This is a genomic window from Streptomyces sp. NPDC058678 (assembly GCF_042714835.1).
In the GTDB taxonomy this organism is placed as follows: Bacteria; Actinomycetota; Actinomycetes; order Streptomycetales; family Streptomycetaceae; genus Streptomyces.
The window spans coordinates 74,188-131,858 of record NZ_JBHXSG010000018.1; the positions used below are offsets into that span (position 1 = coordinate 74,188).

The 57,671-nt window shown below is 70.7% G+C and carries 46 protein-coding genes and 1 riboswitch (1 of these 47 running past the window's edge); of the genes, 30 read left to right on the forward strand and 16 right to left on the reverse strand.

Annotation, left to right across the window (positions count from 1 at the left end; genetic code table 11):
* Positions 1-197: 197 nt before the first annotated feature.
* Positions 198-731, reverse strand: a complete 534-nt coding sequence (locus tag ACFWWR_RS18515; protein ID WP_383866450.1) for a TerD family protein — start codon at positions 729-731, stop codon at positions 198-200.
* Between the two features lie 148 nt (positions 732-879).
* Between ACFWWR_RS18515 and ACFWWR_RS18520 the strand changes: the two genes are divergently transcribed.
* The 3 genes from ACFWWR_RS18520 to ACFWWR_RS18530 all read left to right on the forward strand — a co-directional run bounded on the left by ACFWWR_RS18520 (position 880) and on the right by ACFWWR_RS18530 (position 3,182).
* On the forward strand, positions 880-1,485 hold the full coding sequence (locus tag ACFWWR_RS18520) for a YdbC family protein (RefSeq protein WP_384304267.1): 606 nt from the start codon (positions 880-882) through the stop codon (positions 1,483-1,485).
* A 119-nt stretch (positions 1,486-1,604) separates the two neighbouring features.
* Positions 1,605-2,264 (forward strand): histidine phosphatase family protein, encoded by a 660-nt coding sequence (locus tag ACFWWR_RS18525; protein WP_383866454.1) that lies wholly within the window; start codon positions 1,605-1,607, stop codon positions 2,262-2,264.
* A 12-nt stretch (positions 2,265-2,276) separates the two neighbouring features.
* A complete protein-coding gene (locus ACFWWR_RS18530; protein ID WP_383866456.1) occupies positions 2,277-3,182 on the forward strand; it encodes an ADP-ribosylglycohydrolase family protein in 906 nt (301 codons plus the stop codon).
* Positions 3,183-3,594: 412 nt separating this feature from the next.
* Here ACFWWR_RS18530 and ACFWWR_RS18535 read toward each other — a convergent pair whose 3' ends face one another.
* Positions 3,595-5,142 (reverse strand): MFS transporter, encoded by a 1,548-nt coding sequence (locus ACFWWR_RS18535; RefSeq protein WP_383866458.1) that lies wholly within the window; start codon positions 5,140-5,142, stop codon positions 3,595-3,597.
* Positions 5,143-5,329: 187 nt separating this feature from the next.
* Between ACFWWR_RS18535 and ACFWWR_RS18540 the strand changes: the two genes are divergently transcribed.
* From ACFWWR_RS18540 to ACFWWR_RS18550, 3 genes are all read left to right on the forward strand, one after another.
* A complete protein-coding gene (locus ACFWWR_RS18540; RefSeq protein WP_383866459.1) occupies positions 5,330-5,953 on the forward strand; it encodes a TetR/AcrR family transcriptional regulator in 624 nt (207 codons plus the stop codon).
* 82 nt (positions 5,954-6,035) lie between these two features.
* Positions 6,036-6,737 carry a ribonuclease HII gene (locus ACFWWR_RS18545; protein WP_383866461.1) on the forward strand — a complete coding sequence of 234 codons (702 nt, stop codon included), beginning with the start codon at positions 6,036-6,038 and terminating at the stop codon, positions 6,735-6,737.
* 68 nt (positions 6,738-6,805) lie between these two features.
* Entirely contained in the window at positions 6,806-7,447 is a 642-nt protein-coding gene (locus ACFWWR_RS18550) for a hypothetical protein (RefSeq protein ID WP_383866463.1), read from the forward strand.
* Positions 7,448-7,734: 287 nt separating this feature from the next.
* On the opposite strand, the gene ACFWWR_RS18555 is transcribed toward ACFWWR_RS18550, so the two are convergent.
* Together ACFWWR_RS18555 and ACFWWR_RS18560 are read right to left on the reverse strand one after the other, a co-directional pair.
* On the reverse strand, positions 7,735-8,370 hold the full coding sequence (locus ACFWWR_RS18555; RefSeq protein ID WP_383866465.1) for a hypothetical protein: 636 nt from the start codon (positions 8,368-8,370) through the stop codon (positions 7,735-7,737).
* A gap of 283 nt (positions 8,371-8,653) precedes the next feature.
* Entirely contained in the window at positions 8,654-10,825 is a 2,172-nt protein-coding gene (locus ACFWWR_RS18560; protein WP_384304269.1) for a RecQ family ATP-dependent DNA helicase, read from the reverse strand.
* 164 nt (positions 10,826-10,989) lie between these two features.
* Here ACFWWR_RS18560 and ACFWWR_RS18565 point away from each other — a divergent pair, with 164 nt between their 5' ends.
* From ACFWWR_RS18565 to ACFWWR_RS18595, 7 genes are all read left to right on the forward strand, one after another.
* Positions 10,990-12,738, forward strand: coding sequence for a DUF4192 family protein (locus ACFWWR_RS18565; protein ID WP_384304272.1), 1,749 nt, complete (start codon positions 10,990-10,992; stop codon positions 12,736-12,738).
* 837 nt (positions 12,739-13,575) lie between these two features.
* On the forward strand, positions 13,576-15,495 hold the full coding sequence (locus ACFWWR_RS18570) for a glycogen debranching N-terminal domain-containing protein (protein WP_383866560.1): 1,920 nt from the start codon (positions 13,576-13,578) through the stop codon (positions 15,493-15,495).
* 129 nt (positions 15,496-15,624) lie between these two features.
* Positions 15,625-16,383: an NUDIX domain-containing protein gene (locus ACFWWR_RS18575; RefSeq protein WP_383866468.1), complete on the forward strand. Its 759-nt coding sequence runs from the start codon at positions 15,625-15,627 to the stop codon at positions 16,381-16,383.
* 172 nt (positions 16,384-16,555) lie between these two features.
* Positions 16,556-18,424, forward strand: a complete 1,869-nt coding sequence (locus ACFWWR_RS18580) for an ATP-binding cassette domain-containing protein (RefSeq protein ID WP_383866469.1) — start codon at positions 16,556-16,558, stop codon at positions 18,422-18,424.
* Between the two features lie 162 nt (positions 18,425-18,586).
* Positions 18,587-19,474 carry a FadR/GntR family transcriptional regulator gene (locus ACFWWR_RS18585; RefSeq protein WP_383866470.1) on the forward strand — a complete coding sequence of 296 codons (888 nt, stop codon included), beginning with the start codon at positions 18,587-18,589 and terminating at the stop codon, positions 19,472-19,474.
* A gap of 429 nt (positions 19,475-19,903) precedes the next feature.
* Positions 19,904-21,439: an RNA polymerase sigma factor gene (locus ACFWWR_RS18590; protein ID WP_383866472.1), complete on the forward strand. Its 1,536-nt coding sequence runs from the start codon at positions 19,904-19,906 to the stop codon at positions 21,437-21,439.
* Between the two features lie 121 nt (positions 21,440-21,560).
* Positions 21,561-22,418: a S1 family serine peptidase gene (locus ACFWWR_RS18595; RefSeq protein ID WP_384304275.1), complete on the forward strand. Its 858-nt coding sequence runs from the start codon at positions 21,561-21,563 to the stop codon at positions 22,416-22,418.
* Positions 22,419-22,540: 122 nt separating this feature from the next.
* On the opposite strand, the gene ACFWWR_RS18600 is transcribed toward ACFWWR_RS18595, so the two are convergent.
* Complete coding sequence (locus ACFWWR_RS18600) at positions 22,541-22,771, reverse strand: hypothetical protein (RefSeq protein ID WP_383866475.1); 231 nt, start codon at positions 22,769-22,771, stop codon at positions 22,541-22,543.
* Positions 22,772-23,212: 441 nt separating this feature from the next.
* Between ACFWWR_RS18600 and ACFWWR_RS18605 the strand changes: the two genes are divergently transcribed.
* The 6 genes from ACFWWR_RS18605 to ACFWWR_RS18630 all read left to right on the forward strand — a co-directional run bounded on the left by ACFWWR_RS18605 (position 23,213) and on the right by ACFWWR_RS18630 (position 30,261).
* Positions 23,213-25,333, forward strand: a complete 2,121-nt coding sequence (locus ACFWWR_RS18605; protein WP_383866477.1) for a type IIA DNA topoisomerase subunit B — start codon at positions 23,213-23,215, stop codon at positions 25,331-25,333.
* Positions 25,334-25,689: 356 nt separating this feature from the next.
* Complete coding sequence (locus ACFWWR_RS18610) at positions 25,690-26,214, forward strand: DUF1453 domain-containing protein (protein ID WP_383866479.1); 525 nt, start codon at positions 25,690-25,692, stop codon at positions 26,212-26,214.
* Positions 26,211-27,362, forward strand: a complete 1,152-nt coding sequence (locus ACFWWR_RS18615; protein ID WP_383866481.1) for a sensor histidine kinase — start codon at positions 26,211-26,213, stop codon at positions 27,360-27,362. Before ACFWWR_RS18610 ends, ACFWWR_RS18615 begins: the two co-directional genes overlap by 4 nt.
* Positions 27,359-28,042, forward strand: coding sequence for a response regulator (locus ACFWWR_RS18620; RefSeq protein WP_383866483.1), 684 nt, complete (start codon positions 27,359-27,361; stop codon positions 28,040-28,042). The genes ACFWWR_RS18615 and ACFWWR_RS18620 overlap by 4 nt, the downstream gene beginning before the upstream one ends.
* Positions 28,043-28,111: 69 nt before the next feature.
* The gene (locus ACFWWR_RS18625; protein WP_384304278.1) at positions 28,112-28,672 is read left to right on the forward strand and encodes a DUF485 domain-containing protein; all 561 of its coding nucleotides are present in this window, start codon (positions 28,112-28,114) and stop codon (positions 28,670-28,672) included.
* Positions 28,669-30,261: a cation acetate symporter gene (locus ACFWWR_RS18630; protein WP_384304280.1), complete on the forward strand. Its 1,593-nt coding sequence runs from the start codon at positions 28,669-28,671 to the stop codon at positions 30,259-30,261. The genes ACFWWR_RS18625 and ACFWWR_RS18630 overlap by 4 nt, the downstream gene beginning before the upstream one ends.
* A gap of 139 nt (positions 30,262-30,400) precedes the next feature.
* On the opposite strand, the gene ACFWWR_RS18635 is transcribed toward ACFWWR_RS18630, so the two are convergent.
* From ACFWWR_RS18635 to ACFWWR_RS18650, 4 genes are all read right to left on the reverse strand, one after another.
* Positions 30,401-31,081, reverse strand: a complete 681-nt coding sequence (locus tag ACFWWR_RS18635) for a response regulator (RefSeq protein ID WP_383866489.1) — start codon at positions 31,079-31,081, stop codon at positions 30,401-30,403.
* Positions 31,078-32,748, reverse strand: a complete 1,671-nt coding sequence (locus tag ACFWWR_RS18640; protein ID WP_383866490.1) for an ATP-binding protein — start codon at positions 32,746-32,748, stop codon at positions 31,078-31,080. Before ACFWWR_RS18640 ends, ACFWWR_RS18635 begins: the two co-directional genes overlap by 4 nt.
* A 125-nt stretch (positions 32,749-32,873) precedes the next feature.
* The gene (locus ACFWWR_RS18645) at positions 32,874-33,818 is read right to left on the reverse strand and encodes a sucrase ferredoxin (protein WP_383866492.1); all 945 of its coding nucleotides are present in this window, start codon (positions 33,816-33,818) and stop codon (positions 32,874-32,876) included.
* 10 nt (positions 33,819-33,828) lie between these two features.
* Positions 33,829-35,127, reverse strand: coding sequence for a citrate synthase (locus tag ACFWWR_RS18650; RefSeq protein WP_384304283.1), 1,299 nt, complete (start codon positions 35,125-35,127; stop codon positions 33,829-33,831).
* Positions 35,128-35,250: 123 nt separating this feature from the next.
* Here ACFWWR_RS18650 and ACFWWR_RS18655 point away from each other — a divergent pair, with 123 nt between their 5' ends.
* Positions 35,251-36,417: a citrate synthase/methylcitrate synthase gene (locus tag ACFWWR_RS18655; protein WP_384304286.1), complete on the forward strand. Its 1,167-nt coding sequence runs from the start codon at positions 35,251-35,253 to the stop codon at positions 36,415-36,417.
* Between the two features lie 173 nt (positions 36,418-36,590).
* On the opposite strand, the gene ACFWWR_RS18660 is transcribed toward ACFWWR_RS18655, so the two are convergent.
* Both ACFWWR_RS18660 and ACFWWR_RS18665 read right to left on the reverse strand, forming a co-directional pair.
* Positions 36,591-36,827: a hypothetical protein gene (locus ACFWWR_RS18660; protein WP_383866498.1), complete on the reverse strand. Its 237-nt coding sequence runs from the start codon at positions 36,825-36,827 to the stop codon at positions 36,591-36,593.
* 766 nt (positions 36,828-37,593) lie between these two features.
* Entirely contained in the window at positions 37,594-38,148 is a 555-nt protein-coding gene (locus ACFWWR_RS18665; protein ID WP_383866501.1) for a DUF6082 family protein, read from the reverse strand.
* A gap of 362 nt (positions 38,149-38,510) precedes the next feature.
* Between ACFWWR_RS18665 and ACFWWR_RS18670 the strand changes: the two genes are divergently transcribed.
* The gene (locus ACFWWR_RS18670; protein ID WP_384304312.1) at positions 38,511-39,602 is read left to right on the forward strand and encodes a CobW family GTP-binding protein; all 1,092 of its coding nucleotides are present in this window, start codon (positions 38,511-38,513) and stop codon (positions 39,600-39,602) included.
* Here the strand turns inward: ACFWWR_RS18670 and ACFWWR_RS18675 are convergent.
* On the reverse strand, positions 39,599-42,055 hold the full coding sequence (locus ACFWWR_RS18675) for a DNA topoisomerase (ATP-hydrolyzing) subunit A (RefSeq protein ID WP_383866503.1): 2,457 nt from the start codon (positions 42,053-42,055) through the stop codon (positions 39,599-39,601). The genes ACFWWR_RS18670 and ACFWWR_RS18675 overlap by 4 nt on opposite strands.
* 389 nt (positions 42,056-42,444) lie before the next feature.
* Between ACFWWR_RS18675 and ACFWWR_RS18680 the strand changes: the two genes are divergently transcribed.
* The 4 genes from ACFWWR_RS18680 (at position 42,445) to ACFWWR_RS18695 (ending at position 47,329) form a co-directional block, all read left to right on the forward strand.
* Positions 42,445-43,794: a M16 family metallopeptidase gene (locus ACFWWR_RS18680; protein WP_383866505.1), complete on the forward strand. Its 1,350-nt coding sequence runs from the start codon at positions 42,445-42,447 to the stop codon at positions 43,792-43,794.
* Positions 43,791-45,194: a M16 family metallopeptidase gene (locus ACFWWR_RS18685; RefSeq protein WP_384304288.1), complete on the forward strand. Its 1,404-nt coding sequence runs from the start codon at positions 43,791-43,793 to the stop codon at positions 45,192-45,194. Before ACFWWR_RS18680 ends, ACFWWR_RS18685 begins: the two co-directional genes overlap by 4 nt.
* Positions 45,195-45,410: 216 nt before the next feature.
* A riboswitch (cyclic di-AMP (ydaO/yuaA leader) is annotated at positions 45,411-45,578 on the forward strand.
* A gap of 12 nt (positions 45,579-45,590) precedes the next feature.
* Positions 45,591-46,355 (forward strand): M23 family metallopeptidase, encoded by a 765-nt coding sequence (locus ACFWWR_RS18690; protein ID WP_383866508.1) that lies wholly within the window; start codon positions 45,591-45,593, stop codon positions 46,353-46,355.
* 281 nt (positions 46,356-46,636) lie between these two features.
* Positions 46,637-47,329, forward strand: coding sequence for a GntR family transcriptional regulator (locus tag ACFWWR_RS18695; protein ID WP_383866510.1), 693 nt, complete (start codon positions 46,637-46,639; stop codon positions 47,327-47,329).
* A 126-nt stretch (positions 47,330-47,455) separates the two neighbouring features.
* Here ACFWWR_RS18695 and ACFWWR_RS18700 read toward each other — a convergent pair whose 3' ends face one another.
* A complete protein-coding gene (locus ACFWWR_RS18700; RefSeq protein ID WP_053749171.1) occupies positions 47,456-47,737 on the reverse strand; it encodes an HPr family phosphocarrier protein in 282 nt (93 codons plus the stop codon).
* Positions 47,738-47,915: 178 nt separating this feature from the next.
* Here ACFWWR_RS18700 and ACFWWR_RS18705 point away from each other — a divergent pair, with 178 nt between their 5' ends.
* The 4 genes from ACFWWR_RS18705 (at position 47,916) to ACFWWR_RS18720 (ending at position 53,308) form a co-directional block, all read left to right on the forward strand.
* Positions 47,916-50,762 (forward strand): GNAT family N-acetyltransferase, encoded by a 2,847-nt coding sequence (locus ACFWWR_RS18705; protein ID WP_383866512.1) that lies wholly within the window; start codon positions 47,916-47,918, stop codon positions 50,760-50,762.
* A 72-nt stretch (positions 50,763-50,834) separates the two neighbouring features.
* Complete coding sequence (locus tag ACFWWR_RS18710; protein ID WP_217237412.1) at positions 50,835-51,422, forward strand: DUF5998 family protein; 588 nt, start codon at positions 50,835-50,837, stop codon at positions 51,420-51,422.
* Positions 51,422-52,624: an alkaline phosphatase family protein gene (locus ACFWWR_RS18715; RefSeq protein ID WP_384304290.1), complete on the forward strand. Its 1,203-nt coding sequence runs from the start codon at positions 51,422-51,424 to the stop codon at positions 52,622-52,624. Before ACFWWR_RS18710 ends, ACFWWR_RS18715 begins: the two co-directional genes overlap by 1 nt.
* Positions 52,625-52,690: 66 nt before the next feature.
* Positions 52,691-53,308: a thymidine kinase gene (locus ACFWWR_RS18720; RefSeq protein WP_384304293.1), complete on the forward strand. Its 618-nt coding sequence runs from the start codon at positions 52,691-52,693 to the stop codon at positions 53,306-53,308.
* A 107-nt stretch (positions 53,309-53,415) separates the two neighbouring features.
* On the opposite strand, the gene ACFWWR_RS18725 is transcribed toward ACFWWR_RS18720, so the two are convergent.
* Complete coding sequence (locus tag ACFWWR_RS18725; protein ID WP_384304296.1) at positions 53,416-54,219, reverse strand: VOC family protein; 804 nt, start codon at positions 54,217-54,219, stop codon at positions 53,416-53,418.
* A gap of 294 nt (positions 54,220-54,513) precedes the next feature.
* Here ACFWWR_RS18725 and ACFWWR_RS18730 point away from each other — a divergent pair, with 294 nt between their 5' ends.
* A complete protein-coding gene (locus ACFWWR_RS18730) occupies positions 54,514-55,365 on the forward strand; it encodes a sulfurtransferase (protein ID WP_384304298.1) in 852 nt (283 codons plus the stop codon).
* 73 nt (positions 55,366-55,438) lie between these two features.
* On the opposite strand, the gene sepH is transcribed toward ACFWWR_RS18730, so the two are convergent.
* Both sepH and ACFWWR_RS18740 read right to left on the reverse strand, forming a co-directional pair.
* Positions 55,439-56,491, reverse strand: coding sequence for a septation protein SepH (gene sepH / locus ACFWWR_RS18735; RefSeq protein ID WP_383866522.1), 1,053 nt, complete (start codon positions 56,489-56,491; stop codon positions 55,439-55,441).
* Positions 56,492-56,942: 451 nt separating this feature from the next.
* A protein-coding gene (locus ACFWWR_RS18740) for a D-arabinono-1,4-lactone oxidase (protein WP_384304301.1) crosses the window boundary here: on the reverse strand, positions 56,943-57,671 show its 3' portion. Its footprint extends 591 nt past the window's final position; only the last 729 of its 1,320 coding nucleotides appear in the window; its start codon lies beyond the right edge, outside the window — the gene reads right to left on this strand; it ends in the stop codon at positions 56,943-56,945.

Here is a 57,671-nt window from a genome sequence, read left to right on the forward strand (position 1 = left end):
ACTTCTGGGGGGGGGGGGGTTCGCCCGGGGGGTGCCGTTCAACCCGGCCCCCTTGTGGTTTTTAACCTTGGGGGGGGGGGGGGGGGCGGGCTCCCGGCCCCCACCGCCCTCGGCGTCTGTGATGAGCCCTGCGTCCCGTGAGCGCGACGCCAGAGCCCTGCCGTCCTGACCACCGCTCCCCGTTCGGGGTTCGAGAGTCAGGGCCGGCGCGCCCGGCCCATGGTCGCCGTGAACGTCGCAGGGTCGTCCTCGAAGCCGTGGACGCCGGGCTGGAAGTCCCATGTGCCGGACCCCTCGCGCACGAACTCCGCGACTGTCGCCGCCGTCGCCCCGAGGACTTCGCCGAAGTTGTCCTCGGCCAGGTCGGTGTAGCCCTCACGTATACGGAGCGCGGGGTTGATCACGTTGACGAAGGTCGTGTGGTCGGAGCGCTGTTGGATGGCGACGCCGACCACCACGCGCGCGTAGCGGCCATCCAGCCGGTCCAGCTCCAGCGTCATGACCTCGTCCCAGCCGAAGCCCTTGCCGTCCTTGCTGTCGCGGTTGAGGTAGATGGTGCCGTCGGGGGAGCGGCTGTCGAAGTGCACGACATAGGCGGGCTCCCCGTACGGGTCGCTTGCCAGGTACGTGGCGGCGACGACGTCCAGATCGCTGGGTGGCCGGCCCGCCGGACTCGGGTCCCACTTGACGGCGATCTCAACCTTGCGGATGCCCTTCTTCAGGCCGTTCACCAGGCTTCCCCTTCCCCCTGTGGCGCCGCCCGAACTACCGGGCCGGCAAGGCAGGTTGTCCATCCTGCCACGCGCGCCCGCGCGTTTGCCTGCGAGCTCTCCGCCCGAGGGTGACCGACGCCACGCTCCGTGGCCTTACGATGGCGCGGTGCTGGTCAAGTGGATTCGCTGCACCGTGGTGGACCGCCGCGGTTTCGAGCGGGGGCAGCGAAAGTGGGCGGGGCTTCTGGGGGAGCCGGGGTTTCGGGGGCAGGGTGGTGGCTGGAGCCGGGGGCGGCAGGGCGTGGCGCACATCTTCGCCTTCTGGGAGAGCCGTGCCTTCTACGACTCCTTCATGGCCCGGTCGCACGACCGGCTGGCGGCGACACAGTCGGGCACCTTCAAGAACAGCCAGGTCAGGCTGTTCGACTACCGCTTCGACGTGAAGACCGGCTTCGAGCCGCGGTTCTCGGACGCAGACCTGGTGCGGGTCGCCCACTGCCGTGTCCACGAGGAGCGCGCCGAGCACTTCACGCTGATGCAGGAGAAGGTCTGGAACCCCGCGATGGCCGGTTCCCCCGGGATGATCCGCGGACTGTTCGGCGAGGCGCCGGGAAACGAGTTCCTGGTGCTTTCGATGTGGCTGTCGGCCGCCGAACACGGCAAGTACCGCACCGAGCGCGTGGAGCGCCTCGCTCTGCGGGCCCAGACGGAAGCGGACGTCGCGTCCCTCACGGGCGACATCGTGCAGCTCGAACCGACCTGGACGGTGTGACGTCCGGACCCGGTACTCGTGCGTCTGGCAGTGACCCCTGGTGCGGAAAGTGTGTGACCTACGCCGTATGGAGGCCGTACGAGTGCTCTACGGAGCCCCAACCGATCTAGGGTTTTGGCATGGCACGACCACGGCGCATCGTCCTTGTCCGGCACGGCGAGTCAACGGGCAATGTTGATGACACCGTCTACGAGCGTGAACCCGACCACGCCCTCGCTCTGACGGAGCAGGGCTGGCAGCAGGCCGAGGAGACTGGAAAACGGCTGCGCGAGGTCTTCGGCCGCGAGCGAGTCAGCGTGTACGTCTCCCCGTACCGCCGTACGCACGAGACGCTGCGGGCCTTCCATCTCGACCCCGGACTCATACGGGTGCGCGAGGAACCGCGGCTGCGGGAGCAGGACTGGGGGAACTGGCAGGACCGCGACGACGTCCGCCTCCAGAAGGCCTACCGGGACGCCTACGGTCACTTCTTCTACCGTTTCGCCCAGGGCGAGTCCGGTGCCGACGTGTACGACCGGGTCGGCGGCTTCCTGGAGAGCCTGTACCGCAGCTTCGAGGCCCCCGACCACCCACCGAACGTGCTGCTGGTCACCCACGGCCTTGCCATGCGGCTGTTCTGCATGCGCTGGTTCCACTGGACGGTCGCGGAGTTCGAGTCACTTTCGAATCCCGGGAACGCGGAGATGCGGATGCTCGTTCTCGGGGACGACGGCAAATACGCGATGGACCGGCCCTTCGGACGCTGGCGGGATCCTGAACCGTACGGGATCACCGGATAGAGTGGCAGGGCGATGACCGCTGACTCCTCTCCCGCCGGGCGCCTGGAGCGTGCCCTGGCCAGCCTGCGCGGACTGGCCGTGGGGGACGCGCTGGGCTCGCAGTTCTTCGTGCCGGTGAACTACCCACTGCTGAAGGACCGTGAGCTGCCGCCGGGCCCCTGGCAGTGGACGGACGACACGGAGATGGCCGGCTCCGTGGTCGCCGTCCTGGCCGCCCACCACCGCATCGACCAGGACGCCCTGGCCCGCTCCTTCGCCGAGCACCACGACTTCGACCGCGGCTACGGCCCGGCGGTCAACCGTCTGCTGCGGCTGGTCCGGGAGGGCGGTGACTGGCGCGAACTCGCCTCGGCGCTCTTCAACGGCCAGGGCTCCTGGGGCAACGGCGCCGCGATGCGGATCGCACCCCTGGGTGCCTGGTACGCGGACGACCCGGAGCAGGCGACCCACCAGGCGGAGATCTCCTCGTACCCCACGCACCAGCACCGCGAGGCCGTCGTCGGCGCCATGGCCGTCGCCGCGGCCGCCGCGCTGGCTGCCGCTCCCAGCGGTCCGCCCAGTCCTGAGGCGCTTCTCGACGGCGTCGTGGCACTCGTTCCGAAGAGCGCTGTCGGCGCGGGCCTGCGACGAGCCCGGGACATGCTGGACTACGCCGATGCGGGCACCGTCGCGGCCGTGCTGGGCTGCGGGCGGCGTACGACGGCCCACGACACGGTGCCCTTCGCCCTCTGGTCGGCGGCCAGAGGGCTGGGGAACTACGAGCAGGCGTTCTGGACGACCGCGCAGGTCGGCGGCGACGTGGACACGACCTGCGCCATCGTGGGCGGGGTGATCGCCTCCGGTAAAGCGGGCGCACCGCCGACCGCGTGGGCGGAACAGACGGAGGCCCTGCCCGACTGGGTCCTCACCGTCAGCTGACGGGACCTACTCCGCCTGCGGCTCTTCGCTGCGCAACTGTCCGTCGGGGAGGCATGGGCGAAGGATGAGTCGAAACTCTCTGTGCGCGTCGGGAACTCTGCGTGACTACTCCGGCGTTCTCGTGACATCCGTTGTGTGATGCGTGGGTGGAGCGCAGACACGTGAGACGGCGAGGCCGCTGGGGGCGATCATGCAGTCCGTACGGGGTTCCGTGACGCTGCTGGCTGTGCTGGCTGTGCTGGCTGTGCTGGCTGTGCTGGCTGTGCTGGCTGTGCTGGCTGTGCTGGCTGTGCTGGCTGTGCTGGCTGTGCTGGCTCGCGCGTGGTGCAAGCGAATGGCCGGACCGTGGTTTTCGCTGTCGGTCTCCCGGACTGGGGCCGACCATCCGCAGCTTCGCACGCGGCCGGTCGGCTCAGCCGATACCCGGACCCGCCGTGCCGGAGAGTGCATCCAGGTCGCTCTTACGGACCTTGATCACCAGCCAGGCGGTGACCAGGGCGAGTACGGCCATCGCCGTGGCCGCGATGAAGCCCGTCGAGATGCCCTGGGCAAGCACCTCGTGTCCCCATGGGGCAGGCAGCTGTTGCGTCTGACCGAAGTCCGCCTTCTGCTTCGCCGAGCCGTCGGCGAGGAACTTCGGCAGTTGCTTCTCCGCCTCGCTCTTGCTGGCCGAGCCGAACACCGTGGTCAGGATGGACAGGCCGAGCGAACCGCCCACCTGCTGAGTGGCGTTGAGCAGTCCGGACGCCGCCCCCGCCTCGTGCTGGGCGACACCGGAGACAGCGGTGAGCGTCAGCGTCACGAAGTTCAGCCCCATGCCGAAGCCGAACACCAGCATCGGCCCGAGGACGCCGCCGACGTAAGAGCTGTCGGAGCTGATGAGGGCCTGCCAGCCCAGCCCTATCGCCGCGAGCGCGGAGCCCACGATCATGAACGGCTTGGGCCCGAGCACCGGCAGGAACCGCTGGGACAGTCCCGCCCCCAGCGCGATCACGACCGTCACCGGCAGGAAGGCGAGTCCCGCCTTGATCGGGCTGTACCCCAGCACGTTCTGCACGAAGAGCACGATGTAGAAGAACATGCCGAACATCGCCGCGGCGAGGCTCAGCATGATCACGTACGTGCCCGAGCGATTGCGGTCGGTGAACATCCTGAGCGGCGTGATCGGTTCCTTCGCCCGGGATTCGATGACCGCGAAGGCCAGCAGCAGAATTACGGCGGCACCGAAGGAACCTATGGACAGGCTGTCCCGCCAACCCTCGTCCGCCGCGCGGATGAAGCCGTAGACGAGCAGGGCCATGCCCGCTGTGGAGGTCAGGGCGCCCGAGACGTCGAAGCGCCCGGTGTGCCGCTCCGACTCGCTGATGTAGAGCGGGGTGAGCACGGCGATCAGCACGCCGATCGGGACGTTCACGAAGAGCACCCAACGCCAGTCGAGCCACTCCGTGAGCATGCCTCCCGCGAGCAGACCGATGGCACCGCCGCCTGCGGAGACCGCGGCGAAGACGCCGAAGGCCCGGTTCCGTTCCGGTCCTTCGGGGAAGGTCGTGGTGATGAGCGCCAGCGAGGTGGGCGACGCGATCGCGCCTCCCACTCCTTGCAGGACACGTGCGGCCAGCAACTGCCAGGGCTCTTGGGCGAGACCGCCGAGCAGCGAGGCGAAGGTGAAGAGCAGGATCCCGGTCATGAAGACCCGGCGGCGGCCGAGGATGTCGCCGGCCCGGCCGCCGAGGAGCAGCAGGCCGCCGAAGGTCAGCGTGTAGGAACTGACGACCCAGGTGAGGTCGGTCGTACTGAACTTGAGCGCGTCTTGAATGTGCGGGAGCGCGATGTTCACAATCGTCGCGTCGAGTACCACCATGAGTTGGCAGGCCGCGATGACGGTGAGCGCGATACCGGGATGTCCCTCCCGGCGGGCCGCTCCTGGTTTCTGGTCCTGTATCAGCTGAGAGGTTGTCACTATGGGTCCCCCACAAGTGCTCTAGTGAACGATTGCGTTCACTGCCGCGTCAACGGTAGTGAGCCGCGAGTAGTGAACGCAACCGTTCACTCAACATGTCGTCGTGCGGTCCGTCCCCCGCTGTCGCCGCGCGATGCTGTCCCCGCTCCCGGAATCCCCGCTTCCCCCGCCTGTTGGAGACGCTCAGATGGTTACCTCGCGCTGGACGGCCGCCCCCGCTCAGACGGCTTCCCTTCGCCGGCGCGGCCCCGTACTCGAACGCGCGATCCTCGATGCCGCCCTGGATCAGCTCAGTACAGTCGGCTGGAAAGGCCTCACGATGGAGGGCGTCGCAGCCAGCGCCCAGACCGGGAAGGCCGCCGTCTATCGCCGTTGGCCGTCGAAGGAGGATCTTGTCGCGGACGCACTCCAGGCCGGACTCCCTGCTGTGGAGGAGGCGCCCGATCTGGGCAGCGTGCGCGAGGACCTGCTCACCCTGTGCCGGCGGGCGCGCGACGCGATGTTCTCGCGGCCCGGCTTCGCGCTCCGTGCAGTGATTCACGAATGCGACCCCACGCAAGCGGAACGCTTCCATGGCGTGATCTTCGGCGGGGTCGTGGAGCCGACCCTCAGGCTGCTGCGCGAGATCATCGCCCGTGGGGTGGAGCGGAAAGAGGTGCGGGCCGATGCGATGAACGGCTATGTCTTCGATGCCATCCCGGCCATGATGATGTACCGCTCCAAAGTGTGCGCAAGCGAATGGAGCGATCGGGATCTGGAAGAGATGATCGACCAGTTGATGCTTCCGCTGCTGCGGCCGACCGGTGGGTGACAGGGGCCCCGCGAGCCCGTGAAGCCGTTCTGTGAAACCGGGGTGTCGGAGAGCGATCCGGGCGGCGTACGCTAAGGGCGCCATGCCGTACGAACCGCCTACTCACACCGTCGAGCGCTCCCTACGCGCCACGACCGGAGCTAAGGTCATTGCCGGTGTCGACGAGGTGGGGCGCGGCGCGTGGGCCGGTCCCGTCACCGTCTGCGCGGCGATCACCGGACTGCGCCGGCCCCCCGAAGGCCTCACCGACTCCAAGCTGCTCAGCGTCAAGAGGCGCACGGGGCTCGCCCAGGAGCTGGAGAAGTGGGTCACGTCGTTCGCCCTGGGGCACGCCTCTCCGGAGGAGATCGACCAGATGGGCATGACGGCCGCTCTGCGGCTCGCGGCGGTACGCGCCCTGGATGCCCTGCCGGTCCGTCCCGACGCGGTGATCCTTGACGGCAAGCACGACTATCTCGGCACGCCCTGGAAGGTCCGCACGGTGATCAAGGGTGACCAGTCATGTGTTGCTGTCGCGGCGGCCTCGGTGATCGCCAAGGTTCAGCGCGACAAAATGATGGCCGAACTGGGTATCGACCATGCAGACTTCGATTTCGCGGCCAACGCCGGGTATCCCTCGCCCGTGCACAAGGCCGCACTGGAGGAGCGGGGCCCCACCCCGTACCACCGGTTGTCGTGGGCGTATCTTGATGCGCTGCCCCAGTGGCGGCACCTCAAGAAGGCCCGCAGCTGGGCGGAGGGAAGCGTTCCAAGGATCGAGGGTCAGCTCGGCTTCGATTTCTGACGGATCCGCTCGCACTCATGTGCCACCCGCCGACGCGAGCCGTACCAACGTTTGATAAATATCAGCTCATGCCTCTCATTCCCGAGGAGCCTCAGATTCACGAGAGTGCCCAGGGTCCGCGCGCCACTCCGGCCAGTGGCCGTACCGCGCCGACCCCTCGTCCTGTACCCGGCCCCCGCCCCGCGGCTCACCCGCGCCCCGGTCGGCCTGGCCCGCTGCGGCCCGCGCCGCCGGTGCAACGCACGCCGCACGACGCGGCCGTGGCCAAGCCCGGAGCGTCGGGCCCTACCGCTCCTGTCGCCGCCGCACCGGCCGCCGTGACTCCGCAGATCCAGCTGATCCCGGCCTCCGCCGAGGGTGCGCTCGATGCTGCCGAGGAAGCTGTCGACCTGCTGCTCGACTCGGGTCGCGCTCCAGGTGACGTGCTGGTGATCACCACCGGCGAACAGCACCCGTGGGCAGTCCACGAACTGTCCTTCGGTGAAGCCTCCTACTGGGCGCAGCACGACGCGGCCGACGACGTCTTCTACGCGGACGCCGCCGTGGCTTCCCGCGCGGCATCGCGCCCCGTGGTCGTGGTCGCCGTCAACGGCGGTCCCGACTCGGCAGCCGCCGACGCCCTGCCGCTCGCTCACACGCGGGCCGCTGCCCTGTTGATCGTCTGCGGTGACCCGCAGCAGATCAACTCGGTTCTGGGCACCGGCATCTGAGCCGCATCCGATAGGCCCGGCGGGACGCCGGGGGGTGACGGAGGGGTGCCGCCCAGGCGGCACCTGCACGGCGGCTGCTTTGTCGTGCCGGCATCGGCGGCCTGAGCCTTGCCTCGCTCTGCGCACTCGGGGCGCGTGTGAGCCGTCGCTGTCAGCCGTGGGGTTGGGCTGTTCGCCGTGCCGGTGCGTCGGGCTGTCGTACGGGCGCGGCGGCGGGCGGCGGGTGCCCACGAGGCTGTACACGTAGGGCATGAGCACGCGGCCGGCGTGCAGACGCTCGGCCGGTGTCAGCGAGCCGCCGCGCGGCGCAGTACCTCCGAGACGGCGCCGCCCGTGCGCGGCAGCGGAGGCGGCGCCTCGGACGTGGCGAAGGGCTCCGGTGCCGAGTCCGCGTTCGGGCGACGTCCGCCTCGACCCTCGCCGAGGACCTGCCAGCCGTCCCGGGTCAGCGTGATGTACGCCCCGCAGCGCAGCCCGTGCAGGGTGCAGGCGTCACGCAGGCCCCACATCCACGCGCCGTCCTCTTCGGTCCAACGCGCGTCCCCCTCACGGCAGTAGAGCAGCACAGCGGTGCGCACCGGTGTGCGGCGGCGCAGGTCGTGCGGGATCACCCGGCGCAGCTGGGACAGCAGCACGTTGCGGGACATCCAGCCGTCCGCCGGTGCCGGACGCCGGGTGAACGAGGCGCTCGCCCGAAGCCGCTCGTCGGCATCGAGAACCGCCACGATCGCGGTCGCCGGCTTGGGGAGATGCCGTGTGTGCAGCCCGCTGACGACCTCACGGGGATTGCGCAGCAGGGGGATCCCGGCAGCGGCCCACTCCGCGGGTTCGAGCATGCGGGCCAGAGGATTGGCGGATGCGGCGGACAGGTCGGCAGGCGACGACGTCGACGCCGCGGAGGACGGAGCGAATCCGAAGGTCACGGTCCTCCCTTCGGCTACGCGCCCACACTGCGGGCGGGGTCGGATTCGGGGGAGCGCACACCGCAGCAGAGCCCTACATGGTCACGGACGAGCCGTGCGGGGAGCGGACTCCAATTCTTCCTGTCGAACTTGGTTGCGGCAACGAGCAATTGGGCCTACCGACCCTTTTCGAGAGGTTAGCGTCTTATATCCCTACCCGGTGTTCCGGGAGGCGACGCACGGGACGTTCGAGCACGACACGTTCGTACGCCGCCGCAGGGGCTCTCAGACGTCCGACGTGTGCTCAGCCGCGGACCGCCAGGACCAGTGGCAACACCCCCTGGGCACCGGACCGCAGGAGCAGGCGGGCGGCGACCGCGAGGGTCCAGCCGCTCTCTGTCACGTCGTCCACGAGCAACACGGGCCCGTGCGCGGCATGGAGTGCCTCCCGCAGCGGTGGAGGGACGACGAGAGCGCCCTCGAGGGCGCGCAGGCGTTGGGCACTGTTGGAGCGGGGCAGGGACAGGCCGGCGGCGTGGTCCGTGTATGCCAGGGATCCCAGGAGGGGCAGGCGGCCGACCTCGGCGATTCTGTTACCCAGAGACTGGACCAGTTGCGGCCTCGTGCGCGAGGGCATGGTGACCACGCCGACGGGACGGGACGGCGCGTCCGGCTTGCCCGACGCCCAGCCGTCGGGTGCCTTGGCCCAGTCGGCCAGTACCGTCACGACGGCCTTCATCACGTCGTCGGGAGCGGGGGCGTCCGGGGTGTGGGGCGCGAGCAGGGGGCGGAGCCGGTTGCCCCAGCCGATGTCGGAAAGGCGGCCCAATGCCCGGCCCGGGGTGGCTTGTTCTCCGGGCGGGATGCGGCCCTTGAGGTTGACGCCGATGGCAGGGAGACCGGTCGGCCACATTTTGCGGGGGTCCACCACGACACCCGCGCGCGTGAGGGAGCCCCCCGCGGTGTCCAGGGCGGTCGGGGAGACGTCGGCCGTGAAACGGGGGCCGGCGCAGTTGTCGCAACGACCGCAGGGCGCCGCCTCCTCGTCGTCCAGTTGCTGCCTCAGGAACTCCATGCGGCAGCCGCTCGTGGTGGCGTAGTCACGCATGGCTTGTTGCTCGGTGGCCCGTTGCTTGGCAACCCAGGCGTACCGCTCGGTGTCGTACGACCAAGGGATGCCGGTGGCGATCCAGCCGCCCTTGACGCGGTGGACGGCGCCGTCCACGTCGAGGACCTTGAGCATGGTCTCCAGGCGGGTGCGGTTCAGCTCCACGAGGGGTTCGAGCGCGGGCAGGGACAAGGGGCGGTCCGCCTGCGCGAGGAGGTCGAGAGTGCGGCGGACGGCTTCCTCGGGCGGAAACGCAACGGAGGCGAAGTAGGCCCAGATCGCTTCGTCCTCCCGGCCCGGTAGAAGCAGAACCTCGGCGTGCTCCACTCCGCGCCCAGCACGGCCGACCTGCTGGTAGTACGCGATGGGGGAGGAGGGCGAACCAAGGTGCACGACGAAGCCGAGGTCGGGCTTGTCGAACCCCATGCCGAGTGCGGACGTGGCCACGAGCGCCTTGACCCGGTTCGCGAGGAGGGCCTCCTCGGCCTGCTGCCGCTCGGCGTTCTCCGTCTTGCCCGTGTAGGAGGCGACCGTGTGACCGCACTGCCGCAGAAAGGCGGTGACCTCTTCGGCCGCGGCGACCGTGAGGGTGTAGATGATCCCGGAACCCGGCAGGTCAGCCAGGTGATCGGCGAGCCACGCCAGCCGGTGGGCCGCGTCGGGCAGCTGGAGCACACCCAGGCTGAGGCTTTCGCGGTCCAGCGGGCCGCGCAGCACCAACGCGTCCGAGGCCGTGCCCGTGCCCAGCTGTTCGGCCACGTCCGCGGTGACCCGTGCGTTGGCTGTGGCGGTGGTGGCGAGCACCGGAACGCCGGGTGGGAGGTCGGCGAGCATGGTGCGCAGCCGCCGGTAGTCGGGGCGGAAGTCGTGGCCCCAGTCGGAGATGCAGTGCGCCTCGTCGACGACGAGGAGTCCGGTGGCGGCGGCCAGCTCGGGCAGGACGTTGTCGCGGAAGTCCGGGTTGTTGAGCCGCTCCGGGCTCACCAGCAGCACGTCGACCGTGCCCGCGGCGACCTCGGCCTGGACGGTCTCCCACTCCTCCGTGTTGGAGGAGTTGATGGTGCGGGCCAGGATGCCGGCGCGGGCGGCGGCGCCGACCTGGTTGCGCATGAGCGCGAGCAGTGGAGAGACGATCACGGTCGGCCCCGCGCCGCGCTCGCGCAGCAGGGCGGTCGCCACGAAGTACACCGCGGACTTGCCCCAGCCCGTGCGCTGCACGACGAGGGCCCGGCGCTTGTCCGCCACCAGTGCCTCGATCGCCCGCCACTGGTCCTCGCGCAGTCGAGCAGACCCGGTGCCGTCCCCGACGAGTCGGGCGAGGACCGCATCGGCTGCCTCGCGCAATTCCGCGTTACTCGTGTGCGTCATACGTCCCATACAACAGGACGGCACTGACAGCCGGACTCCGCGCCCGGTCGAAGCGGCAGGCACCTTCGCAAGGCAACAGGCGTGCGGATCGATGTTGTCGTGCCCATGGTCGGACTTATCCACAGGCGAAAGCGGAATGTGGCGATCCGCGAGATCGTCTGCGCATGACGAATCACAGCGAAACGACTGGATCCTCCGAGAACGGCGACATCGGCGGACGAGACGGATATGAGAGGCGCGAAGCCCCGGCCACGGACGGCGGGCGCCTCCCGGCCGCGGCCGGCGAACACGTCGAGTGCGTGACCTACGACGCTCACGGAGGCGATCATCAGCTCACCCTGCGCACACCGGGCGAACTCGCCGACGCCCTGCCGTACCTGCTCGGTTACCGCCCCGAGGACAGCATCGTCCTGGTCGCCCTGCACGACCGCGGCGGCCGCGGCCGGTTCGGTGGACGCGCCCGGCTCGGCATTCCGTCGAGCGAGGACGACTGGGAGTCCGCGGCCCGTCAATTGGCTCATGGTCTGATCACGGGCAGCGAGCGCAGGGGCACCAAACCCGAGCAGATGGTGGCCTACCTGTGCCAGGAACCGGCCAAGGGTGAGACCGGGCAGCAGGTCATGAGGCGGCTGACCCGGCTCGCCGGCTTTCTGCGCACGGAGTGCGGCCGGCTCGACGTGCCCGTGATCGAGGCTCTTTGCATCTCCGACGGCCGCTTCTGGTCGTACTGCTGCCCCAGCGAGGGGTGCTGTCCCCCCGCAGGGCTGCCGATGGGGCTGCCCGGCACCTCCGTGCTGGCTGCCGCGGCCACCTACGCCGGACTTCAAGTGCGGGGCACGCTACGCGAGTTGCGGGCCAGGCTGCTGCCCTGGGAGACCGCCGCCGCACTTGAGCAGGAGGTCGCCCTGGACACCGCGAGCATGGCGCAGGTCCCCAGGATGCTCCACGAGGTGAGCCGGGAGGACGTGGCCGAGGAGACGGTGGCTCTCGCCGAGCGGGTGATGACCCGGTTCGCCGAAGCGCCGCCCGTCTCAGGCACCCTCCTGGCGGACCTGCGTGACGACGAATTGCTCGGACACGACGAAGCGGCCACCTTGATCCTCGGCCTGCAGGACCGCTCGACCCGCGACCGGGCGGCGGAGTGGATGGAGGGCCACGAAGCGGGCCCGGCGTTGCGTCTCTGGCGAGCCCTGGCCCGCCGTTGCGTCGGGTCGTACGGCGAGCATGCGGCGGCCCCGCTCACCCTCGTCGGCTGGGTCGCCTGGTCGGCCGGTGACGACATCGAGGCACGGGAAGCCATGGCCATGGCTCTGGGCGCCGATCGCGATTACCTCTTCGCCCGGCTCCTGCACCAGGCCTGCAATGAGGGCCTGGACCCGGAGTCCATCCGCCACTGCCTGCGCGCAGAGCGCGAGGCACGCATGGCGCGTGCGCGTGCGGAGGCCGGTGAAGGCAGTGGCGAGAGGGGAGCCGGATCCTCCGCGCAGCGGGAATGCGCGGCACCGGTGCCGGGAGACGTCACATCCGCTGGTGGGGCCTCGACGCTGCAGGAGGTGAGTGCAGTGGGGGAGGCTCCCGTGTCGCAGAACGGGTCGGGTACCGGCGGACCTCGTCCGGCGGACTCGCCCACGGCAGCTTCCCGTCACCGGCGCCGGACTCGGCCCGATGGTGGCTCCGCCGGCCGTTCTGCGGGAGGACGACCGATGGGGATGGACGAGGAGGAGCCGCATGCCCGCACACGAGCCACGGGCGCTACGCGTGCCGGTGCTCCGGGAACCGGCGGTACGCGTCCACGGCCGTCGCGGAAGGGGACCCCGCGTCCACGCTCCACTGGCCCGGACAGCGCGCGTCGCCGCAGTACCCGCCCCGCAGCCGCGCGGCCGGGAGACGACGCCACAGAGGGGGAGGCATGAACGACCGCAGGAAAGGCGCCGGCCGACTCCGCGACCTGGCAGGTCGGCTGTGTGAGGGCGGCGCACGAGTGTGGCACACCTTCCGCTGCCGGGTGGCGGACAGGCCTGCCCATGACAGCCTCGAGCACGACGGGGCGGAGCGAGGCCGTGCGAGGCACGGAGCTGCTGTCGGGCTTCTGCTCGGCCGACAAGGGATCCGCTGCCTTCACACTCGCCGCAATTCGGTCGGCTTCCCCCGCCGCGGGCGTGACCCCGAAGAGGTCCGTCCCGTTCACCTGAGTGGCGGAACGCCTGGAGGGGTGCCGCCGTACCGCCCTTGTCCCCCAGGAGCCCCGCACCCGGCGCCGACCACGACCCAGGCGCACAGAGCGCAGAGGAAGCCGCCCCTTGCATCAGCCGACTCCGCCCTCCGCCGACGACAACTCCGTTCTCGACAGTTCCGCGCCGCCCCGGAGCAGAGCCGCAAGCCCGCTGTCGCAGATGCAGGGCTCGAACACGTCTGCACCCAGGGGGCAGGAGCGGCAGCATCCGGTTGCGGATGCCGGCCGACATGCGCCTCCGTCGATGGCGCAGGACAATCCCTGGCCATCCGCAGGAACGGGTCCACAACGGCGGTCGTCTGCGCCCACGGAGCAGAACCCGCCCCTGCCGACGGCACAGCCACCACGTCCCGTCCCGCAGACAACCCAGCAGCGCCGGCCTCTGCCCCCGACCGTCTCTCGCCCGCTTCCCTCGGCCGCGCCCACCCCACAGAACCCCCTGCCATCGGCCCCGCCCCCGAATCCGACCTCGCCCCCTCGCCGCCCGGCCGACCTGCCTCCGGCCCACGCCACCCTCATCTGCGTCGCGCTCCCGGGGCTCGCCATCTCCTCGGATCAGGGGCAGCTGACCGGTCACGGCCTGGAGGGGTTCTATCGCGCGGGCCGACGCGTGCTCTCCCGCTGCCAGCTTCGCGTCGCCGGACGCGAACCGGTCGCCGTCCAGGCCCGGACGACCGCGGCTGACCGCGCACGCTTCGTGGGGACACTGCGCGCCTCCCCGGGCGCCGGACCGGACCCGGACGTCGTGGTCGAGCGCACGCGTCACGCCGACGGCACGGAACGCATCACTCTCCGCAGCGCTGCCCTCCGCCCACTCCGTCTGCCGGTGGAGGTGGCCCTCGGTACGGACCTGGCAGACCTGGGCACGATCGCGTCAGGACGGGCGGGACCCGAGCTGTCCGCCAGCGTCCACGACTCCGGCCTGCGCTGGTCCCGTGCCGGAGCGAGCGCATCGGTCACGGCCGAGCCGCCGCCCGCTGATGCCCTGGCCTCAGCAGGACTGCTGCGCTGGGAGTTCCGACTGCCCCCCGGCGGCACGGCGAGCGTGGAACTGCGCGTAAGGCCCGACGGTGCGGGACCCGTCAGGGCCGTGGGGCGTGCGGCGACGAGCCCTCTGGCCACCGCACGGGCGACAGGCGACCACCCCGGAGTGCGGGTCCTGCTGCAGACCGGCATCGAGGACCTCCAAGCCCTGCTGTTGCGTGACCCGGCACACCCCACCGACACGCATCTGGCGGCAGGAGCGCCATGGCGCTGCGGGTTGGCACCGGCCGAGGCACTCGCCGCGGCTCGGATGACGCTGCCGCTCGGCACGGGGCTCGCGGCCGGCACCATGCGCACCCTGGCGCGTACCCAACTCCCGGGCGTCGGCGGACCGCGGTCCGGCATGATCCCGGGACCGAGGCGGGACGCAGGAGTGCATCTGCCGCCCGGTTGCACGGGCACGGAGGCCACTCTGCTCTTCCCGGCCCTCCTCGCGGAGGCAAGAAGATGGGGACTCCCCGCGCAGGAGACGGAGGAGCTGCTGCCGGCGGCCGAGCGGTGCCTGACCTGGCTGCGGACGACAGTGGGCGACGGTCCGTATCTGTGCGACCCGCTGCCCGGCGGGCCCGTCCGCTGCGAGACACAGGCCCATGCCCATCGCGCGGCGGTGCTCGGTGCCGAGCTGCTCGACTCGTGCGGCCGGCCGGGCGGCACCGAGCTGCGCCAGTGGGCCCGGGAACAGCGGACGGCGTTCCGCCAGGACTTCTGGGTCGAGGACCGTGGCGGCGGCCGGCCGGCGACCGCCCGTGCCCCGGACGGGCGTCTCGTTCCGCAGCTCGGCGCCACAGCCGTCCATCTGCTCGACACCGGGCTGCTGGGTGGGGGCGAGCAGGCACCCGGGCTGCTCGACCGGGTGCAGACCGAACAGCTCGCCAGGCTCTTCGGGAGCCCGGCCATGGACTCCGGCTGGGGCCTGCGCGGACTGGGCGCGAAGGAGGTGGGATACAACCCGTTCGGCCATCGCGCCGGTGCCGTACGGGTCCACGAGACGGCCGTCGCCGTCGCCGGTCTGGCTGCGGCGGGGTACGAGAAGGAGGCCGGTTCGCTGATGCGGGGTGTCCTGGCGGCGGCCGAGGCGTTCGGCCACCGGCTCCCCGAGATGTACGCGGGGGAGCAGCGCACCGACGGGGGCGCGCCACTTCCCCATCCGGCGGCCTGCCGCCCGTCGGCGGGCGCAGCGGCTGCCGGAGTCCTGCTGCTGACCACCCTCGCCGGGATCCGCCCCGACGCCCCGGCGGGGACGGTCACGCTGCGCCCGATGCGCAGCGCACCGCTCGGGGAGATCAGCCTGACCGGGCTGCGGGTCGCGGGCGCCCCCTTCTCCGTGCGGGTCAGCCGACTCGGCCTCGCCGTGGTCGAGGAGGCGGCCGACGGCCTGCAGCTGCGGGCGTGACCTCGTACGACGTGGCAGAGGAGAACGATCCAAGCCCAGCCTGAACCCCGACCGGACCGAAGGTGACCAGCCGCCGGTGCGGCCGACGAAGGGCGTGTTTATCGTCAAGCAGACGACTATGATCGCCGCATGCCCTACGACCCGTCAGCCTTCCCGCCCTTCGCCGTCACCGTGGACCTGGTCGTGCTGACCGTGCGCCGCCATGCCTTGTGCGCGATGACGGTGCGCAGGGGCGAGCCGCCGTTCCAGGGGCGCTGGGCGCTTCCCGGCGGCTTCGTACGGGCCGACGAGGATCTGGCACAGGCCGCGGCGCGCGAGTTGGCGGAGGAGACCGGACTGCGCGCGCACGACACGGCCGTTCCCGTCCAGGGCAACGGCGCACACCTGGAACAGCTCGCGACCTACGGCGATCCCAAGCGCGATCCCCGGATGCGCGTGGTCAGCGTCGCCCACCTCGCCCTCGCCCCCGATCTGCCCGCTCCGCGCGCGGGCGGCGACGCGAGCAACGCCCGCTGGGCGCCCGTCGAGGAACTGCTGCAGCAGGGTGGTTACGGCCGTGACGGCGAACCCGTTGCGCCGCTCGCCTTCGACCATGCCCAGATTCTGGCGGACGGCGTGGAGAGAGCCCGCTCCAAGATCGAGTACTCGTCGCTGGCCACCGCGTTCTGCCCGCCCGAGTTCACCGTCGGCGAGCTGCGTCGCGTCTACGAGGCGGTGTGGGGGGTCGCCCTCGACCCGCGCAACTTCCACCGCAAGGTGACGGGCACGCCGGGTTTCCTCGTGCCCACCGGCGGTACGACCACCCGCCAGGGCGGCCGCCCCGCCCAGCTGTTCCGCGCCGGCGGGGCCACGCTCCTCAACCCGCCGATGCTGCGCCCAGAGGTGTGACGCCGCGGAGCGGGGCCCGGGCAGCCGACCGGCCCTGACGGAACTACGGACCGGCCTCTTTTCCGAACGGCGAACAGGGGTCCGATCGGGGCCGTCGACGGACCCCCAGCCCGCTGTGCAGCGAGCCGTGCGGTACCCGAAAAAACGGACATAGCGCGCTATCTTGCTACGGGTGATCCAGGCTTTCGGACTGACCAGCAACTCCCGTAAGGATCTGCCGCCCGCAGTCGACGACGTCTCCTTCGAAGCGCACGCCGGCCGTGTCACCGCGCTTCTCGGAGCGGCGGGCGCGGGCAAGACGACGGCGCTCAGACTGATGCTCGAACTGCAACAGGGCCGCGGCATCACCTACTTCAGAGGCCGACCCCTGCACCGCATCGCGCACCCCTCGCGTGAAGTCGGCGTGCTGCTGGGCGATGTGCCGGGCCATCCCGCCCGGAGCGTGCGCGGTCATCTGCGCATGCTGTGCGCCGCGGCGGGCGTCCCGGTCCGGCGTGCCGACGAAGTCCTCGAGGTGGTCGGTCTCGTCAGCCTGCGCGACGAACGGCTCGGCACTCTTTCGCGCGGCATGGACCGCCGTCTCGGCCTGGCCTGTGCCCTGCTGCCCGACCCGCACACCCTCCTGCTGGACGACCCTGCCGACGGCCTCTCCGCCCGCGAGAACCAGTGGCTGCACGGCATGCTGCGGGCGCACGCCACGCAGGGTGGCACGGTCCTGTTCACCACGGCCGATCCCAAGGAGGCGGCACGCGCCGCCGACCAGGTGGTCACGCTCGACGGGGGCAGACTCGTCGCCGACCAGGAAGCCGCGGACTTCGCACGCACCCGGCTGCGCCCCCGGGTCGCCGTCCGCAGCCCCCACGCCGCCCGCCTCGCGGCCCTGCTCACCAAGGAGGCCCGCACGGCCCAGCGCTCCGTCGAAGTCGTACGGGAGGGCGGTAATCGGCTGTCCGTGTACGGCAGTACGTGTGCCGACGTGGGTGAGACCGCCTTCCGGCACGGCGTCCTCGTGCACCAACTCGCCGACGAGATCGGCGACATGGGTCCGGGTGCGGTGCCCGCCCTCTCGGCGGAGTCACACGTACTCGACAGGACACTGCCGGACGGTCCGGAACGGGAACCCGGCCCCTCCCCGGTGTCCGGTCCAGCGGGAACGCGCGCTGGTGCGAGCGACGGAGAAGTGCGCCCATCAGTCGCGGCTCGCCCCCTCGACGCCGTCACAACCGGCGACCCGCTGGCCCCCCTGCCACCCCCGATCTCCGTCCGCCCCGCACCCGGCCCCTTGCGGCCGCTGCGCTACGAACTGCGCCGCGCCGTCGGGGTCGGGACGGGGTTCCTCACTGGTGCCGGTGTCCTCGTCACGTCCGCTCTCGCCGCCGTACTCCTGGCACGTGTCGGACACACCCCGCAGCCGCGTCTGCTGGCCGCGTGGCCGCGGGAACTCCCGCTGCCGCCCGCGGCACTCGGCGCGGGGCTGCTCGGGGCGCTCGCCTTCGGCGACGAGTTCCGCCACCCAGCGCTGGCGGCGGACCGCGGCACGGTGCCCCGCCGCCTGGGACTGCTCGCCGCGAAACTCGTGGTCGCCGCGGCCACCGCGCTGCTGCTGGCCTTGCTCACGGTGGGCTGCGACGCCGAAGTGCTCTATCTCGTCTACGGACAGGAGCTCACAGAAGTTCCAGCCGACTGGTTGCCGCTGGGCGTCAGTTGGATCGGGTTCGTGGTCGGGTGTGCCTGGGCCGGAGTGCTGGCCGCAGGGGTCTTCCGGTCCACCACGGCCGGGCTCGCCGCGGTGGTCGCCGTACCGGTTCTCGTCGTACCCCTCGTACACAAGGCCTGGGAGGGGGCGTCAGTGCGGGCGGCGGCCGGATTTCCCGCGCGGCTGCGTGAGGTGTTCCTGCCGCAGTGGCCCTTCGGAGGAGAGCGCTATCTGTCGGCTGTCGTGCGCGTGCTCGTCCAACCCGTTGGTGGAGCGCTGACGTTGTCGCTGACCGCTCTGCTCTGCGCATATCTGCTCACGACCCTGCGGAGCAGGATCCGATGACGACCGTCCACGCCCCATCGGTTCCGCCCTGCGCACAACTCCCCGGGGTGCGCCCATTTCTTTCCGATAAGGCGTCAATTGCGACGGGGTGAGCGATCACCCTTTCGTGTGCTTTTCACCAAAGACCTCAAGGGAGTTGGAGACGGCGCCGACAAAGGATCCGTGAGTACCCTTGCGCACACCATGATGACCGCCGCCCGCTCCGCAGACTCCGGTCTCGCCGGCCCGGGCGAACTCGACCGCTACCCCTACGCCGAGGCGTCGGCCCCCGACCGCGTCGGCGTCCCCTCGTGGGACGGCGCGGACCCGGAGCTGGGCCGCATGGGCCGACGCGCCGCAGGCAACCGCGGGCGCGGGCTGCACGGCCAACTCGTCCAACAGCTTGGCCAGATGATCGTTTCCGGTGACCTGGGCGCCGACCGTCCGCTGGTCCCCGAGGAGATCGGCCAGCGTTTCGAGGTCTCCCGCACCGTCGTCCGCGAGTCGCTCCGCGTCCTGGAGGCCAAGGGCCTGGTCAGCGCCCGCCCGAACGTGGGCACGCGCGTGCGCCCCGTCAGTGACTGGAACCTCCTCGATCCGGACATCATCGAGTGGCGTGCATACGGGCCGCAGCGCGACGACCAGCGCCGCGAGCTGAGTGAGCTTCGCTGGACGATCGAGCCGCTTGCCGCCCGCCTCGCCGCCGGGCACGGGCGCGAGGACGTTCAGCAGCGGCTCGCCGACATGGTCGAGATCATGGGCCACGCCATGGGGCAGGGTGACGTGCTCACCTTCTCCCGCGCCGACGCCGAGTTCCACTCCCTGCTCATCCAGCTCGCGGGCAACCGCATGCTGGAGCACCTCTCCGGCATCGTGTCGGCGGCTCTGCAGGTCTCCGGTGGCCCGATCGCCGGGTGTGACCGGCCGACAGAGGCCTCGCTGGCGCACCACGGCCGGATCGCCGACGCCCTCGCCACCGGGGACGGCGCGGCGGCCGAAGCGGCCATGCGCCAACTTCTCACCGTCCACCCCGAGGTGGAACGCGTGGTGCCCGCGCCGCGCGAGCACTGACCACGCACCGCAGGCGGCGCGGTCGGCGGTTTCTCCCCCCTCCTGTGGCATCGCCCGGCCGCCGAACCGTCTCCCGTCGGACCCCGCAGGATCCTCAGGGAATCCTGCGGGGTCCGACGGTGTGACGTGGCGGTGAGTCGGCCGGTAGCCTCAGTCTGAGAACGCGACTGACCTCCTCTGCCCGTGTCTGACCGTTTTTGAACGCTTACGGGGTGTGACTCGGGCCACGCAGATTGGGCGTAACGCTCAGCGAGACAGCGCGATGACCTAAGAGGTGACAGCCGCGGAAGGAATACGGACGCCGTTCAAGGCGCTGTGCATCTTCCCGGCCCCCGCCCGCGCCGTCGGCCCATCCCCAAGGCCGGTGGTCGGCTCCTGTCCTCGTGGACGGGGCCGGAAGCCGTTTTCCAACGTTCCGAGAGGTTGTTCGTGTCGGCCAGCACATCCCGTACGCTCCCGCCGGAGATCGCCGAGTCCGTCTCTGTCATGGCGCTCATTGAGCGGGGAAAGGCTGAGGGGCAGATCGCCGGCGATGACGTGCGTCGGGCCTTCGAAGCTGACCAGATTCCGGCCACTCAGTGGAAGAACGTACTGCGCAGCCTCAACCAGATCCTCGAGGAAGAGGGTGTGACGCTGATGGTCAGTGCCGCGGAGCCCAAGCGCACCCGAAAGAGCGTCGCAGCGAAGAGTCCGGCCAAGCGCACCGCCACCAAGACGGTCGCGGCGAAGACGGTGACCACCAAGAAGGCCACCGCCACCGCCACGCCGGCGGCACCCGCCGCCGAGCCCGCCGTCGAGGACGAGGCGCCCGCGAAGAAGGCCGCCGCCAAGAAGACGACGACCGCCAAGAAGGCGGCCGCGAAGAAGACCGTGGCCAAGAAGACGACGGCCAAGAAGACGACCGCCGGCAAGGACGACGCCGAGGTCGTCGAGGACGAGGTCCTCGAGGACGTCAAGCCCGGTGAAGAGGAAGAGGAGGGAGCCGAGAACAAGGGCTTCGTCCTCTCCGACGACGACGAGGACGACGCGCCCGCCCAGCAGGTCGCCGTGGCCGGTGCCACCGCCGACCCCGTCAAGGACTACCTCAAGCAGATCGGCAAGGTCCCGCTGCTCAACGCCGAGCAGGAGGTCGAGCTCGCCAAGCGCATCGAGGCCGGTCTGTTCGCCGAGGACAAGCTGGCCAACGCCGACAAGCTCGCCCCGAAGCTCAAGCGCGAGCTCGAGATCATCGCCGAGGACGGCCGCCGCGCCAAGAACCACCTCCTGGAGGCCAACCTCCGCCTGGTGGTCTCCCTGGCCAAGCGCTACACCGGCCGCGGCATGCTCTTCCTGGACCTCATCCAGGAGGGCAACCTCGGTCTCATCCGCGCGGTGGAGAAGTTCGACTACACCAAGGGCTACAAGTTCTCCACGTACGCCACCTGGTGGATCCGTCAGGCGATCACCCGCGCGATGGCCGACCAGGCCCGCACCATCCGTATCCCGGTGCACATGGTCGAGGTCATCAACAAGCTCGCGCGCGTGCAGCGCCAGATGCTCCAGGACCTGGGCCGCGAGCCCACTCCGGAGGAGCTGGCCAAGGAACTCGACATGACCCCCGAGAAGGTCATCGAGGTCCAGAAGTACGGCCGTGAGCCCATCTCGCTGCACACCCCGCTGGGCGAGGACGGCGACAGTGAGTTCGGCGACCTCATCGAGGACTCCGAGGCCGTCGTCCCGGCCGATGCGGTCAGCTTCACGCTCCTGCAGGAGCAGCTCCACTCCGTCCTGGACACCCTGTCCGAGCGTGAGGCGGGCGTCGTCTCCATGCGCTTCGGTCTCACCGACGGTCAGCCGAAGACCCTCGACGAGATCGGCAAGGTGTACGGCGTCACGCGCGAGCGCATCCGCCAGATCGAGTCCAAGACCATGTCGAAGCTGCGCCACCCGTCGCGGTCCCAGGTGCTGCGCGACTACCTCGACTAGATCGCGTTCGTACGAGATCGAAGGCCCGGCTCCCCCAAGGGAGCCGGGCCTTCGTGCTGCGGCCCGCGCTGCTCTGCATGACTCTGGGTGTCCGATCAACACCCCGGAGTAAGGAGCAGGTATGCGGTCTCGCATTGCTCGGGCGCTGGCCCGGCCGCTGGTTCTGGCGGCCGCCGCGGCGGCCATACCATTGGTGTCCGCCGCCCCCGTGGCCGCCGACACCATCGTCGTCGGCGGTTTCCCGGTCGACGTGTCCGAGAGCCCCTGGACGGTGGCGTTGTCCAGTCGTGACCGGTTCGGGGGTACGCGGGCGGGACAGTTCTGCGGCGGTGTGGCGGTCGGCCGGACCACGGTGCTCACCGCGGCCCACTGCCTGGGGGAGGACGTCCTCGGCGACCCACCGGACCGCGTCCGCGACCTCAAGGTGATCGCAGGCCGCACGGATCTTCTCTCGGACCAGGGCCGCGAGATCCGCGTACGCGACACCTGGGTGAATCCGGACTACGACGAAGAGAGCGGCGCGGGGGATTTCGCCGTGCTCAGTCTCACCGAACCGCTGCCGCAGGGCTCGGCGCTCGGGATGGCGGCTGCCGGTGACCCGGCGTACCTACCGGGGACGAGCGCCACGGTCTACGGGTGGGGTGATGTCACGGGTGCGGGGGGTTATGCGCAGAGCCTGCGGGCTGCACACCTGAGCGTGCTGTCCGACGCTCTGTGCGAGAGGGCGTATCCGGGCGGTGCCGACGGCATGTACCTCGCGGGCACCATGCTGTGCGCCGGGGAGGAGGAGGGCGGCCGGGACGCATGCCAGGGAGACAGCGGAGGGCCGCTGGTCGCCCGGGGGAAGCTGATCGGGCTCGTGTCCTGGGGGAGCGGCTGCGGTCGTGCGGGCAGCCCTGGTGTCTACACGCGCGTGTCCGACGTCCTGCGGACGCTAGCCACGGGTGGCGGGTCAGACGTGCCGCGTACGGGCGTCTGACAGCGGCTGAGGGGCCTCGACGGGCACTCGACGGGCATGAGCAAGGGCGGCTACCCCTGGGAGCAGGGGCGGCCGCCCTTGGCCGGCCTGTGCCGGTGCTGGCTCGTCGTGGAACGCGAGTGTCAGCGCTCTTCTTCGGAGGCGGATGCAGGAACGGCCGTGAGCCGCTCCGTCTCGTCCTGTATCTCAGCGGCGATCTTCTTGAGTTCCGGCTCGAACTTGCGACCGTGGTGGGCGCAGAAGAGCAGTTCTCCGCCGCTGAGCAGGACGACGCGCACGTACGCCTGGGCGCCGCAGCGGTCGCAGCGGTCAGCGGCCGTCATCTGGCTCGCGGGGGTCAGAACAGTAGTCACGTCGCCTCTTCTCTAGCTCGACGAGCTGTCGTACCAGGGTCAACATCCAACCAGCCCGAAAACGTTCCCGCTCGGGGCTTTTCCTCGAAAAATCTCTCCGGGGCTGCTGTCTGCTGCCGGTTGGCGGCGAATGTGCCGTATTGCGTGTCTTCGTTGCTTACGGGTTCGCGCTGTCGGTCGGGGGGTCGGTCCTCCCGGCTGGGTTGCCGGTTGTTCATGAGGACGTGCCCGGAGCCTAAATGGTTCATGCCTCGAAGGGAACGTGATATGTACTTCACTCAATCGAGGGATCGAACACGCATACGACCGTGGACTAGGGTGAGTTTAGAAGAGGGTGGCGTTACATCGGCTCTACCAGGCCTCGGTACCCTCTGAGCGGCAACCCAAGCCGCGCCCTTACCCAGAAGGGCCCCACCTGAAATTCAGCGAGGAGCGAACCGCGTGACCGCCGAAACGTCCGTGCCGTCCACAGCTCTGCTGGCAGGAGCAGACCGGGACGGTTCCAACTACACCGCGCGGCACCTGCTCGTCCTTGAGGGGCTCGAGGCAGTGCGCAAGCGCCCGGGCATGTATATCGGCTCGACCGATAGCCGTGGACTGATGCACTGCCTGTGGGAGATCATCGACAACGCCGTCGACGAGGCCCTAGGGGGGTACTGCGACCACATCGACGTGATCCTCCACGACGACGGCTCGGTGGAGGTCCGCGACAACGGCCGGGGCATCCCGGTCGACGTGGAGCCCAAGACCGGCCTCTCCGGCGTCGAGGTCGTCATGACCAAGTTGCACGCCGGCGGCAAGTTCGGCGGCGGCTCGTACGCCGCCTCCGGCGGTCTGCACGGCGTGGGCGCCTCCGTGGTGAACGCCCTGTCCGCGCGGCTGGACGTCGAGGTGGACCGCAGCGGCCACACCCACGCCATCAGCTTCCGTCGGGGTGTGCCCGGAGCGTTCGCCGCCACGGGACCGGACGCCAAGTTCGAGGGCGGAGGTCTGCGCAAGGGCAAGAAGATTCCCAGGAACCGCACCGGTACGCGGGTGCGGTACTGGGCTGACCGCCAGATCTTCCTCAAGGACGCCAAGCTCTCCCTGGAGAATCTGCACCAGCGTGCACGTCAGACCGCCTTCCTGGTCCCCGGCCTGACCATCGTCGTCCGGGACGAGTACGGCCTGGGCGAGGGTGGCAGCAAGGGCGAGGAGTCCTTCCGCTTCGACGGCGGTATCAGCGAGTTCTGCGAGTACCTGGCCACCGACAAGCCGGTCTGCGACGTCCTCCGCTTCTCCGGTCAGGGCACCTTCAAGGAGACCGTCCCGGTCCTGGACGACCACGGACAGATGACGCCCACCGAGGTCACCCGTGAGCTCGGCGTGGACGTCGCGCTGCGCTGGGGGACGGGCTACGACACGAACCTGAAGTCGTTCGTCAACATCATCGCCACGCCCAAGGGCGGCACCCACATCGCGGGCTTCGAGCAGGCCGTCGTCAAGACGATGAACGAAGTGCTCCGCACCAAGAAGCTGTTGCGCGTGGCCGAGGACGACATCGTCAAGGACGACGCCCTGGAGGGACTCACCGCGGTCGTCACGGTCCGTCTCGCCGAGCCTCAGTTCGAGGGGCAGACCAAGGAGGTCCTCGGTACCTCGGCGGCCCGTCGCATCGTGAACACCGTGATCTCCAAGGAACTCAAGGCGTTCCTCACCTCCACGAAGCGGGACGCCGCGGCCCAGGCTCGTGTCGTCATGGAGAAGGCCGTCGCCGCCGCCCGTACCAGGATCGCCGCACGTCAGCACAAGGACGCACAGCGCCGGAAGACGGCCCTGGAATCCTCCTCGCTGCCGGCCAAGCTCGCCGACTGCCGCAGCGACGACGTCGAGCGCAGTGAGCTGTTCATCGTCGAGGGAGACTCCGCGCTCGGCACTGCCAAGCTCGCGCGGAACTCCGAGTTCCAGGCGCTGCTGCCGATCCGCGGAAAGATCCTCAACGTCCAGAAGTCGTCCGTCACGGACATGCTCAAGAACGCCGAGTGCGGCGCGATCATCCAGGTCATAGGAGCGGGTTCGGGTCGCACGTTCGACATCGACGCGGCCCGCTACGGCAAGATCATCATGATGACCGACGCCGATGTGGACGGCTCCCACATCCGAACCCTGCTGCTGACGCTGTTCCACCGCTACATGCGGCCCATGGTCGAGGCGGGCCGGGTGTTCGCCGCGGTGCCGCCGCTGCACCGCGTCGAGCTGATCCAGCCGAAGAAGGGTCAGGACAAATACGTCTACACGTACTCGGACCGTGAGCTGCGGGACAAGCTCCTGGAGTTCCAGAGCAAGGGCGTCCGGTACAAGGACTCCATCCAGCGGTACAAGGGCCTCGGCGAGATGGACGCCGACCAGCTGGCCGAGACGACCATGGACCCGCGGCACCGCACTCTGCGCCGGATCAACCTCTCCGACCTGGACGCTGCCGAGCAGGTCTTCGACCTGCTGATGGGCAACGACGTGGCACCCCGCAAGGAGTTCATCTCCAGCTCGGCTGCGACGCTGGACCGGTCGCGCATCGACGCGTAGCCGCTGCGCTCGGCTCGGGCCGGTGGGGTTGGCTCGGGCCGAGGTGTGGGTGCGCGCGGCTGGACCGGGGTGGTGTAGGTGGACGAGGTCGGCTGGGCGCCGGGGGAAGCCCGCGTGCGCGGCCGTATGGGTCGCGCAGCCTGCAATGTCGCGTGAGTTGGGCGGACGCGCGCTGAGCGGGCGACTTCGGCGGGTGCGTTGGAGGCGTCTCCACCCGTAGGTGGAGGTCGACGGCCGTCGAGGGTCCACCCATGATCCACCCCTGCTCCGATCTGCCGACCTGCGACTTTGCGTAGCGTCGAAGGCGTCGGCAGCGCTCGCTGTCGGCCGTGCTCCTTCTCGCTACGGAGGCTCAGATGCCGGGGCTCGTCGACGCGTTGTTGATCGTGGCGGTGATCGCCCTGGTGGTCGTCCGACAGTTCCGCACCAGTCGGATCGACACCGACAGACGCTGGTGGCTCCTGCCCGCGGTCCTGGCCGTCGTGGCGCTCCGCGACGCGCACATGGTGGACGCCCACCGCCACACGGCATCGGTCGCCCTGCTCGCCGCCGAGTTGGTCACTGGTCTCGCCATCGGAGCGGGCTGGGCTTGGACCACCCGAATATGGGCGGAGCCGGACGGTGCGGTGTGGTGCCGGAGCACCAAGGCAAGCGGAGCGGTCTGGGGCGTCGGTATCGGACTGCGGGTAGGCCTTTTCGCTCTCGGCGCGGCGCTCGGCATCCACCAGGGCTCCTCCGCCCTGCTGCTCGCCCTGGCGGCCACACTTCTGGTCCGCTCCGGGATTCTTGCCTGGCGGGCCCACTGCCTGCACCCGTCCGCCGTGTCCGCCACGGCGTACGGTGACCGCATGTCCCCGCCTGCATGGAAGGAACGTGCGTGACGGAGAACGTCTGGACGCGCTGGCCTTCCCGGGAGGCGCTCGGGCGCGGAGAGACCACGGCTCCTCGGCGCCTGCTCGGGTGGGTGGTGCGCGCCCTGGTGCTGGGCATGCTCCTGTGGGGCATCTTCACGAGCAGCCAGGTGCACGGGTGGGGGGCGCTCGGAGCCGCGGCGGCCGTGCTGCTGGCCGCGTTCGTCGCCTGGGCCCTCTATCGCACCACCCTCGCGCACCGACTCTGGCCGTCCCTGGCCCTCACCACCCTGCTCCTGGGGATCGCGGTGGTGGCCCAGAGCGCGGACTTCAGGGTTCCCGCCCTGGTTCTGTGGTGCGGGTGTGCCGTCACGGCCCTGGAACGGCTGCCTCTCGCAGCGGCGCTGCCGGTCACCGCAGTTGCCCTCACGTCGTACGCGGCCGTCAATGACGACGCCTGGCTGACGACGGCGGTCACGACTGCGGGGCTCGCCCTCGCCGGATACGTCTTGCGGCTGGACGCCGAGGCGCGCGGCAGCGCCCAGCGGCTGCTCGTACAGGAGCGTGCCGCGCGGGCGGCGGAGGCGGAGTCGGCGGCACTCGCGGAGCGGTCCCGTATCGCACGGGAGATCCATGACGTGCTGGCCCACAGTCTCTCGGCGCAGCTCGTGCACCTGGAGGCGGCCCGGCTGTTGATCGAGGGAGGGGCCGACCGGGAGCAGATCCTCGAGCGGGTGGTGGCGGCACGGGGAATGGCTCGTTCCGGACTGGCCGAGACAAGGCAGGCCCTGTCGGCGCTGCGCGGAGAACTGACCCCGTTGGAAGAGTTCCTGACCCAGATCGTCGGTACGGCCGACGGTGCCGAGGCCACCATTTCGGGTGAGCGCAGACCTCTGCCGGCCGAGGCGTCCCAGGCGGTGCGCAGGGTCGCGCAGGAGGCCCTGACCAACGTCCGCAAGCATGCTCCCGGGGCGAAGGTGCAGGTGAGACTCGAATACGGCGAGCACCAAGTGAGGCTGGTCGTGCGGGACTCGGGCGGTTCGCCGGGCGAACTGGCCGCGACCGGCGCCGGGTACGGTCTCCTGGGCATGCGGGAGCGTGCCGAGCTGCTGGGCGGTTCGCTGGACGCGGGGCCGGACGAGGAGGGGTTCGTGGTGACGTTGCAGGTGCCCGTATGACGGCGGAGGCGGGGGAGAAAGCCGCGCGGGTGGTGGTCGTGGACGACCAGACCGTGGTCCGTGAGGGCATCGTGATGTTGCTGGGGCTGCTGCCCGGCATTGAGGTCGTGGGAGCCGCGGGGGACGGGCACGAGGCGGTGAAGCTCGTGGCCGAACTCGACCCGGACGTGGTGCTGATGGATCTGCGCATGCCGCGCTGCGACGGGGTGGAGGCGACCCGACGTATTCGGGCGGAGCATCCCGGGACGCAGGTTGTGGTGCTTACGACGTACGCGGACGACGAGTCGCTGTTTCCGGCGCTGAGAGCGGGGGCGCGTGGATATCTGACCAAGGATGCGGGGGGCGACGAGATCGTGCGGGCCGTGCGGAGCGTGCTGTCCGGGGACGCGGGGCTTTCGCCGAGCATCCAACGGCGGCTTCTGGAGCGGCTGTCCGAACCCGAGCCGGCGTCGGCGGCGCCGATCGACGTGCCTGACGGCCTCACCACGCGGGAGACCGAGGTGCTGGTGCTGATCGCCGAAGGTCTCAGCAACCAGGAGATCGCCCGTCGGTTGCACGTCTCCACGGCGACCGTGAAGACCCACATCAACAACCTCTTCGCCAAGACGGGACTGAAGGACCGAGCGCAGGCGGTGCGTTACGCGTTCGGTAAGGGGCTTGTACGGCCACCGACGGGGTGAGTCACCTGATGGGGTGAAGAGCGCGGGGAAGAAGAGTCGGAGATCTTCCCGTTCTGTCCATCCTTGGGCATGCAGTCAAGCAACGGTCGCCCCCGCGGAGGCGGCGGTGGTGCCGAGAGTTCGGTCGACAACCACGACGGTCATGATCCGGCGCTCGCCGAGGGGCCCGGACAGGTGAGGTACGACGACCCCTGGTACGACGCACTCGCCTCCGGCTGGGGCGAGTCGGGTGGGGTCGACGCGCCCGTGCCCGCGGCGCCGTCGGCGTCGCGGGAGCAAGAGGCCCCGGCTGTCGCGGCGGCCGAGGTGTACCTGGAGGTCCAGCGCAGCGCGGCCTTCCAGGAGGTGCGCAGTCGGTACCGGAGGTTCGTGGTGCCAGGGTTCGCCGTGTTCTTCGCCTGGTACGTCGCCTATGTGGTGACCGCGACGACGGCGCCCGGGCTGATGGCGCGCCCCGTGGCAGGCGCTGTGAACGTGGCGATGCTGGCGGGGCTGGGACAGTTCCTCACCACCTTCCTGTTCACCTGGGCGTACGCGCGGCACGCGCGGCTGCGCCGGGACCGGGCCGCGCTCGAACTGCGGTGGGACACCCAGGAACTGACGCGGGGCATCCGGGGCGGTGTGTCGTGACGGGGGACCATCAGACGCTGGCGTTGCTTCTGTTCAGTGCGTTCGTCGCCGTGACCCTGGGGATCACGACGTGGGTGAGCCGTCACCGGCACGGTTCGGCGGAGGAGTTCTACGCGGGTGGCCGGCTGTTCTCACCGATGGAGAATGGTTTTGCCATCGCGGGTGACTACATGTCGGCCGCGTCCTTCCTCGGCATCTCCGGACTCATCGCCCTCTACGGCTACGACGGGCTGCTGTACTCGGTGGGCTTTCTGGTGGCCTGGCTCGTGGTGCTCTTCCTCGTTGCGGAACTCGTGCGCAACTGCGGCCGCTTCACGCTTGCCGACGTGGTGGCGGCGCGGATGACGGAGCGTCCCGTGCGAATCGCGGCGGGAACCTCCTCGGTCACCGTGTCCGTCCTGTATCTGGTGGCTCAGATGGTGGGAGCGGGCAGTCTGGTCGCGTTGCTGCTCGGGGGCACCAGCGGGGCGGCGCAGACCTGGACGGTCATCGGGGTCGGTGCGCTCATGGTGATCTACGTGTCGTTCGGAGGGATGCGGGCCACCACCTGGATCCAGATCGTCAAGGCGGTCCTGCTGCTCGGCGGTACCGTCACGCTCACCGTGCTCGTCCTGGTGCGGTTCCACGGCGACTTCGACCGGCTTCTGCTCACGGCGGCGGAGCGCAGCGGTCACGGCGCACCGTTCTTGGCACCCGGCCTGAAATACGGCGGGGACTGGACCGCCCGCCTCGACTTCATCAGCCTGGGACTCGCGCTGGTGCTCGGCACGGCCGGGCTGCCGCACATCCTGTCCCGCTTCTACACCGTGCCCACCGCGCGGGCCGCCCGGCGTTCGGTCGTGTGGTCGATCGGGCTCATCGGCGGCTTCTACCTGATGACGATCGTCCTCGGATTCGGTGCGGCGGCGATCGTGGGGCCGGAGGTGGTACGGGGATCGAACGCGGCAGGGAACACGGCGGTCCCGCTGCTGGCTCTCGACCTGGGCGGAGGCGCGGACTCCACGGGAGGAACGGTTCTTTTCGCGATCGTCGCCGCCGTCGCCTTCGCCACGATCCTCGCCGTGGTCGCCGGAATCACGCTCGCCTCCTCGGCGTCCGTCGCCCATGACCTGTACGCCTCGCTGCGGCGCCGGAAGACCAAGCCGCGCAGCGAAGTGGCCGTCGCCCGCGCCGCCGCCGTCGGCATCGGGGTGGTCGCGATCGCCCTGGGCCTGCTGGCGCGCGACCTCAATGTGGCGTTCCTCGTGGGACTCGCGTTCGCCGTCGCCGCGTCCGCCAACCTGCCGGTGCTGCTCTACTCACTGTTCTGGCGCGGCTTCACCACCCGCGGGGCCGTGTGGGCCGTCTACGGCGGGCTGATCCCGGCCGTCGTGCTCGTGCTGTTGTCGCCGGTGGTGTCGGGCAGTCCCGAATCACTGTTTCCCGGCGTCGACTTCCAGTACTTCCCGCTGCAGAACCCCGGCCTCGTCTCGATCCCCCTGGGCTTCGTCGCGGGTTGGCTCGGCACGGTCACCTCCGCGGAACTGCCCGACGAGGCCAAGCACGCGGAGACCGAGGTGCGGTCGCTGACGGGGGCGGGGGCCGTATAGGGGCGGCGCCTGCATCGTCGTACGGCATGAGTCCTCACCGGCATAAGGACTGCCTCGGCCCCCGGGCCGACATCCCCGAGGCCCGCATCCGTATGTAGCGGTGGGCACGGTCCCTTCCCCCGTTCCCACGGCCGTGTCCTCAGGCGCGGGTCGCCCACACGTAACGGTGTTCCGGGCGGCCCGCGTCGCCGTACTTGAGGGTGAGTCTGGCCCGCCCCGTGCGTTCCAGGAGCTTCAGATATCGCTGGGCGGTCTGGCGGCTCACTCCGGTGCGTTCGGCGATCTCCTGGGCGGACAGAGGGCCTTCGGCGTTCATGAGGGAGCGGCGGACCAGTTCCGCGGTGGTGGGGGAGTGGCCCTTGGGCAGTCCGGGCTCCGACGGTGTGGACAGGGCGCCGAAGATGCGGTCCACCTCGGCCTGTTCCGCCTCGCCGCCGCCGTCGAGAGTGCGGCGCAGTTGCGCGTAAGCCTCCAGTTTGGCCCGCAGGCCCGCGAAGGCGAACGGCTTGACCAGGTACTGCAGCGCGCCCTGCCGCATGGCGGCCTGCACGGTCGAGACGTCCCGCGCCGCCGTCACCATGATCACGTCGGTCTGGTGGCCGCGTCGGCGCATCTCCTGGACGACGGTGAGGCCCGTCTCGTCGGGCAGGTAGTGGTCCAGGAGGATCAGGTCCACGTGGGGCAGCGCCTCCAACCGGTGCAGTGCCTCCGCCGCGCTGTGCGCCTCGCCGGCCACATGGAAGCCCGGCACTTTCGCTACGTAGGCGGCGTTGACCCGCGCGACCCGGATGTCGTCGTCCACGACCAGGACCTCGATCATCGTGATTCCTCCTCGGTGGCGGACTGCGGGGCTTGCGGCGCGGTGAGGGCCGGTTCCGGATCGGGCAGGGCGTCGGGCAGGACGACCGTGAACTCCGCGCCCCCACCGCCCGCCTCGCCGACCGTGGCGCTGCCACCTTGGCGCTCGGCGAGCCTGCGCACCAGGGAGAGGCCGATGCCGCGGTTCCGGTGGGCCGGCGGCTTCTTCGTGGACCAGCCCTCCGTGAAGACCAACTCGCGGTGCTCCACCGGGACTCCCGGGCCGGTGTCCCGCACCCTGAGGACGGCGGTACGCCCCTCCGCGCGCAATTCGACCTCCACGCGCGCGTGCGGTGTGCCCGCGGCAGCGTCCAGCGCGTTGTCGACCAGGTTGCCGAGGATCGTGACCAGTCCACCGGGGTCGACCAGCCGGTCCGGCAGCCGGGTCCGGTCCGAGACCCACAGGGCGACCCCGCGCTCGGCCGCGACGGTCGCCTTGCCCACCAGCAGGGCGGCCAGCAGGGGGTCCTGGATCTTCTCGGTGACCTGTTCGGCGGTGGCGCGGTGGTCGCCGACGACCTCGCCGACGAACTCCACGGCGTCGTCGTACATCTCCAGTTCGAGCAGTCCCAGGAGCGTGTGCATGCGGTTGGCGTGCTCGTGGTCCTGGGCGCGCAGGGCGTCGATGAGACCCTGCGTGGAGTCGAGTTCCCGGCCGAGCTGTTCCAGTTCGGTGCGATCGCGCAGGGTGGCGACGGCACCGCCGTCGTCGGTGGGCATGCGGTTGGCGACCAGCACGCGCTGTCCGCGCACGGTGAGCAGGTCGGTGCCCGTCACCCGGCCCGCGAGGACGTCGGCCGTACGGCCCGCGCCGAGCGCCTCGTCGGGGGAGCGGCCGACGGACTCCTCCCCGATGCCGAGCAGCCGCTGCGCCTCGTCGTTGAGCAGGCGGACGCGGCCGGCGCGGTCCAGGGCGACGACGCCTTCCCGGATGCCGTGCAGCATGGCCTCGCGCTCCGCGAGCAGCCCTGAGATGTCCGAGAAGGCCAGGTCCCGGGTCTGCCGGTGGACCCGGCGGGAGATGAGCCAGGCGGCCAGCGCGCCGACGGCCAGGGCGCCACCGGCGTACGCGAACAGGCCGGGGATCGCGTGGATCAACCGCGCTCGCACGCTGTCGTACGCGATGCCGACCGAGACCGCGCCGACGATGTCGCCGTCGCTGTCGCGCAGCGGCACCTTGCCGCGGGCGGAGCGGCCCAGGGTGCCACTGTCGATCTCCATGACCTCCTTGCCGGCGAGAGCCTGGCCGGGGTCGGTCGAGACGGTCCTGCCGACCTGGTCGGGGGTGGGGTGCGACCAGCGCACGCCCCGCCAGTCCATCACCACGACGTACTCGGCCCGGGTGGTCTCGCGGATCCGCTCCGCCGCCTTCTGGACCGGCCCGTCGGCCGTCGGAGGCGTGTTCTTGACCTCGTCCGCCATCCGCGGCTCGGCGGCGGTGGTCTGCGCGATCGCGAGCGCCCGGCGCATCGCCTGGTCGTCCAGCTGGTTGCTGAGAGGGGCGAGGAACAGTCCGGTCGCGAGCACCGCCACTCCCGCGGCGATCGCCAGCTGCATCAGCAGTACCTGTGAGAACACGCGCCGCGGCAGGCCGAGGCGCAGTCGGCGGGCGGGGGGAGTGCGGCTCATGCCCATGACGGTACGTGGGTATGCGTCAACTGCCGCAGGGGGTGTGGCGTGGATTACTTGATCAATATGTGAGATGCCTGGACGCGCGTGTGTCGGAGGCCCCGGCACGGACTATGTGTGCGCCCTCAGCTCGCGAGCGCCGTGGTCCCCGTCAGCTCGCGCACGGCTACCACGTCCATCCGCGCGGGCGAGCCGAGCACCGACGTCCCGCAGCTCTCCGCGCGCGGCGGCAGGGACGCGCCCTGGGCCACGACGACCCGCCAGTGGCGTCCGTCGGCGTGCGCGACGGTCACCTCCCAGCACGGCGCCGCGCCCTCCGTGCGGACGACCGCGAGGGCGTCCGCCGCGTACTCGCCGGTGGCCGTGCGCACGGCCAGCTCGGCCGCTTGGCCGGGTCGCTCCCAGGCCGAGTTCCCACGGCACCCCGCCACGACGATCCGTCCCTCCTGGACGCTGTGCAGGATCTCCTTGACGGCATGGGCCTCAGCCCGGCCGTAGGCGTATCCGTAGGGGAGGACAAGCAGCGTCGGTGAGAAACGATGACCACCCAGATGGGTGACTTCCCAGGTGCCCTCGACGCCGGACGCGGCCAGCTCGGCGGCGAGCGGGCGGCCCAGGAGCGCGCAGCAGCGGTCACGCTTGCCGTTGGTGCAGACGAGCGCGAGGGGATCGCCGGTGTGGGCCTGCCCGTCGAGCACCGCGTCGAACGTGCTGTGGTCGCCCCTGCCGAGCGCCGCGAAGTCGAGGTCGAGCAGCCGGCCCGGATCGCAGGTGGTGGCGGAGTGCAGCCACGTGCTCCCGGGCGAGGTGTGAGCGGCGTACACGTGACGTGTGGTGGGTGTTCCGCTGTCGGCGTGCCGTCCGGGGCGGCGGATCAGTGCGACGCGTACGTCCGTGCCCTTTGCGGCCGCCTCCAGGGCGCGGCCGAGTGCGGGGTCCAGGTGGCTCGAAGTGAGCGCCTTGGCACCCCAGGGGCCGGGCTGTTCCAGCAGCAGCCAGGTCCTCGCTGTGGCCGCGGTCCCGGCGATGGGCTCGTCGAGCTCCTGGGAGACGGTTGAGCACGTACTCACAGAGGTGAGCCTAACCTGACTTGAGGCCGACGCCTTCCGGACGGGGTGTGTCCTGCTCCGGGAGGGGCTGCGGAGGCCTCGGGCCGACGTAGTGGCCGCTCGGGCGCATGCGAAGGGGGCGTTCCCCGTACTCCTCCAGGGCGTGGGCGATCCAGCCCGCCGTACGGGCCACCGCGAAGATCGTCTCGCCCGCCGTGGCGGGCATGCCCGTGGAGGCGGTGAAGACGGCGAGGGCCAGGTCGATGTTGGCGTGCAGGGGAGCGTGGCGGGCGGTGGTGGCCACGATGTCGTGGGCCGCGGCGAGGGCGGGCTCGGCCCTGGGGATCTGCTCCAGGAGGCCGAACAGGGCACGCGCGCGCGGGTCCTCGCCGGGGTAGAGGCGATGGCCGAGTCCCGGGATGCGGCGGCCGGCCCGCAGTTCGTCCGCGATCACGGGGGCCGCGCTGCCCTGGTCGAGCACGTCGAGCAGCAGCCGGTGGGCGAGCCCGCTGGCCGCGCCGTGCAGGGGGCCCTCGATCACGCCGAGCCCCGCGGAGACGGCCGCGTAGGCGTGCGCGCGGGCTGATGCTGCGACCCGCACGGCGAGGGTCGATGCGGCGAGGTCGTGGTCGACGAGCAGGCCGAGGGCGGTGTCGAGGGCGCGCAGCGAGGCCTCGTCGGCGGGCCGGCCGCTGAGCCGCGTCCACAGGCGGTGGGCGAGGGGGCCGCGGTCGTCAGGGGCGTGGAGGACCGGCGGCAGGGCGGCCACCAGCGTGGGGATGAGGACGCGCGCGGTGCCGAGCACGGCCTCCTCGGAGAGGTCGAAGCGCAGCGGATCCGCGGTCGAGGCGGCGATCGCCGCGACCCGCAAACGGTCGGTGGGAGCGGCGTGTTCGGGCAGCGCGTGCACGGCACGGCGGGCCACGGCGACGGCGGCCTCGGGAGCCGTGAAGCCGGCGCCGGGCCGCATCCGCCCGGTCCACAGCCACTCGGCGACCTCTTCGTAGGAGTGCCGGGCGGCCAGTTCGGTCGCGTCGACGCCCCGGAAGTAATAGCGATCCGTGTCGATCAACGTGAGCTGCGTCCGTACGGACAGCTCGCCTCCGGAGCCCGAACTTCCGCCGCCTTCCCGCCTGTTGCGCCTGGCGAGCGCCTCCACCTCCTTGGCGTCGAAGGTGCTGCCCCGGCCGCCGGGGACGCGACGGCTGGTGAGCTGGCCGCGGCTCACGTAGGCGTACACGGTCTCGGGTTTCACGCCCAGCAGCTCGGCGGCCTCCTTGGTGCTCAGCCGCTGTCCGGCGGGGCCGGGGAGGGGTTCTTGATCGCGCATAAGAGGTCACCGTATCCACAGCTCGGTCTGTTGATCGCATAGTGATGTGCCTGCATTGATTCAATCAATATTGACAGGAAATCAGTCAATCATGGACAGTTAAATCAAGTCGAGGGAGGAATCATGTCCGTCAACAGGTCCGCAGGAACCCTGGTCGACGTACCGCGAGGACTCGCGGGCGTTGTGGTCACCAACACCGAGGTCGGGGACGTGCGGGGGCTCGAGGGCTTCTATCACTACCGCCAGTACTCGGCCGTCGAACTCGCGCAGACCCGCAGCTTCGAGGACGTCTGGCATCTGCTGTTCCAGGGCGAACTTCCGGACGCCGAACGTGGCGCGGCCTTCGCCGCCGAGACCGCCGCACTGCGGCGGCTGCCCGACCAGGTGCGGGCCGCGCTGCCCGCCATCGCCGCGGCCGGCGCGGGCTCCGGTCCACTCGCCGGGATGCGCACCGCGCTGTCGCTGCTCGGCGCGGCGAAGGGCTTCCGTCCGGTGTACGACCTCGATGCGGACCGTCGTCGTCAGGACACCGTCGTCGCGGCGGCGGCCGTACCCACACTGCTCACGGCGCTGCACCGGCTGGGGGCGGGGCTCGACCCCGTGGAGCCCCGGGAGGACCTGTCGTACGCGGCGAACTACCTCTACATGCTGACGGGTGCGGAGCCGGAGCCGGAGCTTGCCCGCGCGGTCGAGCAGTACTTGATTTCAACCATTGACCACGGATTCAATGCGTCGACCTTCACGGCCCGCGTCATCGCGTCGACCGGTGCCGACGTGGCGGCGTGTCTCGTGGGGGCGGTGGGGGCGTTGTCCGGCCCGCTGCACGGAGGTGCGCCCAGTCGTGCGCTGGACACCCTTGACGCGATCGGCACTGCCGACCGCATCGACTCCTGGATTCGCGAACGGGTGCTTGCCGGTGACCGCATCATGGGCTTTGGTCATGCGATCTACCGCACGGAGGACCCTCGTTCCCGGATGCTCCGTGAGGTTGCCCAGCGGTTCGGCGGTCCGCGCGTCGACTTCGCCGTCGAGGTGGAGCGCCACGTCGAGCGGATCCTCGCCGAACTGAAGCCGGGCCGGGAGCTCCACACCAACGTCGAGTTCTACGCGGGCGTGGTCATGGAGCTGTGCGGCCTGCCGCGCGAGATGTTCACGCCGACGTTCGCGGCTGCGCGGGTGGTGGGCTGGAGCGCCAACATCCTGGAACAGGCGGCGGACTCGAAGATCATCAGGCCGGTGGCCCGGTATGTGGGGCCTGGGGCTCCGGTGGCGGTGCCGGGGGCCGCCTGACGCGCGTGTGGCCTGGTGCCGTTCTGGCGCCAGGCCTCATCGGTGGTGATCGAGCAGGGACGGGGTGCCGGACTGCTCGCCGGGTCGGTACCCAGGTCGCTCAGCGGTTCTGTGCGGCTGGGGGGAGAGCTGCACGGGACGAGTTCGGGATGGCTCGTCTCGTGCGGGTGACGTCAGGCGTCGGGGATGTCTGCCTTGGCGCGGATCAAGGTCTCACGGCTCACGATGACGATGCGTTCGTAGTCGGCACGCGAGGCGTCGGCAGGCAGTTCTTGCTCAAGCGCCTTGGTGGCCTCGGTGCCGATGACGGCGAAGTTGCCGTCACTCAGCTCGAACACGTCCGGGCAGTTTGCTCCTGAGGCACTGCCACGGGCACTTGGAGGCACACCAATGCGGCGCACGATTTTCAAGGGTGCTGGTCCTTAACGATGGGTGGGGGCACAGTTTTGCGCAGCAGATTAGCTGGGTTGGTGGTGCGAAGTGGCCATATGGCGAAAGATCACCTGGCGTGTCGTCGCGGGCAGGTGGTTGATCGGTCGGAGTGGTCGCGCTGTCGGGGGAGTGCCCACCCACCGTCGCCGAGACCGCAGCATTACCCATGATCCTCGGCGGCGATGGCTCGATGTAGCTGGGGCTCCTGAACCTCGGTGCGTGCGGCTACTCCGAGATGTCGAACGACCCCGCCCTCCAGTCGGCCCGGGCCCCGGACCGGCGGGCGAGGCCCTGGTGATGGATGTGAGCCCTGGCTGATCGCTCAGCTGGGGCGCAGACCCACGGTTTGTGCTCGATCAGCCATGCGATCACGAGAAAGACCTCGCAGGACGCGCACACGCGCTCCGAGGAGACGTGCTGCTGGACGTGCTTCCGTACGTGGATCCACCGTCGGTCCTTCCGCCCGCGCTCGCGTTTCAAGATCGGCTTCCCTCTGGCCCGAAGGCCTGAGTGCGGGAGTGCGTCCCGCGCCACTGAGGTCACAGACGTGTCCTCACGTGAGGGACGCGGTTTTGTGCACCCTGAAGGGATGCCGGAGGGTTGAACATCAACGATGGATGGACACGGGCAACAAGGTACTGAGATCCCCGAGGCACGTGTGGCCAGCAGCGCAAAAAGCCACCCGGCCTTGTCACGGGGGCAGGTGGGTTGACCGGAGTGGGTGGTCATGCTGTAGAGGGGTGGTCATGCTGTCGGTGGCGTACCCACCACCCACCACTCGTCCGTCTCGGCCTCGTCCAGGTCCTTGATGAGGCCGTCGACCATGCGCCCGATCCTGGCCTCGTCCGACGAGTGCTTCAAAGTGGCGCGCTGCCCTTTCGAAGCCTCCCAGTACTCCCGCAGCAGGGGGCTCTGGAAGAGCTCACGCAGATGCCCGTACAACCCCTCCTGGTCCAGGATCCCTGAGCGGTAAAGGTGGTACAGGTTGACGTACCAGGCGTTGGCGTAGAAGTACTGCCGCCGCTTCGCGGCCGGGATGCTCTTGTCGTAGGTGTCGATGACCTCGGCGAGGGAAGGGTCGTCGATGGCCTTGGCCAGCAACTCCCAGTGCATGCGCTGTTGGTGCGCCAGCGCCTTGCGTCGGGACGCCATTTCCTCGAGCTCCATACGCCTCACCTGCAGGCGGGCCTCTTCGAGTCGCCGTTGACGCGAAGCCATAGTCAACGTGGCGGTGGCGAGCATCAGGCCCGCCGCCGCGACGGAGCCAAACCCCTGTACTCCAAAATTCCGTGTGGCCATGTCAACCCCCGAATCAGGCGGCCGTCCGCCGGTCGTCGGAGTGCGGGTCGACTGGAGGGGACCGGCGAGCGGAGGGCGGCGCTTGCCGCCTCCCAGAATGCCGAGCGGCTCTGATCGGCGGGGAGGCGGAGAGGAGGCGCACGGAGGGAAGCGAGGGTCGCACAGTCCAGCGCCTTCCCCAACGTCTGCCCCGCAAGAGCTGCTAACAATCGTTCACTTCGCGGGGATTCTTCCGGCTCGTATCCTGGGTCGGCATTCAATCCTCGTACGTGCGCCGGGCTGCGAGCCGGTGCGCGCTTTGGTGAGAGAAGGGTCGCACGTTGAGCCAGCCGAGCCCGCAGACGAACGCAGGCCCGCGTCCGATTCCGAACCCGTCGGCGAGTCCGGGGGCGCGGCAGATCCCGGTCGTCGTGCTCGCTGGATTCCTCGGCTCCGGCAAGACCACACTGCTCAACCACCTGCTCCACCGCAGTGGAGGCAGCCGGATCGGCGCCGTCGTCAACGACTTCGGGGCCATCGAGATCGACGCGATGGCCGTCGCCGGTGCCCTCGGCGACTCCACGGTCTCCCTCGGCAACGGGTGTCTGTGCTGTGCCGTCGACGCCAGTGAGCTGGACGAGTACCTACAGCGGCTCGCGCGGCCCACCCTCGGCATCGACGTCATCGTGATCGAGGCCAGCGGGCTCGCCGAACCCCAGGAACTCGTGCGCATGGTGCTCGCCAGCGAGCATCCGGGGATTGTCTACGGCGGGCTGGTCGAGGTCGTCGACGCCGCCGAGTTCGACGACACCCGCGCGCGGCACCCCGAGATCGACCGGCACCTCGGCCTCGCCGACCTTGTCGTCGTCAACAAGCTCGACCGGGCCGCCGACGGCGAGCGGGTCCTCGGGCTGGTCCGGTCCCTCGTCGACCGGGCCGCCGTGGTGCCCGCCCGCTACGGCCGCATCGACCCCGAGTTCCTCTTCGACTGCCGGCCCAGTGAGGAGCGCCTCGGGCAGTTGTCCTTCGACGACCTGCACGATCACACCGCGGGGGACGACCGCGACCAGCACCTGCACAGCGGCTACGACAGTGTGGCCTTCGTCTCCGAAGTACCGCTCGACCCGCGTCGGTTGATGCGGTTCCTCGACAGCAGGCCCGAGGGGCTGTACCGGATCAAGGGGTACGTCGACTTCGGGCCCGACGACCCCGCGAACCGTTACGGCGTGCATGCCGTCGGGCGGTTCCTGCGCTTCTACCCGGAGCCCTGGGCACCCGCAGACGCCCGCCTCACCCAGCTGGTGCTCATCGGCTCCGGCATCGACGCACCCGCCCTCGGCAAGGAGCTGGAGGCGTGCAAGAGCGACGCCCCACACGCCGACGAGCACGGCATGTGGGGCGTTCTGCGCTACGTACAGGAACCGGAGGACGAGACCCTCCAGGAGGACACGTCCTTCCAGCAGGTCGAGGCTTAGACCGGCCCCGCCACCACCGACACCGTCTTCGGCAGCGACACGCCCGAACCGTCGCGGCGCGGGTCCATCTCCGGGAGGTCGGCCGGGGTGCCGTTCTTCTGTGCCGCCTTCGCCGGGACGGGGCCCGCCCAGGCCAGGGACAGGCAGTCCTCGCCCTTCAGGAATCGCTGGCAGCGGACACCGCCGGTGGCGCGGCCCTTGCGCGGGTACTGGTCGAACGGAGTGAGCTTGGCCGTCGTCTGGACGGAGTCGTCCAGCGTGCCGCGTGAGCCCGCGACAGTGAACACCACCGCGTCGGCGGCGGGGTCGACGGCCGTGAAGGAGATCACCTTCGCGCCCTCGGTGAGTTTGACGCCCGTCATGCCGCCGGCCGGGCGGCCCTGGGGGCGGACCTGGGAGGCCTGGTAGCGCAGCAGCTGCGCGTCGTCCGTGATGAAGACCAGGTCCTCCTCGCCGGTGCGCAACTCCACCGCGCCGACGATCCGGTCGCCCTCCCTGAGGGTGATGACCTCCAGCTCGCCCTTGTTGGTCGGATAGTCCGGGACGACGCGCTTGACGACGCCCTGGGCGGTGCCGATCGCCAGGCCGGGGGAGGACTCGTCGAGCGTGGTCAGGCAGACCACCGTCTCGTCGCCCTCCAGGGGGACGAACTCCGCGACCGGGGCGCCGCCCGAGAGGTTCGGTGCGGACGCGGTGTCCGGGAGCTGGGGCAGGTCGACGACGTTCACCCGGAGCAGGCGTCCGGCGGACGTGACCACGCCCACCTCGCCGCGCGCGGTGGCCGGCACCGCCGAGACGATCACGTCGTGCTTGGTGCGTCGGGCGTCGGCGTCCTCCGGGAACGGCTCGCCGTTCGCCGTGCGGGCCAGCAGGGCCGTGGAGGACAGGAGCACGCGGCAGGGGTCGTCGGCCACCTGGAGCGGCACGGCGACCGTCGGGGCACCCGCCGACTCCAGGAGGACCGTACGCCGCTCGGTGCCGAACTTCTTCGCCACCGCGGCCAGTTCGGCGGAGACCAGCTTGCGCAGCTCGGAGTCCGAGTCGAGGATCCGGGTCAGCTCCGCGATCTCCGCGTTCAGCCGCTCCTTCTCCGACTCCAGCTCGATGCGGTCGAACCTGGTGAGGCGGCGCAGCGGCGTGTCCAGGATGTACTGCGTCTGGATCTCGCTCAGTGAGAAGCGCTCCATCAGGCGCTGCTTGGCCTGCGCGGAGTTGTCGCTCGAGCGGATGAGGCGGATGACCTCGTCGATGTCGATCAGCGCGGTGAGCAGGCCCTCCACCAGGTGCAGACGGTCGCGCTTCTTGGTGCGGCGGAACTCGCTGCGGCGGCGCACGACCTCGAAGCGGTGGTCGAGGTAGACCTCCAGGAGCTCCTTGAGGCCGAGGGTGAGGGGCTGGCCGTCCACCAGCGCCACATTGTTGACGCCGAAGGACTCCTCCATGGGCGTCAGCTTGTAGAGCTGCTCCAGGACCGCCTCCGGCACGAAGCCGTTCTTGATCTCGATGACCAGGCGCAGGCCGTGCGCGCGGTCGGTCAGGTCCTTGACGTCCGCGATGCCCTGGAGCTTCTTCGAACCGACCAGGTCCTTGATCTTGGCGATGACCTTTTCGGGACCGACCGTGAAGGGCAGTTCGGTGACGATCAGGCCCTTGCGGCGGGCCGTCACGTTGTCCACGGCCACCGTGGCGCGGATCTTGAAGGTGCCGCGGCCCGTCTCGTACGCGTCCCGGATGCCGGAGAGGCCGACGATCCTTCCGCCGGTGGGCAGGTCGGGGCCCGGGACGTGGCGCATCAGGGCTTCGAGGTCCGCGTTCGGGTAGCGGATCAGGTGGCGGGCGGCCGCGATGACCTCGGCCAGGTTGTGCGGCGGCATGTTCGTGGCCATGCCGACCGCGATGCCGGAGGCGCCGTTCACCAGAAGGTTGGGGAAGGCGGCCGGCAGGGCCACCGGCTCCCGCTCCTGGCCGTCGTAGTTGGGGTTGAAGTCGACCGTGTCCTCGTCGATCGACTCGGTCATCAGGCTCGTCGCCTCGGCCTGGCGGCACTCGGTGTACCGCATGGCGGCCGGCGGGTCGTCATTGCCCAGCGAGCCGAAGTTGCCGTGGCCGTCCACCAGCGGGACGCGCATCGAGAAGGGCTGGGCCATGCGCACCAGGGCGTCGTAGATCGACGCGTCACCGTGCGGGTGCAGCTTGCCCATGACCTCGCCGACGACACGGGCGCACTTCACATAGCCGCGCTCCGGGCGCAGGCCCATCTCGTTCATCTGGTAGACGATGCGGCGGTGCACCGGCTTGAGGCCGTCACGGGCGTCCGGCAGGGCGCGGGAGTAGATGACCGAGTACGCGTACTCGAGGAAGGAGCCCTGCATCTCGTCGACGACGTCGATGTCGAGGATCTTCTCCTCGTACGAGTCGTCGGGCGGCGGGGTCTTCGTGCTGCGGCGGGCCATCGCTGCCGGCTCCTCCTGTTTCTGGTAGTTCGCCTGGGGGCGCTGAGGTCGGTGTCCAAGGCCCGACCGTGCTCAGCCCTGCGGGCCTGTGCGCGCTCGACCTCTCGGCATCGACGCGTCCCTTCGGCTCACTCTTGCTGAAGCGTGAACGGGATCTGACGCGACCATTGTGGACCGCGGCACTGACAGTGCGGGCCGGGGCCCACTGCCGGCCGCCCGGCCCGTTGAAGGGCGGGCGCCTGACCGCGATTGCCCGCAGGCTACGCGATCTCGCTGACGGCGTACGTCGTCCGGGAACTTCGCCGACCGTCCGCACGCTTGCATACAGTGGCAGGACCGGCAGGAAAAGCGCGGTTTCAGCGACCGCGACCGCGATCGAAGGGACGTACATGCCCATGGGTCACACGGCCACAGCACAGGCAGGCTCCGGCGGCCTGACAGCGACCGAGCACCGCCTGGCCAACGGGCTGCGCGTGGTGCTCTCGGAGGACCACCTGACCCCGGTCGCGGCGGTGTGCCTCTGGTACGACGTCGGCTCGCGCCACGAAGTCAAGGGTCGTACCGGCCTTGCTCACCTTTTCGAGCACCTCATGTTCCAGGGCTCCGGCCAGGTCAAGGGCAACGGCCACTTCGAGCTGGTCCAGGGCGCAGGCGGCTCGCTCAACGGCACCACCAGCTTCGAGCGCACCAACTACTTCGAGACCATGCCCGCCCACCAGCTGGAGCTCGCCCTCTGGCTGGAGGCCGACCGCATGGGCTCGCTGCTGGCCGCCCTCGACGACGAGTCGATGGAGAACCAGCGGGACGTCGTCAAGAACGAGCGCCGGCAGCGCTACGACAACGTCCCCTACGGCACGGCGTTCGAGAAGCTGACTGCCCTCGCCTACCCGGAGGGCCACCCCTACCACCACACCCCGATCGGCTCGATGGCCGACCTGGACGCGGCCACCCTGGAGGACGCGCGCGCGTTCTTCCGCACGTACTACGCGCCGGGCAACGCCGTCCTGTCGGTCGTCGGCGACATCGATCCGGAGCAGACGCTCGCCTGGATCGAGAAGTACTTCGGGTCCATCGCACCGCACGACGGCAAGCCCGTACCCCGCGACGGCTCGCTGCCCGACGTCATGGGGGAGCAGCTGCGTGAGGTCGTGGAGGAAGAGGTCCCCGCGCGCGCGTTGATGGCCGCCTACCGGCTCCCGGAGGACGGCACGCGCGCGTGCGACGCGGCCGACCTGGCGCTCACCGTCCTCGGCGGCGGCGAGTCGTCGCGCATCTACAACCGGCTCGTACGACGCGACCGTACGGCGGTGGCGGCCGGCTTCGGCCTGCTGCGGCTGGCCGGGGCGCCCTCCCTGGGCTGGCTGGACGTGAAGACCTCAGGTGATGTGGAGGTGCCGGTGATCGAGGCCGCCATCGACGAGGAGCTCACCCGGTTCGCCGAGGAGGGCCCCACGGCCGAGGAGATGGAGCGGGCCCAGGCCCAGCTGGAACGCGAGTGGCTGGACCGGCTCGGCACGGTCGCGGGCCGCGCCGACGAACTGTGCCGCTACGCCGTCCTGTTCGGCGACCCACAGCTCGCCCTGACCGCCGTACAGCGCGTGCTGGACGTGACGGCCGAAGAGGTCCAGGAGGTCGCCAAGGCCCGCCTGCGCCCCGACAACCGCGCTGTGCTCGTCTACGAGCCGATCGCCCCCGAAACCCCCGCCGACCAGGACGAGAACGAGGAGGCGGCCCGGTGACCGAGCTCGCCACGATGGAATTCCACCCCCAGCCCCAGGCCGGCGACGCCAAGCCCTGGGCTTTCCCGGCGCCGCAGCGCGGGACCCTCGACAACGGCCTGACGGTGCTGCGCTGCCACCGCCCCGGCCAGCAGGTCGTCGCCGCCGAGGTGATCCTGGACGCGCCCCTGGACGCCGAACCGGCCGGTCTGGACGGCGTCGCCACGATCATGGCGCGGGCCTTCTCCGAGGGCACCGACAAGCACTCCGCCGAGGATTTCGCCGCCGAGCTGGAGCGCTGCGGCGCCACCCTCGACTCGCACGCCGACCACCCCGGCGTACGGCTCTCCCTCGAAGTCCCGGTCTCGCGTCTCGCGAAGGCGCTGGGCCTGCTCTCCGACGCCCTCAGGGCGCCCGCGTTCGCGGACAGCGAGGTCGAGCGGCTGGTGCGCAACCGCCTCGACGAGATCCCGCACGAGCTGGCCAACCCGTCCCGGCGGGCCGCCAAGGAGCTCTCCAAGGAGCTCTTCCCGGCGACCTCGCGCATGTCGCGCCCGCGCCAGGGCACCGAGGAGACCGTCGAGAACATCGACTCCGCGGTCGTACGCGGCTTCTACGAGAAGCACGTCCGCCCCGCCACCGCCACCGTCGTGGTCGTCGGCGACCTCACCGGGATCGACCTCGACGCGCTGCTCGGGGACACCCTCGGCTCCTGGACCGGCTCCTCGGCCGAGCCCCGCCCCGTGCCGCCGGTGACCGCCGACGACGCCGGGCGGGTCGTCATCGTGGACCGCCCCGGCGCCGTCCAGACGCAGCTGCTCATCGGCCGTATCGGTCCCGACCGGCACGACCGCGTGTGGCCCGCGCAGGTGCTCGGCACGTACTGCCTGGGCGGCACCCTCACCTCCCGCCTGGACCGCGTCCTGCGCGAGGAGAAGGGCTACACCTACGGTGTGCGGGCGTTCGGGCAGGTCATGCGCTCCAGCGCCCCCTCTTCCCCCGGCGGGGCCACGGGTGCCGCGATGCTCGCCATCAGCGGCTCCGTCGACACCCCGAACACCGGCCCCGCCCTCGAAGACCTGTGGACGGTGCTGCGCACCCTCGCCGCCGAGGGGCTCACCGACGCCGAGCGCGACGTCGCCGTGCAGAACCTCGTCGGGGTGGCCCCGCTGAAGTACGAGACGGCGGCGGCGGTGGCGGGCACGCTGGCCGACCAGGTCGAACAGCACCTGCCGGACGACTTCCAGGCGACGCTGTACCAGCAGCTCGCCGCGACCGGCACCGTCGAGGCCACCGCGGCGGCCGTGAGCGCCTTCCCGGTCGACCGGCTGGTGACCGTCCTCGTCGGGGACGCGGCGCAGATCAAGGAGCCCGTGGAGGCCCTCGGCGTCGGCGAAGTCACCGTCGTTCCGGCGGAGTAGTCGCAAGCGCGCGGCAAAGTGGGCGCACGCGCGCGTCCAAGGGGCCCTGGTGACTCAAGAGTCGCCAGGGCCCTTGTATGTCCGAATTGAGGGAGAGGTTGCCTGTCTGCCCTGTGGCATGCGCTACAAAAGCCGTGATCCGTTTGGGGATTGAAAGTTGCCGCGCTTAGCGTCATGCGGGCTGTTCGTCAGGCAGTGCGCCGCAGCCGCGGCACCGGACAGTCATCGCCGAGTCCCCACATGGCGCGAGCCTGGGGAGCCGGGGACCCAAACCATAAGTCCCTGGGGTGAATCGGACGCCCGCGCGCACCGCGAGGGGGTCCGTAGGAGACCTTCCTGCTCCGAACCCGTCAGCTAACCCGGTAGGCGAGAAGGAAGGAAAGGACCAGCCACCACATGGCGTTCACCTGCGCCACCGGGAAGCACCGGCGTCCCAGCCGGATGAAGCGCACCACCGCCCGGGCCGCCGGCATCGCGGCGCTCACCACCACCGGCGTCATCGGCACCCTGGCCGCCCCGGCGCTCGCCGCCGAACCGGCCGTCGAGCAGACCGGTCTCACCCCCGTCATCACCATGGGCGACTCGGTCGCCGACCAGATCGACGCCCAGGCGGCCGCCCAGAAGCAGGCCGCCGATGAGGCGGAGGCGCAGCGGAAGGCCGAGGAGGCCGCGCGCAAGCAGGCCGTCGCCGAGGCCAAGCAGGCCCGCGAGGCCAAGGAGCGCGCCGCCCGCGAGGCCGAGCGCAAGCGCCTCAACTCCTACGTCGCCCCGATCTCCGGTTCGTACATCTCGACCGGCTACAAGGCCGGCGGCGGCGTCTGGTCCTCCGGCAGCCACACCGGCGTCGACTTCCATGCCGCGAGCGGCACCTCCGTCCACGCGGTCGGCTCCGGCACGGTCGTCGAGGCGGGTTGGGGCGGGTCGTACGGCAACAACGTCGTGATCAAGATGAACGACGGCACCTACACCCAGTACGGTCACCTGTCGTCCCTCGCGGTCTCCGTCGGTCAGACGGTCACCCCGGGCCAGCAGATAGGCCTCTCCGGTGCCACCGGCAACGTCACCGGCCCGCACCTGCACTTCGAGGCCCGCACGACCCCGGAGTACGGCTCGGACATGGACCCCGTCGCCTACCTCCGCTCGCACGGCGTGAACGTCTGACGCTCGCACGGCGTGAACGTCTGACGCCCGCACGGCGTGAACGTCTGACGCCCGCACGGCGTGATCGTCCGACGCCCGCGCCCGTGATCGTCTGACGACCATTGGTCCGCATCCCGAAGCCCCGGCTCCCGAGCCGGGGCTTTCGGTGTTTCGGACGGCCGTCTGTCCAAAAAATATCCATGGATTCCGGCCCGCCATCGGAAATTCCCGCTGATTGCAATAGAGTCGCTGAACACACGTCAATCGTCGACGTTTCACGGGGATTAAAGCGGAGGTCGGTCATGCGTATTCCGGCGCACTCGGTATGCACGGCGATCCGTGACGACATCGTCGCGGGTGTCTACGAGCGCGGCAGCCGGCTCACCGAGGAACTGCTCGCGCGGCGCTACGGCGTCTCGCGCGTCCCCGTCCGGGAGGCCCTGCGCACGCTGGAGGCGGAGGGCTTCGTGGTGACCCGGCGGCACGCGGGCGCGTGCGTCGCGGAACCCACCGAGCAGGAGGGTGCCGACCTGCTGGAGATGCGCATGCTCCTGGAGCCGCTCGGCGCCTCGCGGGCCGCCCAGCGGCGCACCGAGGCCCATCTCAAGGTGCTGCGCGGCCTCGTGCGACTGGGGCAGGAGCGGGCCAGGCGGGGCAACAGTGAGGACCTGCGCTCCCTGGGGAGCTGGTTCCACGAGACGCTCGCACAGGCCTCCGGCAGTGCCGCGATGACCTCGATGCTGACCCAGCTGCGTCACAAGATCGCCTGGATGTACGCGGTGGAGGCGCCGGCCAACCCCGTCGAGTCGTGGGCGGAGCACGGCGCGATCGTGGACGCGGTGGCGCGCGGCGACAGCGAACGCGCGCGGGCACTCACGGCGCTGCACACGGAGCGCGCGACGACCGCGCACCGACTGCGCTTCCCCGGCGGGGAGCGGCCGGACCGTGTGAGGAACTCGCAACATCCCGTAAACATGACGGGCCTGCGGCATTAACACGAGCGCCGTATACAAAGAGGGGATAATTCGCGGGGGATTATTTCTGCTGCCCGCGAGCGGGAAATGCAAAGGGCTCGCCCGATAATTCGGACGAGCCCTTCGTTGCAACCTTTAATTGGATGGTCAGACGGTCTCGGGAAGCTCCTCGAGACCCTCGGAGACCAGCTTCGCCAGACGGTCGAGAGCCACATCCGCGCCCTCGGCGTCGGAGGCGAGGACGATCTCCTCGCCGCCCTGGGCGCCCAGACCGAGGACGGCCAGCATGGAGGCCGCGTTGACGGGGTTGCCGTCGGCCTTGGAGATCGTCACCGGGATACCTGCGGCCGTGGCGGCCCGGACGAAGATGGAAGCGGGGCGGGCGTGGAGACCCTCGGCCCAGCCGACGTTGACGCGGCGCTCAGCCATGTGATGCTGCCCTTCGGTGTATCAAGGTTGTCTAGACCAGTTTCCCATATCGTGAAGCATGCCCGGAGCGGTCCTTCGTCCCGCCCCGGTGTGTCGTCGGACCGCGGCCTCGGTCCGGCTGACGTCCTCCACAGACTGCCTCGCGCCGTTGTCGTACGCGAGCCGTACTCTGGGGCCCATGCAGACCTCGTCGGACCGGCACGAGTACCCCGCCCACTGGGAAGCCGACGTGGTGCTGCGCGACGGTGGGACCGCGCGCATCCGGCCCATCACCGTCGATGACGCCGATCGCCTCGTCAGCTTCTACGAGCAGGTGTCGGACGAGTCGAAGTACTACCGCTTCTTCGCGCCCTACCCTCGTCTGTCCGCCAAGGACGTCCACCGCTTCACGCACCACGACTTTGTGGACCGGGTGGGACTCGCGGCCACCATCGGCGGCGAGTTCATCGCCACCGTACGCTACGACCGCATCGGCGCCGACGGCATGCCCGCCGCGGCCCCGGCCGACGAGGCAGAGGTCGCCTTCCTCGTCCAGGACGCCCACCAGGGACGCGGGGTCGCCTCCGCGCTGCTCGAGCACATCGGGGCCGTCGCGCGTGAGCGGGGCATCCGCCGTTTCGCCGCCGAGGTGCTGCCCGCCAACACCAAGATGATCAAGGTGTTCCGGGACGCGGGGTACACGCAGAAGCGCAGCTTCGAGGACGGCGTCGTCCGCCTGGAGTTCGACCTGGAGCCGACGGACCGCTCGCTCGCCGTGCAGTACGCGCGCGAACAGCGCGCCGAGGCGCGGTCCGTGCAACGGCTGCTCATGCCCGGGTCCGTCGCCGTCGTCGGGGTCGGCCGCACGCCCGGCGGAGTGGGCCGCAGCGTCCTCGACAACATCAGGGACGCCGGGTTCACCGGCCGGCTGCACGCCGTGAACAAGGCACTCCCCGAGGGGCAGAAGGAACTCGCCGGGGTGCCCGCCCACCGGTCGGTCCGGGAGGTCGACGGGCCCGTCGACCTCGCGGTCGTCGCCGTTCCCGCGGAGCACGTTCCCGAAGTGGTCGAGGAATGCGGCACGCACGGCGTGCAGGGGCTGGTCGTGCTCTCCGCCGGGTACGCCGAGAGCGGGCCCGAGGGGCGCGAGCGGCAGCGTGAACTCGTCCGGCACGCGCGGGCGTACGGCATGCGGATCATCGGGCCGAACGCGTTCGGCATCATCAACACGTCCGCGGACGTACGGCTGAACGCCTCGCTGGCTCCCGAGATGCCCCGGCCGGGCCGGATCGGGCTGTTCTCCCAGTCCGGCGCGATCGGCATCGCGCTGCTGTCCCGACTGCACCGGCGCGGGGGCGGGGTCACCGGGGTCACCGGCGTGTCGACGTTCGTGTCGTCCGGCAACCGGGCGGACGTCTCCGGCAACGACGTCCTGCAGTACTGGTACGACGACCCCGACACCGACGTGGCGCTGATGTACCTGGAGTCGATCGGCAACCCGCGCAAGTTCACGCGGCTCGCACGGCGTACGGCGGCCGCGAAACCGCTGGTCGTGGTGCAGGGGGCACGGCACGGGGGAGCGGCTCCGCAGGGGCATGCCGTACGGGCGACGCGGTTGCCGCACGCCACCGTGTCCGCGCTGCTGCGGCAGGCCGGGGTGATCCGGGTCGACACGATCACCGAGCTGGTCGACGTCGGGCTGCTGCTCGCGCGCCAGCCGCTGCCGGAGGGGGCGCGGGTGGCGATCCTCGGGAACTCCGAGTCGCTGGGGCTGCTCACGTACGACGCGTGCCTCTCCGAGGGGCTCAGGCCGTTGCCGCCGCTGGACCTGACGACAGGGGCGTCGCCGGAGGACTTCCACGGGGCGCTGTCCCGGGCGTTGGCGGACGACGCGTGCGACGCCGTCGTGGTCACCGCGATACCGGCGGTGGGGGAGGGGTATCCCGGCGACGCGGCGCTGGCGGAGGCGCTGAGATCGGCGGCGGAGCGGGTGCCCGGGAAGCCGGTCATGGTGGTGCACGTGGAGCTCGGAGGGCTGGCGGAGGCGTTGTCGGCCGCGGCGAGCACCGCACCCCGGGCGAGCTCGCCGGCGCCCGCCACGGTCGGCCGTGACCACCCGTTCCGCTCGCTGGACCGACTGGCCGCGAAGGCGGTGGACGACGCGCCGGCCCCCGAGAGCGGCTCCCGCCTGATCCCCGCGTACCCCGCCGCCGAACGAGCGGTCCGTGCCCTCGGCGAAGCCGTCAAGTATGCCCAGTGGCGGCGGGACGCCGCCGAGCCCGGCAAGGTGCCCGAGTATGAGGACATCGACGAGAAGGGGGCCGCCGAGTTGATCGGAGGGCTCCTCGCGCGTGGGCAGGGGCTCACCCTCGGTACCGAGGCGACCTGCGAGCTGCTCGGGAAGTACGGCATGCACGTCCACCCTGCGCTGCCCGCACGCACCCCCGAGGACGCCGTCGCCGCCGCCCGCACCCTCGGCTACCCGGTCGCCCTCAAGGCCACCGCCCCGCACCTGCGACACCGCGCCGACCTGGGCGGCGTACGCCTGGATCTCGCGGACGAGGAGCAACTGCGGCGCGCCTACACCGAGTTGATCGAGTTGTTCGGAACACCGGAGGAGCTGCGGCCGGTGGTGCAGGGGATGGCGCCCCGCGGAGTCGACACCGTTGTCAGGGCCGTCATCGACCCGGCGGCGGGCGCCGTACTGTCCTTCGGGCTCGCCGGGGCCGCCTCGCAACTGCTCGGGGACATGGCGCACCGGCTGGTTCCGGTCACCGACCGGGAGGCGACCTCGCTGGTCCGGTCGATCCGGACGGCGCCGCTCCTGTTCGGCTGGCGCGGATCCACCCCGGTCGACACCCCGGCCCTGGAGGAACTGCTGCTGCGCGTGTCGCGGCTGGTCGACGACCATCCCGAGGTCGTCGCGGTCACCCTGGAGCCGGTCGTCGTCGCCACTCGCGGGCTGAGTGTCCTCGGTGCCTCGGTGCGGCTGGCGCCGCCGCCGGCCCGCGACGACCTCGGCCCGAGGACGCTTCCCGCGTACTGAGGGCGTACCGGACCGACCCGAGACCGCCGCGAGCGTGCCTCGCAGTCAGTGGCTCCCCGTAGGATGGACGTCATGGCCAAGACCAGTACGACGACCCAGGGGCTGCGAGCGGCGATCGAACGCAGCGGCTACTACCCGGCCCTCGTGGCCGAGGCGGTGGAGGCCGCCGTGGGCGGCGACACCATCCGGTCGTACCTGGTCCACCAGGAGACGACGTTCGACCAGAACGAGGTGCGGCGGCATGTGACCGTTCTCGTCCTCACCGAGACCCGCTTCATCGTCAGCCACACCGACGAGCAGGCCGCGGACACCACCTCCCCGACGCCCTACGCCACCACCTCCACCGAATCCGTGAAGCTCGGCCGGATCTCGTCGGTCGTGATCAGCCGCGTCGTCGCCAACCCGGAGCAGTACGTGCCGGGCACGCCGCCGCGGGAGGTCGTGCTGACCATCGGCTGGGGCGCCGTCTCCCGCATCGACCTGGAGCCCGCCGCCTGCGGCGACCCCAACTGCGAGGCCGACCACGGCTACACCGGCAGTTCGACGGCCGACGACCTGAGCCTGCGTGTGAGCGAGGCCGGGGACGGCCCGGAGACGGTGCGCCAGGCGCTCGTCTTCGCGCAGGCCATCTCCGAGGCGACCGCGGACGTCACCCGCTGATGGCACAGCCCGTCTCGGACTGGGACCACCACCCACAGCCGCTCGCCCCCGACTCGGCGCCCGCCCCCGAGTACGGCACCGGCTCACTCGCCGATCTGCTGCCCACGCTGGCCGCGGGCATGGCCGTACCGGGCCTCACCGCGGCCATCCCGGAGCTCACGCCCGCCGACCGGAACTGCGTGTTCCTGATCGACGGACTCGGCTGGGAACAGCTCAGGGCACACCCGGACGAGGCGCCCTTCATGACCGGGCTCCTCGCCACCTCCCGCGGTGGCACCGGCCGGCCCCTCACCACCGGCTTCCCGGCCACCACGGCCACCTCCCTCGCCTCCGTCGGCACCGGCCGCCCGCCCGGCGCCCACGGCCTGCCCGGCTACACCGTGCGCAATCCGGACACCGGCGAGCTGATGAACCAGCTGCGCTGGCAGCCCTGGACCTCGCCGAAGGTCTGGCAGCCGTACCCCACGGTCTTCCAGCTGGCCCACGAGGCGGGGGTGCACGCCGCCCAGGTGTCGTCCCCGACCTTCGAGAACACCCCGCTGACCAAGGTCGCCCTCAGCGGAGGCACGTTCCTCGGGCGGCTGTCCGGCGAGGACCGGATGGATCTCGCGGCCGAGCAGCTGGCGGCCGCCGACCGCTCCCTGGTCTACACGTACTACGCCGAACTCGACGGCGCCGGCCACCGCTTCGGCATCGACTCGGACAACTGGCGCGGCCAGCTCATGTACGTCGACCGGCTGGTCCAGCGGCTCGCCGAGCAGCTGCCCCCGCGCACCGCGCTCTACGTCACCGCCGACCACGGCATGATCGACGTCCCCTTCGACGAGCAGCACCGCATCGACTTCGACGAGGACTGGGAGCTGCGCGCCGGGGTCGCCCTGTTGGGCGGCGAGGGCCGCGCCCGCCACGTGTACGCGGTGCCCGGCGCCCAGAACGACGTCCTGACCTGCTGGCGCGAGGTCCTCGGCGAGCAGTTCTGGGTGGCCTCGCGGGACGAGGCGATCGCGGCGGGCTGGTTCGGCCGGCCCGACCAGGTCGAGCAGCGGGTGTACGGCCGGCTCGGCGACGTGGTCGCCGCTGCCCGCGACGACGTGCTCATCGTCGCCTCGCAGCGTGAGCCCAAGGAGTCGGCGATGGTCGGCAACCACGGTTCGATGACCCCTGCCGAGCAGCTGGTCCCGTTGCTCGAAGTACGCTCCTGACGCTTTACTCCCCCTGTGTCCCCTGTGTCCCCTGTGTCCCCTGTGCTGAAAGGTGCTCGACTCGCCATGCCCGAGCTGGTGTTCTTCTCCGGAACGATGGACTGCGGGAAGTCCACGCTGGCTCTCCAGATCGAGCACAACCGCTCGGCCCGTGGCCTCCAGGGCGTGATCTTCACCCGCGACGACCGCGCCGGCGAGGGGAAGCTCTCCTCGCGGCTCGGCCTGGTGACGGAGGCGGTCGAGGCCGGACCGGACATGGACCTGCTGGGCTACGTCGTGGCCGAGATCGAGCGGGGCTGCAAGGTCGACTACCTGATCGTGGACGAGGCGCAGTTCCTCTCTTCCGAGCAGATCGACCAACTGGCGGAAGTGGTGGACGACCTGGGGCTGGACGTCTACGCCTTCGGCATCACCACCGACTTCCGCACCAAGTTGTTCCCCGGCTCCCAGCGCCTGATCGAGTTGGCGGACCGGATAGAGGCGCTCCAGGTGGAGGCCATGTGCTGGTGCGGGGCGCGTGCCACGCACAACGCCCGCACCCTGGGCGGCGAGATGGTGGTGGAGGGCGAGCAGGTCGTCGTGGGCGATGTGAACCGCCCGGCGGCGGAGGTCGGTTACGAGGTGCTGTGCCGACGCCACCACCGCCGCCGGATGACCAGCTCCTCGGTGGCCTTCGCCCACTAGGCCCGCACGGCACCCCGACCGCCGCCAACAGCTCGCCGTAGCCTTCCTGTTCGGCGATCCGTCCGACAGGGACGGCCGGCACTCCCGGCCTCAGCGCACCCCCCGCCTCAGCGCACCCCGTGGATCAGCGAGAACCGCGCACCCTCGGGATCCGCCACCGTGGCCGCCCTCCCGTGTGCGCTGTCGTGCGGCGGCTCGAGGACGTGGCCGCCCAGGTCCGTCACGAGGTCGGCCGCGTCGTCCGTGTCGGCCACTTCGAAGTACGTCGTCCAGTGCGGGCCACGGTCGCGGGGCAGGGCGCTGCCCACGCCGCGGATGCCGGCGACGGAGCGGCCCGCGATGTGCAGGGTGACGTAGTCCGAGTCGGCGGACACGACCGGCTCTTCCTCGTAACCGAACACCGTCTCGTAGAACTTGGCGACGCTCGTGGACTCGAAGGTCAGGAGTTCGTGCCAGGCCGGGGTGCCCGGTACCCCGGCGATGGACGTGCCGAGGTGGGCCGACGCCTGCCACACGCCGAAGACCGCGCCCGCCGGGTCGGAACCGATCACCAGCCGCCCGGCGTCACCCGCGTCCAGCGGCCCCACGCCGACCGTGCCGCCGCACAGGCGTACCGTTTCAGCCGTCAGATCCACGTCGTCGGAGGCGAGGTAGGGCGTCCAGGCGATCGGAAGGTGGCGGTCGGGGGGCAGTTGGCCGATGCCGGCCACCTCGTGTCCGTCGAGCAGTGCCCGGACGTAGGGACCGAGCTGCTGCGGACCCGGCTGGAACTCCCAGCCGAACAGGGAGCCGTAGAACTCCTGGGTCGCCGCCATTCCGTGCACCATCAGGCTCACCCAGCAGGGCGCGCCGGGCGCGTGTCGGGCGGGTGTCTCGCCGTTCGGGCCGGACGACCCCCTTGCCTCGGTCATCGTCACTCTCTCCTCGGCCCCTCGCGGTGCCGTGTCGCTTCCGCTCTGACGGACCCCGTGCCGATGCTCGCACCCGTCGTGGTGCCCCGCCCCCGGGCGCGCCGCCGTCCGCCGGCCCGTGACCGGAGAACGCCCGCCGCGCGGTCCCGTGGCCGTTCCGCGCGATGACCGACGGGTGGCGATCGGCTGTACAGCATGTGCCCGATCCCGTACGCCTCGTGACCGGGTCTGTCCGGCCGAGCAGAGTAGCCGGACACGAACGATGCGGCCACCCCGTGCGCGAGGATGGTGGCCATGAACGCCATCATCTCCGCATCCGAACTCGCGAGCGACCTGGCGGCAGTCAAGCCGCCGGTCGTGCTCGACGTCCGCTGGCAGCTGAGTCTGGCCAAGGCGGCCGGAGAGCCCTCCTTCGACGGCCGAGCCGAGTACGCGGCCGGACACATCCCCGGCGCCGTCTACGTCGACCTGGACCGGGAGCTCGCCGCCAGGCCCGGCACCGCAGGCCGGCACCCGCTGCCCGACCTCGCGGAGTTCGGCGCCGCCATGCGCCGTGCGGGCGTCTCGTCCCGGACGCCGGTGGTCGTCTACGACGGCGGACAAGGCTGGGCGGCGGCCCGAGCCTGGTGGCTCCTGCGCTGGACGGGTCACCCGAACGTGCGCGTCCTCGACGGCGGGTTGCCGGCCTGGGAGGGTGAGCTGTCGGTGGAGACGCCCGAGCCGGCCGCGGGGGACTTCCGGCCGGAGCCGGGCGCGCGGGGCCTGCTCGACGCGGACGGTGCGGCGGCGCTGGCGCGTTCCGGCGTACTGCTGGACGCACGGGCGGGCGAGCGCTACCGGGGTGACGTGGAGCCGATCGACCGAGTCGGCGGGCACATTCCGGGCGCCGTCTCGGCGCCCACCACGGACAACGTGGCCACGGACGGACGCTTCCTGCCCGCCGAGGAGTTGACCGAGCGCTTCAAGGCGCTGGGCGCCACCGACGGTTCGGAGGTCGGCGTCTACTGCGGTTCCGGAGTCTCCGGCGCGCACCAGGTACTGGCGCTGGCCGTGGCGGGCATCCCGGCCGCGCTCTACGTCGGCTCCTGGTCGGAGTGGTCGTCGGACCCGTCGCGTCCCGTCGCCGTGGGGCCCGACCCGCAGTAGGCGCACGACGGGAGGGGCCCGCACCGACCGGCGCGCGCCCCTCCCGATGTCGTACCGCATGTCGTACGGCCGACTACTCCTGCTTCTTCCGTCGCGTCCCGAACACGATCTCGTCCCAGCTCGGGACCGCCGCCCGGCGCCCCGGGCGGACGCCGTCCGCCTCTGCCTGGCGATCGGTGGAGCCGATGAGACGGTCGCGGTGGCTGCCGACGGAACGGGGCATGAGGACGTCCGCGTAGGCGGACCCGGCCGAGGCCGCTGGGGCCGGGGGCTCCTCACTCTCGGGCTCCGGGGCGGGTTCCTCCGCCTCGGGGTCCTCCGACGGGCGTTCCGGGACCACCAGGTCGCCCCGGAAGCTCGGCACCGCCTCCAACAGGCTGGTCAGCGAGTCCCGTTCGCCGGCGCTCGCGGTCGCGGTCTCCTCGGGGGCCTCGGGCGGCGGCGCGGGCAGGCTGGGCCGTTCCCGGTCGAGGGCACGGTCCAGCGGCCGGTCGCGCGGCAGCCGTGCGATGCGCGGTACGAAGGGAAAGCTGGGCTCCGGCGAGGCCGCGAGGTCGTCGGACTCGCCGATCAGCGAGCGCGCCTCCTCGTCGACGGCCTGGACGAGCCGCCGGGGCGGGTCGTACGTCCAGCTCGCCGAGTGCGGTTCGCCCGCGACCAGGTAGACCAGCAGGACTTCCCAGGTGCCGTCGTCACGGCGCCACGAGTCCCACTGGACGCTGTCCTTCTCGGCCCCGCGCAGGGTCAGCCGCTCCTGGACGGCCTCGCCCAGCTGCGGCCCCGCGTTCTCGCCGGGGCGGCGCACCGGAGTCTTCCGGGCGCGCTCGGCCATGAACGCGCGCTCGGCCAGCACGGGACCCTCGAAGCGCCGTACGCGATCGACGGGGATGCCGGCCATCTGTGCGACCTCTTCCGCGGTCGCACCGGCGCGTATACGTGCCTGGATGTCACGGGGGCGGAGATGGCTCTCCACCTCGATCTCGATCTGGCCAAGGCGGGGACGGTCGCCGCGAACGGCGGCGCGCAGACGCTCGTCAATCGGAAGCGTGTACTCCGTGCTGTCCGCAGCCTTCAGCACCAGCCGTGTGCCGTCATTCGAGACGGCCACGACACGCAGTTCGGGCATGGGGACCTCCCGGGTGGTGCCTGCCGACGTCACGTGCGTCGCTGCTTCCGCTAGTCGAGTGTGGCCTGCCCGGGTGCAGCCTGCCACAACCTTGCCGAGTTGCCCGGCGTGTCGGGCACAGGCCCGGGACCGCCGTTATGGCACGGTTACCTATTCGCAACGCTAAGTGACCAACTCCGTCACCCTGTGCAACTGGCTCCCTCCCGGCGGTCCTTGAAGGCCACGGACGCCCAGGCGGGAGACCTGACCCAGGGCTCGCAACAGTACTCCATTCGGGCCACGTGCGTGGATTGGCGCGCTGGCGAACTTCGGACGGGGGACGGTACTTGGCCGCCGCGGCGCGGTTCTCCGGATCTTGGACGTGGCGTACTTCACGCAATCACCAGAAACGGAACCTATCGCTCTCGGCCGTACGTCTCCTTCTCGCGCAACCGTGCCCCCGGTATCTCGGCTACGACCCCAACACCCGTCGCAGGTAGTCGTTCTGGAACCGGCGCTCTGGATCCAGCCGATCCCGCAGGGCGGTGAACTCGCCGAAGCGGGGGTAGACCCCGGCGAAGTACTCGGCGTCCCGCGTGTGCACCTTGCCCCAGTGCGGCCGGCCCTCGTACGCGGTCAGGATCCGCTCCGCGGCGGTGAAGTACGCCTGATAGGGCGTCCCCTTGACCATGTGGACGGCGATGTACGCACTGTCGCGGCCCGACGCCGTGGACAGCGTGATGTCGTCGGCCGGCGCGGTGCGCACCTCGACCGGGAAGCTGACCCGCAGGCCGGACCGGTCGACCATCGTCTTCAGTTCGCGCAGTGCCTCGGTCACGGACGCGCGCGGGACGGCGTACTCCATCTCCACGAAGCGCACCCGGCGGGGTGACGTGAAGACCTTGTAGGGGATGTCCGTGTAGGTCCGCGCGGACAGGGCCTTGCTGGAGATCTGCGCGATCGTCGGGATCGTGGCGGGCGCCGCGCGGCCGACCCATTGGGCGGCCTGGAAGACGCCGTTGGAGAGGAACTCGTCCTCGAACCAGCCCGCGAGCTGCCCCACCGGCCGCTCCGGACCCGCGCTGCGGTTGTTGCGCTTGGTGTTGGTGCTGTCGGTGTGCGGGAACCAGTAGAACTCGAAGTGCTCGTTCTCCGCCCACAGTTCGTCGAACTCGGCGACCACCCGGTCGAAGGGCATCGG

Excerpts from the sequence above, each read along its gene's own strand:
- ACFWWR_RS18525 (WP_383866454.1), top strand. The coding sequence starts at position 1,605 with ATGGCACGACCACGGCGCATCGTCCTTGTCCGGCACGGCGAGTCAACG.
- ACFWWR_RS18530 (WP_383866456.1), top strand. The coding sequence starts at position 2,277 with ATGACCGCTGACTCCTCTCCCGCCGGGCGCCTGGAGCGTGCCCTGGCC.
- ACFWWR_RS18540 (WP_383866459.1), top strand. The coding sequence starts at position 5,330 with ATGGTTACCTCGCGCTGGACGGCCGCCCCCGCTCAGACGGCTTCCCTT.
- ACFWWR_RS18545 (WP_383866461.1), top strand. The coding sequence starts at position 6,036 with ATGCCGTACGAACCGCCTACTCACACCGTCGAGCGCTCCCTACGCGCC.
- ACFWWR_RS18550 (WP_383866463.1), top strand. The coding sequence starts at position 6,806 with ATGCCTCTCATTCCCGAGGAGCCTCAGATTCACGAGAGTGCCCAGGGT.
- ACFWWR_RS18560 (WP_384304269.1), bottom strand. The coding sequence starts at position 10,825 with ATGACGCACACGAGTAACGCGGAATTGCGCGAGGCAGCCGATGCGGTC.
- ACFWWR_RS18565 (WP_384304272.1), top strand. The coding sequence starts at position 10,990 with ATGACGAATCACAGCGAAACGACTGGATCCTCCGAGAACGGCGACATC.
- ACFWWR_RS18575 (WP_383866468.1), top strand. The coding sequence starts at position 15,625 with ATGCCCTACGACCCGTCAGCCTTCCCGCCCTTCGCCGTCACCGTGGAC.
- ACFWWR_RS18595 (WP_384304275.1), top strand. The coding sequence starts at position 21,561 with ATGCGGTCTCGCATTGCTCGGGCGCTGGCCCGGCCGCTGGTTCTGGCG.
- ACFWWR_RS18610 (WP_383866479.1), top strand. The coding sequence starts at position 25,690 with ATGCCGGGGCTCGTCGACGCGTTGTTGATCGTGGCGGTGATCGCCCTG.
- ACFWWR_RS18620 (WP_383866483.1), top strand. The coding sequence starts at position 27,359 with ATGACGGCGGAGGCGGGGGAGAAAGCCGCGCGGGTGGTGGTCGTGGAC.
- ACFWWR_RS18625 (WP_384304278.1), top strand. The coding sequence starts at position 28,112 with ATGCAGTCAAGCAACGGTCGCCCCCGCGGAGGCGGCGGTGGTGCCGAG.
- ACFWWR_RS18635 (WP_383866489.1), bottom strand. The coding sequence starts at position 31,081 with ATGATCGAGGTCCTGGTCGTGGACGACGACATCCGGGTCGCGCGGGTC.
- ACFWWR_RS18640 (WP_383866490.1), bottom strand. The coding sequence starts at position 32,748 with ATGAGCCGCACTCCCCCCGCCCGCCGACTGCGCCTCGGCCTGCCGCGG.
- ACFWWR_RS18650 (WP_384304283.1), bottom strand. The coding sequence starts at position 35,127 with ATGCGCGATCAAGAACCCCTCCCCGGCCCCGCCGGACAGCGGCTGAGC.
- ACFWWR_RS18655 (WP_384304286.1), top strand. The coding sequence starts at position 35,251 with ATGTCCGTCAACAGGTCCGCAGGAACCCTGGTCGACGTACCGCGAGGA.
- ACFWWR_RS18665 (WP_383866501.1), bottom strand. The coding sequence starts at position 38,148 with ATGGCCACACGGAATTTTGGAGTACAGGGGTTTGGCTCCGTCGCGGCG.
- ACFWWR_RS18675 (WP_383866503.1), bottom strand. The coding sequence starts at position 42,055 with ATGGCCCGCCGCAGCACGAAGACCCCGCCGCCCGACGACTCGTACGAG.
- ACFWWR_RS18680 (WP_383866505.1), top strand. The coding sequence starts at position 42,445 with ATGCCCATGGGTCACACGGCCACAGCACAGGCAGGCTCCGGCGGCCTG.
- ACFWWR_RS18690 (WP_383866508.1), top strand. The coding sequence starts at position 45,591 with ATGGCGTTCACCTGCGCCACCGGGAAGCACCGGCGTCCCAGCCGGATG.
- ACFWWR_RS18695 (WP_383866510.1), top strand. The coding sequence starts at position 46,637 with ATGCGTATTCCGGCGCACTCGGTATGCACGGCGATCCGTGACGACATC.
- ACFWWR_RS18700 (WP_053749171.1), bottom strand. The coding sequence starts at position 47,737 with ATGGCTGAGCGCCGCGTCAACGTCGGCTGGGCCGAGGGTCTCCACGCC.
- ACFWWR_RS18705 (WP_383866512.1), top strand. The coding sequence starts at position 47,916 with ATGCAGACCTCGTCGGACCGGCACGAGTACCCCGCCCACTGGGAAGCC.
- ACFWWR_RS18710 (WP_217237412.1), top strand. The coding sequence starts at position 50,835 with ATGGCCAAGACCAGTACGACGACCCAGGGGCTGCGAGCGGCGATCGAA.
- ACFWWR_RS18715 (WP_384304290.1), top strand. The coding sequence starts at position 51,422 with ATGGCACAGCCCGTCTCGGACTGGGACCACCACCCACAGCCGCTCGCC.
- ACFWWR_RS18720 (WP_384304293.1), top strand. The coding sequence starts at position 52,691 with ATGCCCGAGCTGGTGTTCTTCTCCGGAACGATGGACTGCGGGAAGTCC.
- ACFWWR_RS18725 (WP_384304296.1), bottom strand. The coding sequence starts at position 54,219 with ATGACCGAGGCAAGGGGGTCGTCCGGCCCGAACGGCGAGACACCCGCC.
- ACFWWR_RS18730 (WP_384304298.1), top strand. The coding sequence starts at position 54,514 with ATGAACGCCATCATCTCCGCATCCGAACTCGCGAGCGACCTGGCGGCA.
- sepH (WP_383866522.1), bottom strand. The coding sequence starts at position 56,491 with ATGCCCGAACTGCGTGTCGTGGCCGTCTCGAATGACGGCACACGGCTG.